At 70.6% G+C, this 57003-nt stretch carries 52 protein-coding genes and 5 pseudogenes (1 of these 57 running past the window's edge); 20 read left to right on the forward strand and 37 right to left on the reverse strand.

Annotated elements, in window-relative coordinates; genetic code table 11:
* The first annotated feature begins 15 nt into the window (after window positions 1-15).
* From ACFHWY_RS04105 to ACFHWY_RS04115, 3 genes are all read left to right on the forward strand, one after another.
* Window positions 16-480, forward strand: a complete 465-nt coding sequence (locus tag ACFHWY_RS04105; protein ID WP_416578734.1) for an SRPBCC family protein — start codon at window positions 16-18, stop codon at window positions 478-480.
* Window positions 477-815: an ArsR/SmtB family transcription factor gene (locus tag ACFHWY_RS04110; protein ID WP_416578735.1), complete on the forward strand. Its 339-nt coding sequence runs from the start codon at window positions 477-479 to the stop codon at window positions 813-815. Before ACFHWY_RS04105 ends, ACFHWY_RS04110 begins: the two co-directional genes overlap by 4 nt.
* Window positions 816-909: 94 nt before the next feature.
* A complete protein-coding gene (locus ACFHWY_RS04115; RefSeq protein WP_416578736.1) occupies window positions 910-1350 on the forward strand; it encodes an SRPBCC family protein in 441 nt (146 codons plus the stop codon).
* A gap of 23 nt (window positions 1351-1373) precedes the next feature.
* Here ACFHWY_RS04115 and ACFHWY_RS04120 read toward each other — a convergent pair whose 3' ends face one another.
* Window positions 1374-2162, reverse strand: coding sequence for a sporulation protein (locus tag ACFHWY_RS04120; RefSeq protein WP_416578737.1), 789 nt, complete (start codon window positions 2160-2162; stop codon window positions 1374-1376).
* A 277-nt stretch (window positions 2163-2439) separates the two neighbouring features.
* Here ACFHWY_RS04120 and sigB point away from each other — a divergent pair, with 277 nt between their 5' ends.
* From sigB to ACFHWY_RS04140, 4 genes are all read left to right on the forward strand, one after another.
* The gene (gene sigB / locus ACFHWY_RS04125) at window positions 2440-3450 is read left to right on the forward strand and encodes an RNA polymerase sigma factor SigB (RefSeq protein WP_416578738.1); all 1011 of its coding nucleotides are present in this window, start codon (window positions 2440-2442) and stop codon (window positions 3448-3450) included.
* A 118-nt stretch (window positions 3451-3568) separates the two neighbouring features.
* Window positions 3569-3943, forward strand: coding sequence for an ArsR/SmtB family transcription factor (locus ACFHWY_RS04130; protein WP_416578739.1), 375 nt, complete (start codon window positions 3569-3571; stop codon window positions 3941-3943).
* Complete coding sequence (locus ACFHWY_RS04135) at window positions 3940-4431, forward strand: SRPBCC family protein (RefSeq protein ID WP_416578740.1); 492 nt, start codon at window positions 3940-3942, stop codon at window positions 4429-4431. The genes ACFHWY_RS04130 and ACFHWY_RS04135 overlap by 4 nt, the downstream gene beginning before the upstream one ends.
* On the forward strand, window positions 4428-4835 hold the full coding sequence (locus ACFHWY_RS04140; protein WP_416578741.1) for a VOC family protein: 408 nt from the start codon (window positions 4428-4430) through the stop codon (window positions 4833-4835). Before ACFHWY_RS04135 ends, ACFHWY_RS04140 begins: the two co-directional genes overlap by 4 nt.
* Window positions 4836-4895: 60 nt before the next feature.
* On the opposite strand, the gene ACFHWY_RS04145 is transcribed toward ACFHWY_RS04140, so the two are convergent.
* Genes ACFHWY_RS04145 through ACFHWY_RS04155 form a run of 3 tightly spaced genes read right to left on the reverse strand, consistent with a single transcriptional unit; the run spans window position 4896 to window position 9556 of the window.
* On the reverse strand, window positions 4896-7451 hold the full coding sequence (locus ACFHWY_RS04145) for a GNAT family N-acetyltransferase (RefSeq protein ID WP_416578742.1): 2556 nt from the start codon (window positions 7449-7451) through the stop codon (window positions 4896-4898).
* A gap of 29 nt (window positions 7452-7480) precedes the next feature.
* Window positions 7481-8662, reverse strand: coding sequence for an acetoin utilization protein AcuC (locus tag ACFHWY_RS04150; protein WP_416578743.1), 1182 nt, complete (start codon window positions 8660-8662; stop codon window positions 7481-7483).
* A 39-nt stretch (window positions 8663-8701) separates the two neighbouring features.
* Window positions 8702-9556: a sulfurtransferase gene (locus ACFHWY_RS04155; protein WP_416578744.1), complete on the reverse strand. Its 855-nt coding sequence runs from the start codon at window positions 9554-9556 to the stop codon at window positions 8702-8704.
* Window positions 9557-9654: 98 nt separating this feature from the next.
* On the opposite strand from ACFHWY_RS04155, the gene ACFHWY_RS04160 reads away from it, so the two are divergent.
* Window positions 9655-10344: a metal-dependent transcriptional regulator gene (locus ACFHWY_RS04160; RefSeq protein WP_416578745.1), complete on the forward strand. Its 690-nt coding sequence runs from the start codon at window positions 9655-9657 to the stop codon at window positions 10342-10344.
* Window positions 10345-10351: 7 nt separating this feature from the next.
* On the opposite strand, the gene ACFHWY_RS04165 is transcribed toward ACFHWY_RS04160, so the two are convergent.
* From ACFHWY_RS04165 to nrdR, 5 genes and pseudogenes are all read right to left on the reverse strand, one after another.
* Window positions 10352-10591 carry a DUF5522 domain-containing protein gene (locus ACFHWY_RS04165; RefSeq protein ID WP_416578746.1) on the reverse strand — a complete coding sequence of 80 codons (240 nt, stop codon included), beginning with the start codon at window positions 10589-10591 and terminating at the stop codon, window positions 10352-10354.
* 294 nt (window positions 10592-10885) lie between these two features.
* A pseudogene (locus ACFHWY_RS04170) lies at window positions 10886-12118 on the reverse strand (vitamin B12-dependent ribonucleotide reductase); the annotation flags it as partial.
* Between the two features lie 3 nt (window positions 12119-12121).
* Window positions 12122-13309 (reverse strand): annotated as a pseudogene (locus ACFHWY_RS04175) (LAGLIDADG family homing endonuclease); the annotation flags it as partial.
* Between the two features lie 90 nt (window positions 13310-13399).
* Window positions 13400-15049, reverse strand: a pseudogene (locus ACFHWY_RS04180) (vitamin B12-dependent ribonucleotide reductase); the annotation flags it as partial.
* Between the two features lie 63 nt (window positions 15050-15112).
* The gene (nrdR, locus tag ACFHWY_RS04185) at window positions 15113-15613 is read right to left on the reverse strand and encodes a transcriptional regulator NrdR (protein ID WP_416578747.1); all 501 of its coding nucleotides are present in this window, start codon (window positions 15611-15613) and stop codon (window positions 15113-15115) included.
* A gap of 561 nt (window positions 15614-16174) precedes the next feature.
* Here nrdR and lexA point away from each other — a divergent pair.
* Entirely contained in the window at window positions 16175-16945 is a 771-nt protein-coding gene (gene lexA, locus ACFHWY_RS04190; protein WP_416578748.1) for a transcriptional repressor LexA, read from the forward strand.
* A 31-nt stretch (window positions 16946-16976) separates the two neighbouring features.
* On the opposite strand, the gene ACFHWY_RS04195 is transcribed toward lexA, so the two are convergent.
* Both ACFHWY_RS04195 and hflX read right to left on the reverse strand, forming a co-directional pair.
* Window positions 16977-18671: a hypothetical protein gene (locus ACFHWY_RS04195; RefSeq protein ID WP_416578749.1), complete on the reverse strand. Its 1695-nt coding sequence runs from the start codon at window positions 18669-18671 to the stop codon at window positions 16977-16979.
* A gap of 51 nt (window positions 18672-18722) precedes the next feature.
* On the reverse strand, window positions 18723-20171 hold the full coding sequence (gene hflX / locus ACFHWY_RS04200) for a GTPase HflX (protein WP_416578750.1): 1449 nt from the start codon (window positions 20169-20171) through the stop codon (window positions 18723-18725).
* Window positions 20172-20346: 175 nt separating this feature from the next.
* Between hflX and ACFHWY_RS04205 the strand changes: the two genes are divergently transcribed.
* Complete coding sequence (locus ACFHWY_RS04205) at window positions 20347-21816, forward strand: NAD-dependent malic enzyme (RefSeq protein ID WP_416578751.1); 1470 nt, start codon at window positions 20347-20349, stop codon at window positions 21814-21816.
* Window positions 21817-21931: 115 nt separating this feature from the next.
* Here the strand turns inward: ACFHWY_RS04205 and dapF are convergent, their stop codons facing one another.
* From dapF to ACFHWY_RS04220, 3 genes are read right to left on the reverse strand one after another with little or no spacing between them, the layout of a single operon-like run.
* Window positions 21932-22801 carry a diaminopimelate epimerase gene (dapF, locus tag ACFHWY_RS04210; RefSeq protein ID WP_416578752.1) on the reverse strand — a complete coding sequence of 290 codons (870 nt, stop codon included), beginning with the start codon at window positions 22799-22801 and terminating at the stop codon, window positions 21932-21934.
* A gap of 7 nt (window positions 22802-22808) precedes the next feature.
* Window positions 22809-23714: a tRNA (adenosine(37)-N6)-dimethylallyltransferase MiaA gene (miaA, locus tag ACFHWY_RS04215; RefSeq protein WP_416578753.1), complete on the reverse strand. Its 906-nt coding sequence runs from the start codon at window positions 23712-23714 to the stop codon at window positions 22809-22811.
* A complete protein-coding gene (locus ACFHWY_RS04220; protein ID WP_416578754.1) occupies window positions 23711-24484 on the reverse strand; it encodes a class III extradiol dioxygenase subunit B-like domain-containing protein in 774 nt (257 codons plus the stop codon). The genes miaA and ACFHWY_RS04220 overlap by 4 nt, the downstream gene beginning before the upstream one ends.
* A gap of 229 nt (window positions 24485-24713) precedes the next feature.
* On the opposite strand from ACFHWY_RS04220, the gene ACFHWY_RS04225 reads away from it, so the two are divergent.
* Window positions 24714-25922, forward strand: coding sequence for a DUF349 domain-containing protein (locus ACFHWY_RS04225; protein WP_416578755.1), 1209 nt, complete (start codon window positions 24714-24716; stop codon window positions 25920-25922).
* Between the two features lie 308 nt (window positions 25923-26230).
* On the forward strand, window positions 26231-27613 hold the full coding sequence (locus tag ACFHWY_RS04230; RefSeq protein WP_416578756.1) for a cellulose binding domain-containing protein: 1383 nt from the start codon (window positions 26231-26233) through the stop codon (window positions 27611-27613).
* A gap of 59 nt (window positions 27614-27672) precedes the next feature.
* Here the strand turns inward: ACFHWY_RS04230 and miaB are convergent, their stop codons facing one another.
* Window positions 27673-29166 (reverse strand): tRNA (N6-isopentenyl adenosine(37)-C2)-methylthiotransferase MiaB, encoded by a 1494-nt coding sequence (miaB, locus tag ACFHWY_RS04235; protein ID WP_416578757.1) that lies wholly within the window; start codon window positions 29164-29166, stop codon window positions 27673-27675.
* A 52-nt stretch (window positions 29167-29218) separates the two neighbouring features.
* Here miaB and ACFHWY_RS04240 point away from each other — a divergent pair, with 52 nt between their 5' ends.
* Window positions 29219-29437 (forward strand): DUF2277 family protein, encoded by a 219-nt coding sequence (locus ACFHWY_RS04240; protein ID WP_416578758.1) that lies wholly within the window; start codon window positions 29219-29221, stop codon window positions 29435-29437.
* Between the two features lie 25 nt (window positions 29438-29462).
* On the opposite strand, the gene ACFHWY_RS04245 is transcribed toward ACFHWY_RS04240, so the two are convergent.
* Window positions 29463-29942 carry a hypothetical protein gene (locus ACFHWY_RS04245; protein ID WP_416578759.1) on the reverse strand — a complete coding sequence of 160 codons (480 nt, stop codon included), beginning with the start codon at window positions 29940-29942 and terminating at the stop codon, window positions 29463-29465.
* A gap of 183 nt (window positions 29943-30125) precedes the next feature.
* Complete coding sequence (selD, locus tag ACFHWY_RS04250) at window positions 30126-31145, reverse strand: selenide, water dikinase SelD (RefSeq protein WP_416578760.1); 1020 nt, start codon at window positions 31143-31145, stop codon at window positions 30126-30128.
* Window positions 31146-31329: 184 nt separating this feature from the next.
* Here selD and ACFHWY_RS04255 point away from each other — a divergent pair, with 184 nt between their 5' ends.
* Genes ACFHWY_RS04255 through ACFHWY_RS04270 form a run of 4 tightly spaced genes read left to right on the forward strand, consistent with a single transcriptional unit; the run spans window position 31330 to window position 34723 of the window.
* Window positions 31330-32076 carry an amino acid ABC transporter ATP-binding protein gene (locus tag ACFHWY_RS04255; protein ID WP_416578761.1) on the forward strand — a complete coding sequence of 249 codons (747 nt, stop codon included), beginning with the start codon at window positions 31330-31332 and terminating at the stop codon, window positions 32074-32076.
* A gap of 58 nt (window positions 32077-32134) precedes the next feature.
* Window positions 32135-33013, forward strand: coding sequence for a glutamate ABC transporter substrate-binding protein (locus ACFHWY_RS04260; RefSeq protein WP_416578762.1), 879 nt, complete (start codon window positions 32135-32137; stop codon window positions 33011-33013).
* A gap of 37 nt (window positions 33014-33050) precedes the next feature.
* Window positions 33051-33758, forward strand: a complete 708-nt coding sequence (locus ACFHWY_RS04265) for an amino acid ABC transporter permease (RefSeq protein WP_416578763.1) — start codon at window positions 33051-33053, stop codon at window positions 33756-33758.
* Window positions 33755-34723, forward strand: a complete 969-nt coding sequence (locus ACFHWY_RS04270) for an amino acid ABC transporter permease (protein WP_416578764.1) — start codon at window positions 33755-33757, stop codon at window positions 34721-34723. Before ACFHWY_RS04265 ends, ACFHWY_RS04270 begins: the two co-directional genes overlap by 4 nt.
* A 435-nt stretch (window positions 34724-35158) precedes the next feature.
* On the opposite strand, the gene rny is transcribed toward ACFHWY_RS04270, so the two are convergent.
* From rny to ACFHWY_RS04320, 10 genes and pseudogenes are all read right to left on the reverse strand, one after another.
* On the reverse strand, window positions 35159-36925 hold the full coding sequence (gene rny, locus ACFHWY_RS04275; RefSeq protein ID WP_416578765.1) for a ribonuclease Y: 1767 nt from the start codon (window positions 36923-36925) through the stop codon (window positions 35159-35161).
* Between the two features lie 659 nt (window positions 36926-37584).
* Window positions 37585-38274 (reverse strand): regulatory protein RecX, encoded by a 690-nt coding sequence (locus ACFHWY_RS04280; RefSeq protein WP_416578766.1) that lies wholly within the window; start codon window positions 38272-38274, stop codon window positions 37585-37587.
* An 8-nt stretch (window positions 38275-38282) separates the two neighbouring features.
* Entirely contained in the window at window positions 38283-38783 is a 501-nt protein-coding gene (locus ACFHWY_RS04285) for a hypothetical protein (RefSeq protein WP_269440770.1), read from the reverse strand.
* Between the two features lie 171 nt (window positions 38784-38954).
* Window positions 38955-39509 (reverse strand): annotated as a pseudogene (locus ACFHWY_RS04290) (LAGLIDADG endonuclease); the annotation flags it as partial.
* A gap of 60 nt (window positions 39510-39569) precedes the next feature.
* Window positions 39570-40421: pseudogene (gene recA, locus ACFHWY_RS04295) on the reverse strand (recombinase RecA); the annotation flags it as partial.
* Window positions 40422-40606: 185 nt separating this feature from the next.
* Entirely contained in the window at window positions 40607-40807 is a 201-nt protein-coding gene (locus tag ACFHWY_RS04300) for a DUF3046 domain-containing protein (RefSeq protein WP_416578767.1), read from the reverse strand.
* A gap of 5 nt (window positions 40808-40812) precedes the next feature.
* Window positions 40813-42180 (reverse strand): MFS transporter, encoded by a 1368-nt coding sequence (locus ACFHWY_RS04305; RefSeq protein WP_416578768.1) that lies wholly within the window; start codon window positions 42178-42180, stop codon window positions 40813-40815.
* A 66-nt stretch (window positions 42181-42246) separates the two neighbouring features.
* Window positions 42247-42582, reverse strand: coding sequence for an acyl-CoA dehydrogenase family protein (locus tag ACFHWY_RS04310; RefSeq protein ID WP_416578769.1), 336 nt, complete (start codon window positions 42580-42582; stop codon window positions 42247-42249).
* Window positions 42583-42617: 35 nt separating this feature from the next.
* Window positions 42618-43325 carry a UdgX family uracil-DNA binding protein gene (locus ACFHWY_RS04315; RefSeq protein WP_416578770.1) on the reverse strand — a complete coding sequence of 236 codons (708 nt, stop codon included), beginning with the start codon at window positions 43323-43325 and terminating at the stop codon, window positions 42618-42620.
* Between the two features lie 50 nt (window positions 43326-43375).
* Complete coding sequence (locus tag ACFHWY_RS04320; RefSeq protein ID WP_416578771.1) at window positions 43376-44716, reverse strand: aminotransferase class I/II-fold pyridoxal phosphate-dependent enzyme; 1341 nt, start codon at window positions 44714-44716, stop codon at window positions 43376-43378.
* Window positions 44717-44769: 53 nt separating this feature from the next.
* On the opposite strand from ACFHWY_RS04320, the gene ACFHWY_RS04325 reads away from it, so the two are divergent.
* Both ACFHWY_RS04325 and leuE read left to right on the forward strand, forming a co-directional pair.
* Window positions 44770-46014 carry a bifunctional pyridoxamine 5'-phosphate oxidase family protein/GNAT family N-acetyltransferase gene (locus ACFHWY_RS04325; RefSeq protein WP_416578772.1) on the forward strand — a complete coding sequence of 415 codons (1245 nt, stop codon included), beginning with the start codon at window positions 44770-44772 and terminating at the stop codon, window positions 46012-46014.
* Complete coding sequence (gene leuE / locus ACFHWY_RS04330) at window positions 46011-46673, forward strand: leucine efflux protein LeuE (protein ID WP_416578773.1); 663 nt, start codon at window positions 46011-46013, stop codon at window positions 46671-46673. Before ACFHWY_RS04325 ends, leuE begins: the two co-directional genes overlap by 4 nt.
* A 7-nt stretch (window positions 46674-46680) precedes the next feature.
* On the opposite strand, the gene ACFHWY_RS04335 is transcribed toward leuE, so the two are convergent.
* The 10 genes from ACFHWY_RS04335 to ACFHWY_RS04380 form a co-directional block, all read right to left on the reverse strand.
* Window positions 46681-47604 (reverse strand): sporulation protein, encoded by a 924-nt coding sequence (locus ACFHWY_RS04335; protein ID WP_416578774.1) that lies wholly within the window; start codon window positions 47602-47604, stop codon window positions 46681-46683.
* Between the two features lie 10 nt (window positions 47605-47614).
* On the reverse strand, window positions 47615-48682 hold the full coding sequence (locus tag ACFHWY_RS04340; RefSeq protein ID WP_416578775.1) for a hemolysin family protein: 1068 nt from the start codon (window positions 48680-48682) through the stop codon (window positions 47615-47617).
* Window positions 48679-50031, reverse strand: coding sequence for a hemolysin family protein (locus ACFHWY_RS04345; RefSeq protein ID WP_416578776.1), 1353 nt, complete (start codon window positions 50029-50031; stop codon window positions 48679-48681). Before ACFHWY_RS04345 ends, ACFHWY_RS04340 begins: the two co-directional genes overlap by 4 nt.
* A 190-nt stretch (window positions 50032-50221) precedes the next feature.
* Window positions 50222-50557 (reverse strand): monovalent cation/H(+) antiporter subunit G, encoded by a 336-nt coding sequence (gene mnhG, locus ACFHWY_RS04350; protein WP_416578777.1) that lies wholly within the window; start codon window positions 50555-50557, stop codon window positions 50222-50224.
* Window positions 50554-50817, reverse strand: a complete 264-nt coding sequence (locus ACFHWY_RS04355; RefSeq protein ID WP_416578778.1) for a monovalent cation/H+ antiporter complex subunit F — start codon at window positions 50815-50817, stop codon at window positions 50554-50556. Before ACFHWY_RS04355 ends, mnhG begins: the two co-directional genes overlap by 4 nt.
* The gene (locus ACFHWY_RS04360; RefSeq protein ID WP_416579013.1) at window positions 50814-51398 is read right to left on the reverse strand and encodes a Na+/H+ antiporter subunit E; all 585 of its coding nucleotides are present in this window, start codon (window positions 51396-51398) and stop codon (window positions 50814-50816) included. The genes ACFHWY_RS04355 and ACFHWY_RS04360 overlap by 4 nt, the downstream gene beginning before the upstream one ends.
* A 23-nt stretch (window positions 51399-51421) precedes the next feature.
* Window positions 51422-52924, reverse strand: a complete 1503-nt coding sequence (locus ACFHWY_RS04365; protein WP_416578779.1) for a Na+/H+ antiporter subunit D — start codon at window positions 52922-52924, stop codon at window positions 51422-51424.
* Window positions 52925-52961: 37 nt separating this feature from the next.
* Complete coding sequence (locus tag ACFHWY_RS04370; RefSeq protein WP_416579014.1) at window positions 52962-53402, reverse strand: Na(+)/H(+) antiporter subunit C; 441 nt, start codon at window positions 53400-53402, stop codon at window positions 52962-52964.
* A 20-nt stretch (window positions 53403-53422) separates the two neighbouring features.
* Window positions 53423-56260, reverse strand: a complete 2838-nt coding sequence (locus ACFHWY_RS04375; RefSeq protein WP_416578780.1) for a Na+/H+ antiporter subunit A — start codon at window positions 56258-56260, stop codon at window positions 53423-53425.
* Between the two features lie 139 nt (window positions 56261-56399).
* Window positions 56400-56780 (reverse strand): hypothetical protein, encoded by a 381-nt coding sequence (locus ACFHWY_RS04380; protein WP_416578781.1) that lies wholly within the window; start codon window positions 56778-56780, stop codon window positions 56400-56402.
* Window positions 56781-56960: 180 nt separating this feature from the next.
* Here ACFHWY_RS04380 and ACFHWY_RS04385 point away from each other — a divergent pair, with 180 nt between their 5' ends.
* Window positions 56961-57003, forward strand: partial view of an ATP-dependent helicase gene (locus ACFHWY_RS04385; protein WP_416578782.1) — the 5' end (the start) only. Its footprint extends 4526 nt past the window's final position; only the first 43 of its 4569 coding nucleotides appear in the window; the start codon lies at window positions 56961-56963; the stop codon falls past the right edge of the window.

Raw genomic sequence — 57003 nt, forward strand, 5'->3', positions numbered from 1 at the left:
AGGTGAAGGAGTGCGATGGAGTACGGCAGCATCGAGCGGGAGATCCGCGTCGAAGCCACCCCCGAGGTGGTCTACGAGGTGGTCAGCAGACCTGAGCACCTGCGGCAGTGGTGGCCGGACGAGGCAGAGTTCCAGTCCGTTCCCGGCGCCACCGGCGTAATCTCCTTCGGAGACAGCGCCACCCCGAATAGCCATGTCGAACCACTGACGGTGGTGGAGGCCGACCCGCCCCGGCGGTTCTCCTTCCGGTGGGTGTACGACCCGGCCGCGGTCGCGACGCCCGCCAACTCGCTCCTGGTGACCTTCGACCTGGTCCCGTCGGGCGCGGGCACGCTGCTGCGCCTAACCGAGACGGGATTCCGGGAGCGGGGCTGGCAGGCGGCCGTGCTCGAAGAGCACTACCGCGACCACCTCAGCGGCTGGGACCATTTCCTGCCCCGTCTCGTCACCTACCTCGCACGGCTGGTCGCGACTTCGTGAGCGTCGCCGTCGACGACGAACTCTGGTCGGCGGTCGGCGACCCCACCCGGCGGCGGATGCTCGACCTGCTACTGAGCGAGGGCGGCGGCACGGCGACCACGCTGAGCGAGCAGCTGCCGGTCACCCGACAGGCGGTCGCCAAACACCTCGGCGTGCTCGACCGGGTCGGGCTGGTGCACGCCACGCCGTCCGGCCGCGAGCGCCGCTACGAGGTGGACGAAGCGCAACTCGCCCGCGCAGTCGCGCAACTGTCGTCGGTCGGTGCCACCTGGGACGCCCGGCTGCGCCGAATCAAGCGGATCGCCGAGACGATCCAGCGCAACCAGCAGAGCTGAGCCCGGACGAACGTACGAACGTCGCCACGTCCGTGGCGGCGCTGACGAGTGCTGCCCGGATCCGGGCGCTCCTCGACGGAAAGAGGAATCGAAAATGGTGGAAATCCTGCACCGGATCGGGGTCGCTGCGGCTCCCGACGACGTCTACGCGGCGCTGACCACAGTCGACGGACTGGCGAACTGGTGGACGGTGGAGACGACCGGCGACGGCGATGTCGGAGGCGTGCTCCAGTTCCGCTTCGTGCCCGGCGGCTTCGACATGAAGGTCGTGGAGACCCGGCCCGCCGAGCTGGTGCTCTGGGAGGTCGTCGACGGTCCCGAGGAGTGGATCGGCACGCAGGTTCGCTTCGAGTTGAAGGTGGAGGACGACTTCACCATCCTGCTGTTCCGCCACGAGGGCTGGCGGGAGCCGGTGGAGTTCATGTACCACTGCAGCACCAAGTGGGCGATATACCTGATGAGCCTCAAGAAGCTGGTCGAGACCGGCACTGGCGAGCCAGCACCGGACGACGTCAGGATCAGCAACTGGCACTAGTCAGGCGGCGCGGGGTGGGCTGGTCAGCCGAACAGACCGCGACGTTGGAGGGACTGGCGCAGCCAGCCGTCGATCTGGGCGGCCCAGTCGGTACCGGCGGCCGAGGAATGCTCGACGGTGAAGCGGCCGAAGGCGTCCCGGCCCTCGGTGAACAGCCCGCCCCGCTTGTCCAGCTCCAGCACTACCTGCATCTGTCGCTGGTCGGCGATGAAGGTGAGCTCAAGCTGGTTCATCGAACCCGCGTACTGCGGGGCTGGGTAGAACTCGATCTCCTGGTAGAACGGCAGCGTCTGGTGGACGCCGTACAGGTGCCCCCGCTCCACATCGGCCCGGGCGAACCGGAAGCCCAGCCGCAGCAACGCCTCCAGCAGCCGCTCCTGTGACGGCAGCGGGTGCACCGCCACCGCGTCCAGGTCACTCGTGTCGACCGCGCGCGCGACCTCCAACTCCGTACGCAGCCCCATGGTCATCCCGTGCAGGTGCTGCCCGTAGAGCTCGGTGAGTGGCGTCTCCCAGGGCACCTCGAACCGAAACGGGACGTCGTGGCGCTGCCCCGCCTCCAACCGGAACGCGCCGGTAACGGGCTGCCGCTGGAACTCCTGGTTGGTCGCGTACTCGTTGTCGCCGCTCTCCACCTCGACCCGGGTGAGAAGTCCCAGGGCCACGTAGGACACGTCGACCGCGTGATCGCCGCCGGTGACCGCGACGGTCCCCGCCAGCTGGCCGCCCGGCCGGCAGTTCGGATCCGCCAGCACCGTCTCCACCGACGGGCCACCGACCCCCATCGCCTGCATGAGCCGCTTGAAGACCACATCTACCTCCGTCGCCCGATCACCCGTCCCACTCGCGGGGCGGCAAGTGCCGGCCCGGACGGCCGACCGCTGGCACGGTAGCCGCCGCCGGCAAGCCGAACATGCCGAACCGCCGGGCGGCCCGGCACGGAGTGAGGACTCAGGGCACCGATTGTGAACAGCTGTCGGTTCCCCGATCGCCTTACTCCCGCTTTACGCCCCAACCGCCAAGCTGTTTGTCACCGGCAGGTACTGGGCCGGCGGACACGGCACAGACGTGGACACGGGGAGAGGCGAGATGGGCCTGCAGACGATGGAGCACCGCACACACACCGGCACCGAGGCCGAGCCCGGCGTCGACACCCTGACCGACCTGGACGCCACTGACGAGCGTGGCGTCTCCACGGATCTGGTCCGGGCATACCTCAACGGAATCGGACGGACGAAGCTGCTCACCGCGGCACAGGAGGTGGACCTGGCGAAACGGATCGAGGCCGGCCTGTTCGCCAACGAGAAGCTGGCGACCTGCGCACCGTTCTCTGCTGACCTGCGTGCCGACCTGGAAGTGGTCGCGCGACAGGGCCGCGCCGCCAAGAACCACCTGCTGGAGGCCAATCTCCGCCTGGTGGTGAGCATCGCCAAGCGGTACACCGGCCGCGGCATGGCCTTCCTCGACCTCATCCAGGAAGGCAACCTCGGCCTCATCCGCGCCGTCGAGAAATTCGACTACACCAAGGGCTACAAGTTCTCCACCTACGCCACCTGGTGGATCCGCCAGGCCATCACCCGCGCCATGGCCGACCAGGCCCGCACCATCCGCATCCCGGTACACATGGTCGAGCAGGTGAACCGGATGGTCCGCGCCCGACGGGAGTTGGCCGTCGCGCTCGGCCGGGAGCCCACGGTCGCCGAGGTGGCCCACGCACTCGACGTGCCCGAGATCCAGGTGATCGAACTGATTTCGTACGACCGGGAGCCGGTCAGTCTGGACCAGACCGTCGGCGAGGACGGCGAGAGCGCGCTCGGTGACTTCGTCGCCGCCGTGGACCCGTCCGCCATGCCGGACGACGCCGCCGCCCAGGGCGAACTGCGCAATGAGGTGAGCGTGGTACTGGCCACCCTGTCACAGCGCGAGCAGGCGGTGATCCGCCTGCGGTTCGGGCTCGACGACGGGCGGCAGCGCACCCTGGACGAGGTGGGTCGCGAGTTCGGTCTCTCCCGCGAGCGGATCCGGCAGATCGAGAAGGTGACCCTGCTCAAGCTCCGGGCACCGGAGCGGGCGCAGCGGCTGGAGTCGTACGCCTGCTGACCTGACCCGCACGACTCGGCCCCGGCGGTTCGCCGGGGCCGAGTTGGTGTGTCCGCTTGACGGGCGACCGCAGCTCAGATACAAACCTTTTGGTTATCGAACCGAAGGGTTATATGACGTGCACACGGACTTGGATGCCACCTTTGCGGCGCTCGCCGACCCCACCCGGCGCGCCATCCTCACCCGGCTGGCAACCGGCGAGGCGACCGTCACCGAACTCGCCGCACCCTTCGCGATGAGCCAACCGGCGGTCTCCAAGCACCTACGGGTGCTGGAACGCGCCGGTCTGGTCAGCCGCGGGCGGGACGCGCAACGCCGCCCGTGCCGGCTGGAGGCCGGCCCGTTATGGGAGGCCACCACCTGGCTCGCCGCATACCACGACCACTGGGCCGAAAGCTACCAACGCCTGGACGCCCTGCTCGACGAGCTGCGCACGGCCGACCAGGCCGACCAGGCCGACCAGGCCCGCCCGCGAGGCGGTGGAACGCCGTGATCGACGACCACCTGGTGGTCGACACGCCGGGTGACCGGAAGATCGTGCTGAGCCGGCTGTTCGACGCCCCGGCGCAGCTCGTCTTCGCCGCCTTCACCCGACCTGAGCTACTGATCCGCTGGTACGGCGCCCGAGGCTGGCGGCTGGTCGAATGCGAGATCGACCTGCGCGTCGGCGGGCGCTGGCAGTTCGTCTCCCAGGGTCCGGCTGGGGAACGGATGGGCCAGAGCGGAATTTACCGAGTGATCGACCCGCCACGTCGACTCCGCTGCACCGAGCTGTTCGACGACCAGTCGTACCCCGGCGAGACCCTGGTCAGCCACGACTTCACCGAGTTGGCCGGACGAACCACCGTCACCACCACCCTGCGGTACGCCACGCCCGAGGGGCGGGACACCGCGCTGCGGTATCCGATGACCCGCGGAGTCACCGAAAGTTTCACCCGACTCGCCGAACTGTTGGCGACGACATCAGGAGAACCAGAATGAACTGGACGCTGGAAGTGGTGGTCGTACCGGTCTCCGATCTGGACCGGGCCAAGGCGTTCTACGCCGACCAGCTGGGTTTCGCTCTCGACCACGACACGGTGCTCGGCGACGACGTACGGATCGTGCAGTTGACCCCGCCCGGTTCCGGCTGCTCGATCGTGATCGGCAAAGGCGCGGTGCCGGAGATGCCATCCGGTTCACTCAAGGGGCTCCAGCTGGTCGTGCCGGACCTGGCAACGGCCCGTACCGAGCTGCTCGAACGGGGCGTCGAGGTGAGCGAGATCCAGATACTCGGGAAGAACCCACTGCCCGTGCCGGACCCGCTGGACAACGTCGGCTTCTTCTTCTTCGCCGACCCGGACGGCAACGCCTGGGCGGTGCAGCAGATTTCCAGCCGAGCTTGAGCCGGGTTGTCAAGCGGGGGCCCTTCCTATACACCAGGCGTTAAGAAGGGCCCCCTCCTTTCACAAGCGGCGGGGGCCGGTGTCGGGGCGGGGTACGGCGGAGCCGACCCGGACGGCGGCGTGCAGCACGGAGAGACCGTCCGGCCGGGCGAGCACCGGGTTCAGCGTCAGCGACCGCACCCGGGGCTGCTCGTCGGCGAGCCGACCTACCCGCAGCAGCAGGTCGGCCAGCGCGGCCCGGTCCACCGGAACGGCCCCCCGGTGCCCGCGCAGCAGCGGCGCCGCCCGCGGCTCGTCGACCAACTCCAGGGCGTCAATGTCGGTCAGCGGCACCGCCCGCCAGGCCCGGTCGCCGAGCAGTTCGGTGGCGACGCCACCCAGCCCGAAGCCGACCACCGGCCCGAACGCCGGATCCTCGACCAGCTCCACCACACAGGCCACCCCCGGCGGCACCATCGGCTGGACCAGGACATCGGCGCCGAAGCTCGCCGCCAGCTCCGAACAGGCCCGGCGTACGGCAGCGGCGTCCGACAGGTCCAGGCGGACCGCGCCGAGGTCGAGGCGGTGCCGCAACCCGGCGGCAGCCACCTTGAGCGCGACCGGGAAACCGAGTCGCGTCGCCGCGTCGACGGCTTCCTCGACCGAGGAGGCCGAAACCGAATCGACCACGTCTATGCCGTACGCGGCGAGCAGCGACCCCGGATCTGCCCCCTCGGCCCGCAACGCCGTCGACGCCGCCGACCGGTCGATGTCAGGCAGCTCGGGCAGGGTGCCGGGGAGCCGACGCAGCCAGTCGGCGTACCCGGTGACCCGGGCCAACGCCCGGACGGCCTCCTCCACGCTCGGATACGACGGCATCCCGACCGGGGCCCGACCAACCAGGAAGGTCACCACCGTCGGCTTGCCGGCCGAGAGCGCGGCGGGCATCGCGGCGTTGACATCGGCCTCGCTGCCGGTGAACTGACCGGGCAGCGGCGGTGCGAAGAGCGCGACCAGGGCGTCGACGGACTCGTCGGCAGCAGCCGCGGCGAGAGCCTGGGCGAACTCGACCGCGCTGGCCCTCGGCCCGACGTCGCGCGGATAGCCGGCCGCAACGGTGAGTCCCTGGGTGGTGCAGGCGGTGGCGGCCAGCCCGGTCAACGCCGACGAGTTGCCGACGACACCGACCCGGTCACCGGCGGGCAGTGGCTGGTTGGCCAGCAGCGCCCCGACATCGAGCAGCTCACCGACCGTGTCCACCCGGATCACCCCGGACTGCGCGAACAGCGCGCCGACCGCCGTGGAGTCCGGGCCGGGCGAATCGTCGAGCCCGGCAGGGCGGGCCGGTGACGCCAGCGCCACCACCGGCTTGTCCCGGCCGATACGCCGAACCAGCCGGGCGAACTTGCGCGGGTTGCCGAAGGTCTCCAGATACAACATGATCACTCCGGTCGACGGGTCGTCCTGCCAGTACTGCAGCAGGTCGTTGCCGGAGACGTCGGCCCGGTTACCGGCGGAGACGAAGCTGGACAATCCCAGCCCCCGCCGGTCGGCCTCGGCCAGCAACGCCACCCCGAACGCGCCTGACTGGCTGAAGATCCCGACCCGGCCCGCCACCGGCAGGCGAGAGGCGAGGGTGGCGTTGAGGCGTACCGTCGGGTCGGTGTTCGCCACCCCCAGGCAGTTGGGGCCGATCACCCGCATGCCCGCGGCGTGGGCGGCGCGCACCAGGGTGCGCTGCGCGGCGGCCCCCTCGACGCCGGCCTCGGCAAAGCCCGCGGAGATGACGACCAGTCCGTGTGCCCCGGCCGCTGCGGCGTCGGCGACCACGGATTCCGCGGCGTCCGGCGGCACCGCCACCACGGCCAGGTCGACGGGCGGACCGGCGTCGGCCGCCGACCGGTACGCGGGCAGACCGGCAACCCGGGCGGCGCTCGGGTGCACCGGCACCACCGACCCGGTGAACCCGCCGTCACGCAGATGCCCGAGCACCGCCGCACCGACGCCCTGCCCGGTCGCGCTGGCACCGTAGACGGCGACGCCACGTGGAGCGAGTAACCGGGCGATGGAACGCGCCTCGGTGCGGTGCTCCCGGCCGCGCTGCACCTCCAGGGTCGCCTCGGTGGGTGCGATGGGAAAACTGAGGTGCACCACACCGTCAACGAACTGCCGCTGGATCTGGTACCCGAAGTCGGCGAAGACCCGCAGCATCTGCCCGTTGGCCGGGAGCACCTCGGCCACGAAGTTGACGATGCCGGCCCGCCGGGCGGCGTCGGCGAGATGCTCCATCAACACCGAGCCGATGCCCCGTCCCTGGTGGGCGTCCTCGACCACGAAGGCGACCTCGGCGTCGGGAGACTCCGGGCCCAGCCGTTCGTAACGGCCGACGGCGACGACCCGATCGCCCGACAACACCACGAACGCCTCCCGGTCACGGTGGTCGACGTTGACGAAGCGTCGCAGGTCACGCTCGGGAATCCGCGGGTACGGCGAGAAGTAGCGCAGGTAACGGGTCCGCTCGGAGAAGCGGGAGTGCATCGCCACGATCTCCGGAGCGTCCGACGGACTGATCGGTCGCAGCTGGACGGTGCTGCCGTCACTGAGAAGCACGTCCACGGCTTGTTCGGCTGTGGTCACCTCGGGTGGCCCTCCCCCGGCTGATTCAATCAGTCACGCGGATCGTGCGGGTCGAGCCCGAGCAGCGGGAAGACCGCCTTGCGGGTCGCCGCGATCGCCCGGTCCACCTGGTTCGGCTCGCCGGTGGGCTGCCACGGCTCGTGTCCCGGATCGACGTCGTCGGTCATCTGCAGCGGCACGTCGAAGCCGGGACGGCGGGCCGCGGCCAGGTCCCGCCAGGCCGGCGGAGTCAGCGTTGCCGGGTCCAGCGGCGCCCCGGTGGCCACCGCCAGCAGGTGCGTCCAGGCCCGGGGTACCACCTCGACCAGGGCATATCCGCCGCCGCCGGTGGCCACCCAGCGGCCGTCGCACAACTCGTCGGCGAGCGCCCGCAACGCCAGGTAGGTGGCGCGCTGGCCGTCGACGGAGAGATGCAGGTCGGCGAGCGGGTCGACGCGGTGGGCGTCGGCTCCACACTGGGTGAACAGCAACTGCGGACGGAAGGCGCGCAGCACCGACGGCACGATCGCGTGGAAGGCACGCTGCCAACCAGCGTCCTCGACGCCCGGCGGCAACGCGATGTTCACCGCGGTGCCGGCGGCGTTCGGACCGCCGGTCTCGTCGGGGAAACCGGTGCCGGGGAAGAGCGCCAGCGGAGTCTCGTGCAGGCTGACGGTCAGCACCCGGGGGTCGTCCCAGAAGATCTGCTGCACCCCGTCACCGTGGTGCACGTCGACGTCGACGTACGCGATGCGCTCGGCACCCAGGTCGAGCAGCCGGGCGATGGCCACCGCCGGGTCGTTGTAGACGCAGAACCCGGCGGCGCGGGCGGGCATCGCGTGGTGCAGGCCGCCCGCCACATTGACCGCGCGACGGGCCTCCCCGCGCCACACCGCCTCGGCCGCGGCCACACTCGCCCCGGCGACCAACGCGCTGGACTCGTGCATCCCGTCGAAGACGGGGTTGTCGGAGGTGCCCAGGCCGAAGCCGGCGAAGAGCGGGTCGCGCGGCGCGATCCGGACCGCGTCCAGATAGCGCGGGGCGTGCACCCGGGTGAGCGACGCGTCGCCGGCGGGCGTCGGCGACACCAGCCGCACCCCGGGACGTTGCAGGATGCCGAGCTCACGGGCTAGCGCGATGGTCAGTTCCACGCGCACCGGGTCGAGCGGATGGTCACCGAGATCGTAGGCGAGCAACGACTCGTCCCACACCACCACCGTGTCGTCGGACATCTACCCATGGTCGCACGGGTCCGGCGGGGCTGCTGCCGGTCAGGCGTCGGATGCCGGGCCGGTGGCCACCGGCCGCTCCGGGTCGGCCACCCAGTTGCTCCACGATCCGACGTAGAGCGCGGCGTCGCTCCGACCCGCCAGGTGCAGGGCGAGCACAGCCTGCGCGGCGGTCACCCCCGAACCGCAGTAGGCCGCCACCGGCACGGCGTCGGTGACCCCGGCTGCGGCGAAGCGGTCGCGCAGCACCTCGCCGGCCGGGAAGCGACCCTGCGCGACGTACTCGTCAGCGGGCAGGTTCACCGCACCGGGAACGTGACCGGCCACCGGGTCCACCGGTTCGTGCTCACCCCGGTAGCGGGGTGCGGCCCGCACGTCGAGCAGGACGCCGTCGACGGCGGCCAGCCGGGCAGCGGTCGCAGCGTCCAGCACCGGCAACCCACCCGGCTCGACGACCACGTCGCCCGGCCGAGGGGACTCCTCGCCGGTGCTGGTGGGCAGGCCCGCGGCGATCCAGGCCGGGAAGCCGCCTGACAGCAGCCGCACCGCCCGGTGACCCGCCCAACGCAGCGTCCACCAGGCGCGGGCCGCCGACATGCCGTCGCCGCCGTCGTACACCACCACGGGGTGACCGGCCCGCACGCCGGCGGCCCGCAACGCCGCCTGCAGCGCGGCCGGGTCGGGCAGAGGATGCCGTCCGGCCGGCCCGGGCGGGCCGCAGAGCGCGCCGTCCAGGTCGACGAAGACCGCACCGGGCAGGTGCTCCGCCGCGTAGTCGTCGCGCCCCGGCGGGCCGGTCAGCCGCCAGCGGACATCGAGCAGGGCCGGCGGGTCGGCCGCGCCGATCTCGGCGGCGAGCGGCTCGGCCTCGACCAGAAGATCCTCGGTACCGGACATGGCGACCAGTCAACACCATCAGTAGCCGCGGCGGCGGCTCGGCGGCGGGAGATCGAGGTTCGGCAGGGTACCATCGAGCCCTGGAGGCCGCTGACATCATGAAGTCCCACGATCTGGTCGACACGACCGAGATGTACCTGCGAACGATCCTCGAACTCGAAGAGGAGGGCGTACCGCCGCTACGCGCCCGGATCGCCGAACGACTGCGCCAGAGCGGCCCCACCGTCAGCCAGACCGTGGCGCGGATGGAACGCGACGGCCTGCTCACCGTCGAGGGCGACCGGCACCTGAGCCTCACCGGGCAGGGACGCAGCAGCGCCGTCTCGGTGATGCGCAAGCACCGGCTCGCCGAGCTGCTGCTGGTCAACGTGATCGGGATGCCCTACGAGGATGCCCACGAAGAGGCATGCCGCTGGGAGCACGTGATGAGCGACGCGGTCGAGAAGCGGGTCTACGAACTGCTCAACCGGCCGACCCGATCGCCGTACGGCAACCCGATCCCCGGGCTGGATGAACTGGGCTCGCCCAGTCTGGCCAAGCCGGAGTCGATCGACGGCGAGCGCAACCTGGCCTTCCCCGGCCTCACCGGCAAGGTGATCGTGCGACGAATCTGCGAGAGCGTGCAGACCAACGCGGAGGTGCTCCGGCAGCTGCACGCCGCCGGCGTCGACCCGGGGGCCACGGTGACGGTGGCTCAGGAACGCGACGGCGTCGCGGTCGACCGCTCCGGCGAAAGCGTACGGCTGCCCCGTGAGGTCGCCTCCCGGGTCTTCGTCGCCGCCGCCTGAGGCAGAGTCAGTCCACGTACGGGCAGTGCCGGCAGCCCCGGCCGCAGCAGGTGCCACGGCGGGCCAGAAAACCTGCCGTGAGTACGAACAGCCCGCTGTCCGGGTCGAGGTATCCGGCATCGTCGGCGGCCAGCGCGGCGGCGTGCGCGGCGAGGATCCGCTCCCGCCGGGGGTGCTCGGCCGACAGCCGGGACGGGTGCGGCTCGGTCAGGGCCCGCGCCGCCAAGCGCCGTCGCTCTCCACTCATCCCCGGCAGTCTAGGCCCCACCCCACCCCGCCGATCCTGCACTTCCGGTCGCCGAGCTGGCTGGCGGATCCACCCCAGGGAGCGCGGTGCAGCAGATCGACCGGCACCCCGGTCAGATCCTCGGCGGCTCAGACCAGGTAGGACCCCAGGTCGACGGCCAGCGACACGGGCGGGCCTTCGAACTCGACCCGCAGCTCGAAGCGCCGGGTGCGGCACGGCCACGGCCCGCCACAGCCGCCACAGGAGCGAGCCCTGGGCGGATGACCGCCCAGGGCTCGCCGCGCATCTCGTAAGTCAGCTACAGCCGCTGGTGGAGCCGCAGCCCTCGCAGACGTAGCAGCTGCCGGCCGGGCGCATCTTCGTACCGCAGGTGAAGCAGAGCGGTGCGTCGGCGGCCTTGCCGATAACGGCCTCCAGCAGCTCGGTGCTGGAACCCACCGACGGTGCCGGCTTGGCTGCGGCGACGTCGGCGAGCTCCTGGACCGGCTGCGCCACCGGTCCGGTCTTCGGTTCCTCCGGCCTCACCGCCATGGGAGCGGAGGAGGCCATGGCGGTGAGGTCCGTGCCGTTCGCCTCCGCCTCGGCCTCGGCCCGCAGCTGGGCGGCCCGTTCCTGGGCGGTGAAGATGCCCAGCTCGGCACGGCGCTCGTAGGGCAGGAAGTCCAGTGCCAGGCGACGGAAGATGTAGTCCATCACCGAGGCGGCCATCCGCACGTCCGGGTCGTCGGTCATGCCGGCCGGCTCGAAGCGCATGTTGGTGAACTTGCTGACGTACGTTTCCAACGGGACTCCGTACTGCAGTCCGATGGAGATGGCCACCGAGAAGGCGTCCATCACACCGGCCAGGGTCGAGCCCTGCTTCGACATCTTGAGGAAGACTTCGCCGAGACCGTCGTCGGGGTACGACGAGGCGGTGAGGTAGCCCTCGGCACCACCGACGGAGAAGCTGACCGTCTGCGACGGGCGCTTCTTCGGCAGCCGCTTGCGCACCGGGCGGTACTCGACGACCTTCTCCACCACCGGCTCCACGGCCGTGGTCGCCTCCGGCTCGGCGGCCTTCTTCTTCGCCGCCGACAGCGGCTGGCCGACCTTGCAGTTGTCCCGATAGATCGCGAGCGCCTTCAGACCGAGCTTCCAGCCCTCGAAGTAGATCTTCTCGACGTCGGAGACGGTCGCCTGCTCCGGCATGTTGACCGTCTTGGAGATGGCGCCGGAGATGAACGGCTGGACCGCCGCCATCATCCGCACGTGGCCCATCGGCGCGATGGACCGCTCGCCCATGGCGCAGTCGAAGACCGGGTAGTGCTCGGGCTTGAGGCCGGGAGCGTCGACCACGTGGCCGTTGTCGGCGATGTGCTCGACGATCGCCTCGACCTGCTCCTCCGGGTAGCCGAGGGAGCGCAGGGCGCGCGGCACCGTCTGGTTGACGATCTGCATCGAGCCGCCGCCGACCAGTTTCTTGAACTTGACCAGCGCCAGGTCCGGCTCCACGCCGGTGGTGTCGCATTCCATCATCAGGCCGATGGTGTTGTGGCTCACGAAACCGCCTGCGACGTAGGTGACGTTCGCCGGCACCGACAGGTCGTAGGTCGGCTGGATGCCGCCGTCCTCATTCGCCGCGACCGGCTCGAACAGGTAGCCGAGCACGTGCCCGAGCCGGTCGTCGCCGGTGCCCGCGAAGAGCCGCATCGCCACCGTCCGGGGGACCCCTCCGGTCCTGCGCAGCGACTGCAGGACGACGTCCCGCAGTTCGTGCCCGGCCGGTACCAGCGGCTCCCACACCGCCTCGGGCAGGTGGATCCGGTCCCGGTCGCCGGCCTGCGCCGGCTCGACAACCAGCAGCTGGGCCTTGCGCTCGCCGATGAAACCGACGATCTCCTCGAACGCCAGAGCGTGCTCCGTGTTGCGCAGCCGGACCTGCCACACGTCCGAACCCAGACCGCTGGTCGGGCGGCGGGTGGTGGTGGCCATGCCGAGCGCGAGCAGCAGCGTACGCAGCTCGGCGGCGAACGATTCGGTCGACGTCGAGACCGACGGCACTCCGGCGAAAACCGTACCGTCCGCCTCGAAGAGTCCGCGTAGGAACGCCGCGTACACGGTGGCGTCGTTGGTTTCCAGGATCGCCGACGGCACCCGGGGCGACCAGCCCTTGCCGGTGTGATCGACGGGCGGCACGTTCTTGGCGAACCCGGCCGCCTGCCACCACCGGGCCAGGCGCACGGATTGCAGGGTCACCTCCTGGTAGCCGGTCTGGACGGTGACCACCGGCTCCAGGCCGAAGAGTCCCTTGCTGAGCACCCGGAGCCGCTCGACGACGTCCAGGTCTGCGTCGGCGACGCAGAACCGGATGCCGTTGGCGTGCAGACTGCCGTCGCCCGTGAAGTAGCCGACCAGCTCGGCCAGGTCTGCGTCGACCGCGTCCGGCACATGCAGCCGCCGGTCACCGGCGTAGTGGGCCTGATCGAGCACCGGTAGCGGTACCCGCCGCGGCTCGCCGACCAGCGTGCCGAGTTGCATCGGGACCAGATCGCCCGGGGCGACATCCGCCATCCGCTTCCAGACCCACTCACCGGTCTGCGGGTCGACGACCTTGATCCGGTGGGCGAGGGTGCCCTGGATCGCGTAACCGCCGTCGGTGACCACGCGCCGGGTCGGTTCCTCGCCGTTGACGAAGAACTTCGTGGCTCGGCGGGCGCCGTCGTCGGTCGAGACCTGCATGTCGAGGTCCTGCCAGCGGTCGCCGTACACGTCGCCGATCTCACCGAGTCGCGCCAGGCCCCGGTCGGTGGTCACCAGCGTGTCCGGAGTCAGGCAGCCGGTCGGCGCGAGTACGGCGGCCTGGGAATTGCGCCAGCCGTTCTTGTCACCGATTTTGTTTCCCTGGGTCCACTGCCTGGTGGCCTCGCGGGCCACGGCGGTGGCCACCGTGCCGGACGGCTTGATCTCGTCGTTGGCGGCGGCGTGCTTGCGCATGACCCGCTTGTGCGGCTCGGCGTTGCGGGCATACCCGTCGTACGCGCCGACGATGCCGGCCAGCTCGGCCGAGCGGCGGTACGCCGTCCCGGTCATCAACGAGGTGATCGCGGCGGACAGCGAGCGCCCCTGATCCGAGTCGTACGGCAGGCCGGAGGCCATCAGCAGGGCGCCCAGGTTGGCGTACCCGATGCCGAGCTGCCGGTACGCCCGGGTCGTTTCACCAATCTTGGGCGTCGGGAAGTCCGCGAAGCAGATCGAGATGTCCATCGCGGTGATGACCAGCTCGACCGACCTGACGAACTTCTCCACCTCGAAGCCACCGTCGGCGCGGAGGAACTTCATCAGGTTCAGCGAAGCAAGGTTGCAGGACGAATTGTCCAGATGAAGGTACTCGGAGCAGGGATTACTCGCGGTGATCCGACCGGTCTCCGGGCAGGTGTGCCAGTCGTTGATCGTGTCGTCGTACTGCAGGCCGGGGTCGGCGCAGTCCCAGGCGGCCTGGGCGATGGTGCGGAAGAGATTCTTGGCGTCGATGGTCTCGATGACCGAGCCGTCGAGGCGACCGCGCAGGTCGAAGCCGCCACCGTTCTGCACCGCCGCCATGAACTCGTCGGAGACCCGGACCGAGTTGTTGGCGTTCTGGTACTGCACGCTGACGATGTCGGCGCCGCCGAGGTCCATGTCGAACCCGGCGTCGCGCAGCGCGCGGATCTTGTCCTCCTCGCGCGCCTTGGTGGTCACGAAATCCTCGATGTCGGGGTGGTCGACGTCGAGGATGACCATCTTGGCCGCGCGCCGGGTGGCGCCGCCGGACTTGATGGTGCCGGCGCTCGCGTCCGCGCCCCGCATGAAGCTGACCGGACCGGAGGCGGTGCCACCGGAGGAGAGCAGCTCCCGGGAGGACCGGATGCGGGACAGGTTGACCCCGGAGCCCGAGCCGCCCTTGAAGATCAGCCCTTCCTCTTTGTACCAATCCAGGATGGAATCCATCGAATCATCTACGGATAGGATGAAACACGCTGACACCTGCTGCGGTGACGGGGTACCGACGTTGAACCAGACCGGCGAGTTGAAGCTGAACACCTGGTGCAGCAGCATCCAGGTCAGCTCGTGCGCGAAGACCTCCGCGTCGGCCGGGGAGGCGAAGTATCCGTACTCCTCACCGGCGGTTCGGTAGGTGCTGACCACCCGGTCTATCAACTGCCGCAGCGACCACTCGCGCTCCGGGGTGCCCACCGCGCCCCGGAAGTACTTGGTGGTCACGATGTTGGCCGCGTTGACGCTCCAGCTCTGCGGGTACTCCACCCCGCGCTGCTCGAAGTTGATCGAGCCGTCCCGCCAGTTCGTCATCACGATGTCGCGGCGCTCCCAGGCGACCTCGTCGTACGGGTGCACCCCGTCGGTGGTCCAGACCCGCTCGACCTTCAGCCCCGTGGCCGCCTTGCTTCGTGCCCTGCTCGCTGTCACGCCATCCCCCGGCATCTCATCCGCCCCCTCGTCCGCGCGGCCCCGCGCGATCCGACTGTCACCACTGGTCAAGAAAGTTCACTGCGCGGGACCGGCGACACCGGCCGCCTCTGTCCCGGCGCCCTCCCGGGCGCGCGCGGCGGCCCGCAGCGTGTCGATCTCCCGCTCGAAGTCCGCGAGCGAGTCGAACGACCGGTAGACGCTGGCGAACCGCAGGTAGGCGACCTCGTCCAGGTCCCGCAGCGGACCCAGGATGACCAGCCCCACCTCGTTGCTGGGGATCTCGGCGGCCCCCTTGGCCCGGATGGTCTCCTCGACCCGTTGCGCCAGCAGCGCGATCGAGTCCTCGTCGACCGGCCGGCCCTGGCACGCCTTGCGCACCCCGCCGATGATCTTCGTACGGCTGAACGGTTCGGTCACTCCGCTGCGCTTGACCACGGCGAGCACCGCCTCCTCGACGGTGGTGAACCGTTTGCCACACTCCGGGCAGGCCCGCCGGCGACGGATCAGCTGGCCGTCGTCGGCCTCCCGCGAGTCGACCACCCGGGAGTCGGCGTGCCGGCAGTACGGACACCGCATCGCCCGACCTCCTGATCGACAAAAGCCCGCCAACGCCCGCCTCCGGGCACGCCACAGGACGCCGGAACCACCCACAGGGGCGGCCCGCCGACTTGGCGGTGCGGGAGTGCGGTCGGTAGTCGAACCCAACCTGTGGGCTACTTGCACCCATGTGACTACTACATCTAGGGGTCGACGGTATGCCGCCGACGATCCGAGGTCAAGTTGGCCGGCGTGTCCGGCGCGTCACCCGACACACCCGCCCTCACTGAGTTCCCCAACCGGAGAGCCCAACGCGGACCGGTCACGCCGGTTACCGGCCGGCCGGCCGACAATCGGTGACGCTCCGGCCAGCGTCGTACAACCGTTCGACCAGACGTACCATTATCAGAACGGTTGTACGACTGTCGCGGACTTCCGTCGCGACATGCCGAGATAGGTCGTACAGATGTTTGAAAAAGACCGATCTCACCTATACGGTCATGAACAGCCGGAGGTGACCATGGTCGACCCACCGGCCGTCAGCTCACCGCATGCACCACGAGCCGCCGAGGCACCCAGCGCCGATCAGGGAGGACGGACGTGACCGAGGATCGGGCCAACCGGCCGCAGAGCACCGAGGCGGGCCCGCCGGCCGCTCGACGCCGCAGCGTCACCCGCACCCGGCCGGGACAGCCCGCCGTACGCCCGGTCGCCCCGGTGGTCAGCGCCTATCCCGACCCGACGACAGTCGACCTCACCGCCCGGCAGCGGCGCATCCTCGATTTCATCCGCACCTGGGTGGAGCGCCACGGCTACCCGCCGAGCGTTCGTGAGATCGGCGAGGCGGTCGGGCTGGTCTCACCGTCGAGCGTCGCCTACCAGCTCAAGGAGCTGGAAAAGAAGGGCTACCTGCGACGTGATCCGAACCGGCCACGGGCGGTCGACGTGCGCACCCCCAGCGACGTCGACGACGAGCTGAGCCGCTCCCAACGCCCCACCCCGGCGTACGTGCCCATGCTCGGCCGGATCGCCGCCGGCGGGCCGATCCTCGCCGAGCAGTCGATCGAGGAGGTCTTCCCGCTGCCCCGCGAACTGGTCGGGGAGGGTGAGGTCTTCATGCTCCAGGTCAGGGGCGACTCGATGCTCGACGCGGCGATCTGCGACGGCGACTGGGTGGTGGTCCGGCAGCAGCCCACCGCCGACTCCGGCGAGATCGTCGCCGCGATGCTCGACAACGAGGCGACCGTGAAAACGTACCGCCGACGCGACGGCCACGTCTGGTTGATGCCGCAGAATCCGGCCTTCGACCCGATTCCGGGCGACGACGCCACCATCATGGGTCGAGTGGTCGCGGTACTCCGCCGTATCTGACCCGGAGTACCGATTGGTGCCGACCCGGGTTTCAGTACCGTTCGCCCCGATAGCCGTAGTTGCCACGGACCGGGCCGTTCGGATCGTTGCCTTCCTCGCGGTACCGGGCGGAACGCCGCCCACGCTGGTCCGGCTCTGCCGGGCCGCCCCGCCGTGGCGGTTCGGCACGGCCTGCCCCGCCACCCGGCTGCCCGCCGGCACGGCCACCGGCGCCGCCGTACACACCGCCACCGGGGCGACCGCCGCCACCCGACGGCCGAGAACCGCCCGGGCGCCCGCCGTAGCCGGGCGCACCATCGCCGCCACCAGGTCGCCCACCCCCGCCGCCGTAGACTCCACCGCCGCCCTGGCCCGGGCGGACGCCGCTGCCGACGTCGGGCCTGCCGCCGCCGTAGACGGCCCCCGGTCGCTCGCCGCCCGGTGAACCGCCGTAGACGCCACCGGACTGCGCACCGCCATACACCCCGCCCCTGCCGTGGTCCGGCGCCGCGCCGGGACCGTCGCCCCTACGGCCCGGAACATCGCCGCCAACGTCACCATCGCGCTTCCGGCGGGCCGGCGCGGGCCGTTTGCGGGCCTGCAGAATGCCGAAGATGCCGGCGGCGACGAGCAGTGCGCCGAGCACACCGACGGTAGCGATCAGGCTCGTGATGTCGTTCAGCGTCAACCCGTCGATCCACGAGCGACCAGCCGAGTCGTCCGCCGCGTCCGGGTCGTCGGCCAGGTCCTTCGGGCCCTCCGTGGAGGGGGTGTAGGCGAGGACGTCGACCGGGTCGTCGTCCTCCAGATGACCCGCGTCGGAGACGGTGAGGAACGTCTTGCCGTCGGTCGAATAGGCGATCGCCTCGCCGAAAGGGTCGGCCAGGGCGGTGACCCGAGGCGTGGTCGTGGTCACTGCGGCGACAATGTCACCGTTCTGCACGTCGTACTCGAAAGCGTCGGCGTAGGTGCGCAGCACCACCCGGGAACCGTCCGACGACCGGGTCGCACCGGTGATCGCGACGCGACCGAACGTGCTCAACGGATTCTCGGTGTCCGTCTTCGGCAGCTCGACGTCACCGACCTTCTTCATCGGAACCGGATCGGTCGCGCCGGTCTTCAACGGCCCGTCCGGGGTGAAGATCTCGGCCTTCCCGGCGGTGACCTTAGTGATGACCAGTGGAAGGTTGTCGTCGCCGATCAGCAGTGCCTCGGCGTCGCGCGGCTTGCCGTCCGGGTACGACAACCGATGTAGCTTCGGCTGGCTGCCGCCGCCGATCGGCATGCTCCAGACCGCCACCCGCTCTCGGCGCTCGCGGCTGGTGACGTTGTCGCCGGTATCGGCGATCCACAGCGTCTTGGCGTCCGGAGAGACGGCCAGATCCTCGGTGTCGAACGGTCCCGCACCGGAATAGGCCACCTCGCGTCCGACCTGGCAGTCCTTGTCCAGGTAGAAGACTCGCTTGCGGTCTGCCTGGTCGGTGCCGTCATTGATGACGATGTAACCGTTGCGGGTGGCCACCAGACCGGAGAGCTCACGCAGCCGCGGGTCGGAGACCGAGCACTGCTTCTTGCCCGCCGCCGCGACCGGCAGCCCCACCACGGCGGCCGGGGGTGCCGCCGCCACGGGGGGCGCTGCCTTCGCCGCCGATGACGGGCCAGGCACGGCGAGCGCGGCACCGGTGACCGCCACGGTGGCCCCGACCAGGCCGAGGGCAACCGTGACGGAAGAAACAGTGTGGAGCATGAAAGAAGTGTCGCACGTCGCAGATTTCCATCGAGTGACGACGTTGGCCAGTCACGAGGCGGTACGGACCGCCTGCGCCGCGTCGTCGTACGGCGTTAGTTCCGCCGCGATAGCCTCGCTGACCCGTACGTGCAGCATCGTCCCCTCCGGCAGGTGGGCGGTGCTCAGCACCTCTCCCTGCCGGTGCAGGCGGGCCACCAGGTCACCCCGGTCGTAGGGCAACACCACCCGCAGCTCGACCGCAGGACGGGGCAGCCGCCGCTCGATCGCGTCGCGCAGGTCGTCCACGCCACGCCCGCGGTGCGCGGAAACAAAAATCGCCTCCGGCCAGAGTCGCTTGAGCCGCAGCAGAGTCTCCTCGTCGGCCGCGTCGGTCTTGTTGACCACCAGCAGCTCGGGCAACCGGTCCGCACCGACCTCGCCCAACACCTCGCGGACGGCCCGGACCTGCTCCTCCGGGTCGGGGTGCGCGCCGTCGACGACGTGCAGGACCAGGTCGGACTCGGCGACCTCCTCCAACGTCGAGCGGAACGCCTCGACGATCTGGTGCGGCAGGTGCCGGACGAAACCGACCGTGTCGGACAGGGTGTACACCCGCCCGTCGGAGGTAGTGGACCGGCGGGTGGTCGGGTCGAGCGTGGCGAAAAGCGCATTCTCCACCAGCACACCAGCCCCGGTCAGACGGTTGAGCAGGCTCGACTTGCCGGCGTTGGTGTAGCCGGCGATCGCCACCGCGGGCACCGCGTTGCGGGTGCGGCGGGCACGCTTGGTCTCACGTACGGTCCGCATGGCCTTGATCTCCCGGCGCAGCCGGGCCAGGCGGTGGCGGATGCGCCGACGGTCGGTCTCCAACTTGGTCTCACCCGGGCCACGCACGCCAACGCCGCCGCCGGCACCGCCACCGCGGCCGGAGCCACCGGTCTGCCGGGACAGCGTCTCGCCCCAGCCACGCAGCCGGGGCAGGAGGTACTCCAGCTGGGCCAGCTCGACCTGCGCCCGGCCCTCCTTGCTCTTGGCGTGCTGGGCGAAGATGTCGAGGATCAACGCGGTGCGGTCGACCACCTTGACCTTGGTGCGCTGCTCCAGGTTGCGCAACTGGGACGGGGACAGCTCGCCGTCGCAGATGACCGTGTCGGCGCCCACGGATAGCACCATCGAGCCGAGATCGTCGACCTTGCCGCGACCGATGTAGGTTGCCGGATCTGGCCGGTTACGTCGCTGGATCAGCCCTTCGAGCACCTGCGAGCCGGCGGTCTCGGCCAGCGCGGCCAGCTCGGTGAGGGAGTTCTCGGCGTCGACCTGGTTGCCCTCGGTCCAGACGCCGACCAGGACGACACGCTCCAGCCGGAGCTGGCGGTACTCGACCTCGGTGACGTCGGTCAGCTCGGTGGAGAGGCCGGGGACCCGTCGCAGTGCCTGCCGTTCGGAGAGCTCGTACCCGCCGGTCGTGGCGTGGAGCTCGTCGTCGGGGTTGGAAACGTAGGTCTCCTGGTCTCGCAAGCGTCTCTCCTGTCCGTTCTGTGCATGTACCGAGCAATCCTGACATGTGTCAACGCCCGCTGCACCTGGTATATGCCCACCGCACAAAGAGGCAAAAGCGGGGGTGGGTGCCGGCTGTCCAGCTCGGGCGAGTAGAAATGCGGACGAGCCGTTCAGCGCCGACGGAGGGACCTGCGTGGCCACCACCCGACTGCCCAGTGCCGGATTCTCGATCACGATCCGGATCGCCGTACCCGCCGACGCCTCCTCGATCGGCCGGCTCACCACCTCGGTCGGCGAGGCCGGGGCGATCGTCACCGCGCTGGACGTGGTCGACTCCGACCCGTCAAACGTGATCGTCGACCTGACCTGCGACACCGCCGACACCACCCACGCCGACCAGGTGGTGGAGGCGCTCAAGGCACTCGACGGCGTGGACGTGCGCAAAGTCTCCGACCGCACCTTCCTGCTACACCTGGGCGGCAAGATCGAGGTGAGCCCGAAGGTCGCGCTACGGAACCGTGACGAGCTGTCCCGCGCGTACACCCCGGGGGTTGCCCGGGTCTGCCAGGCGATCGCGGAGAACCCCGCAGATGCCCGCCGGTTGACCATCAAACGCAACACCGTCGCCGTGGTCAGCGACGGCTCGGCCGTGCTGGGGCTGGGCAACCTCGGTCCGGCGGCGTCGCTTCCGGTGATGGAGGGCAAGGCGGCGCTGTTCAAGCGTTTCGGCGGAGTGGACGCCTGGCCGGTGGTGCTCGACACCCAGGACACCGACGAGATCGTCGCCATCGTCAAGGCGATCGCGCCCGCGTACGGCGGGATCAACCTGGAGGACATCGCGGCGCCGCGATGCTTCGAGATCGAGGCGCGGCTCCGCGAGGCGCTCGACATCCCAGTCTTCCACGACGACCAGCACGGCACCGCGATCTGCGTGCTGGCCGCGTTGACCAACGCGCTGCGCGTGGTGGGCAAACAGCTGGCGGACGTCCGGGTGGTGGTCTCCGGTGCCGGCGCGGCAGGCACCGCGATCATGAAGCTGCTGCTGCGTCAGGGAGTCGGCGACATCATCGCCTCCGACCGCCACGGAGCCCTGCACCGCGGCCAGACCGGCCTCAACCCGGCCTGGCAGTGGTTGGCCGAGAACACCAACGCCGACGGCTACTCCGGTGACCTGGCCGGCGCGCTGCACGGTGCGGACGTCTTCATCGGGGTCAGCGCGCCGAACCTGCTCACCGGCGACGACATCGCCACGATGGCCAAGGGCGCGATCGTCTTCGCGCTGGCCAACCCGGACCCGGAGGTCGACCCTCGGGAGGCGCGCAAGCACGCGGCCGTCGTCGCGACCGGCCGCTCCGACCAACCGAACCAGATCAACAACGTGCTCGCGTTCCCGGGCGTCTTCCGCGGCATGCTCGACGCACACGCCGAGGAGTTCACCGAGGAAATGGCGATCGCCGCCGCCCGGGCCATCGCCGACGTGGTCGGCGAGGAAAAGATCAACCCGACGGTGATCGTGCCGAGCGTCTTCGATCCCCGGGTGGCCCCGGCGGTCGCCGCCGCCGTCCGCGCCGCCGCCCAGAACCCCGTCACCCCGCCCCCCGCCGCCGACCCCGGCCCCGCCGACCTCCCCGAGATCGCCGCCACCGCCTCCGCCACCCCCTAGCCCCGCCGCCCCCTAGCCCCGCCGCCCCCTCCCCACCCACCGCACCCCCGGACCCGGGCCCTCGTCGATCTAGGGACAAGTGTCGTTAGTCGATCTCCGACAACGACGACCGGCCCTAGATCGACGGGCGGGGGGACCGGTGGGTGGGGGTGGGGGTGGGGGTGAGGGTGCCGGTGGCGACCAGGAGGGCGGGGCCGGAGAGCCAGCAGGAGTCTTCGGCGAGGGTCACCGTGAGGCGACCGCCGGGTACGTCGACGGCGACCGTGCCGACCTCGCGGGCGGCCTCGTGCAGGGCCACCGCCGCGACCGCGCAGGCACCGGTGCCGCAGGACAGGGTCTCGGCGGAGCCGCGCTCGTAGACCCGCATCTGCACGTGTGCGTCGACGCCGTCCACCGGCTCCCCGGCGGCGGTGAACTCGACGTTGACCCCGGCCGGGAAGACCGCCGGGTCGAATCCGGGTGCCCGGGTCAGATCCAGCCCGGCCAGGTCGAGGCCCGCGGAGACGGGGCAGACCAGATGCGGGTTACCGACGTCCACGGCCGTGCCGGGCAGGGTCAGTCCGCCCAGGGCGGCGGCGGAGGCGGCGTACAGCCGGGGGCGGCGCATCTCGACGGCGACGTCGTCGGCGTCGACCCGCGCGCGCACGACGCCGGCCCGGGTCGCCACCGGCAACGCGCCGCTGGTGGGCGTGGCCAGCCCGGCCTCCAGCAGGTACCGGACGAAGACCCGGGCGCCGTTGCCGCACATCTCGGCGAGGGAACCGTCGGAGTTCCGGTAGTCCATGAACCACTCGGCCTCGCCGGCCAGGGCGACGCCTTCGGGGTGTTTGGCGGCGCGGACCACCCGTAGCACGCCGTCTGCGCCGATCCCGCGCCTCCGGTCGCAGATCGCCGCCACCAGATCGGGCGTCAGGTCGAACGCGCCGTCCGGGTCGGGCAGGATCACGAAGTCGTTGCCGGTGCCGTGCCCCTTGGTGAACTCCACGCCCCCATCATCGCGCAAGCCGCGCGGCCGCCTCGACCAGACCCGGGGCGGCGGAGTCCAGCCAGTGCACCCTCGGGTCGCGCCGGAACCAGGTGCGCTGCCGCCGGACGAACCGGCGGGTGGCCCGGATGGTCTCGTCGTGCGCCTCGGTCTCGGTGAGGTCACCGGCCAGGAAGCGCAGCACCTGCTGGTAGCCGAGCGCCCGACTGGCGGTACGCCCCTCGGGCAGACCGCGTCGGACCAGCTCGCGGGTCTCGGCGACGAGCCCGTCGGCCCACATCCGATCCACCCGCACCGCGATCCGCTCGTCGAGCAGGGCGGTGTCCAGGTCCACCCCGATCTGCGCCGCCGGGTAGTACGGCGTGGGCTGCGGAAGCGCGGCGGTGAACGTCCCGCCGGTCAGCTCGATCACCTCCAGCGCCCGGACGATCCGCCGGCCGTTGCCCGGCAGGATCGCCGCCGCCGCCGCCGGGTCGGCCGCGCGCAGCCGCGCGTACAGCGGTGCCGGGCCGACCGTCGCCAGCTCGTCCTCGAGCCGTTCCCGCACGGCCGGATCGGTGCCGGGGAACTCGAACCGCTCCAGCACCGCTCGCACGTACAGCCCGGAGCCACCCACCAGCAGCGGCACGCGGCCCCGGTCGAGGATGTCGTCTATGGCGGTGCGGGCCAGCCGCTGGTACTCCGCGACGCTGGCCGGTTCGGTGATCTCCCAGATGTCGAGCAGGTGGTGCGGCACGCCGTCGCGTTCGACGATCGTGAGTTTCGCGGTACCGATGTCCAGTCCACGGTAGAGCTGCATCGAGTCGGCGTTGACCACCTCACCGTCCAGCGCGTGCGCCAGGGCGATACTCAGCGCCGACTTTCCGGCCGCCGTCGGCCCGACCACGGCGAGCACGGTGCCGGGGGCGGTCACCGTCGTGCCCAGCTGGCCACGAAGTAGGCGACCCCGTAGGGCGCGGCGTAGTAGCCGAGTTCGCCGTGCCAGTCGCCGCCGGCCGCTCGCACCGCGCCGGAGAGCACCTGCCACGGCGCCCGGCCGGCGACCTTGAGCTGCGCCGACAGCTCGGGGTCCAGGCCGAGCAGGGCCTCGGTGTCCGCGTCGGCCAATGCCCGGGCGACCCCGTCGTCGTACGCCTCGGCACGCGGGTCTGCGTAGCCGGGCGCCTGTTCACCCCGGCAGGCCGACCCGTCCCCCGACACCAGCAACGCCCACGGTTGCTCCGAGCCGAGCCGGGCACCGAGGTCGGCGCAGGTCTCGACCGGTTCGTCGGCACCGACCGTCCTCATCCGCCAGCCCGTGTCGCCGGTCCGGGCCACCGGTCGCCGGCCGAGCAGCCAGGCTGCGACGAGCAGGCTGAGCGGCAGGTCGCTGGCCGCCCGCCGGTCGGGGTGGCTGCCGAGGCGTACCTCCAGCGGCACCCCCCACGGCGCGAGGCTGCCCCGGAACGGGAGATCGACCTCGGCGCTGCGGTCGCCGGCGCCGATCAAAAGCACGGTCCGCGCGCCCGAGTCGAGCAGTCGGGCGACGGCGGTGTCGCAGGCGGCGCGGAGGTCGTTCAGTTCGGGGGCGGCGGCACCGGCGATCTCGGGGACGAGCAGCGGCGGATGGGGGCAGACGGCGGCGGCGACCAGTGGCACCAGGCAACCGTAGCGGCCCGGCCGCGCACGCGACGGCACCGGCATGGGTGTCGTACCGCTGGAGCCCCTCGCCGAACGCGTCCGGGCGTCGGGGCCAGCGGCACGCCGAGAACGTGACGCAGACAGAAGGGCTAGGACACCGTATGGTCACGGTCGGCGATAGGCGCTCGACGCGGACCGGGGCGCACCTGTGACAATGCCCGGAGAAACTTGGCTGCGCCGTGGCGGCGCCCGGGAAACTGCTCCTGGGTGCCGGGAGAACGAGGATGGGCACATGAGCGACTGGACTGCCTTCGGACGGGTGGACGCGGACGGCACCGTTTACGTCAAGACCGCCGAGGGCGAGCGGGTGGTCGGATCCTGGCAGGCGGGGGCTCCAGAGGAGGGTCTGGCACATTTCGCGCGCCGCTTCGCCGATCTGGTGACCGAGGTGAATCTGACCGAGGCGCGGCTGAACTCCGGCGCGGCGGACGCCAACAACTCGCTCGCCACCATCCGGCGGCTCCGCACCTCGCTGGCCGAGGCCCATGTGGTCGGTGACCTCGACGCGTTGGCGGCCCGACTCGACAGGCTCGCCACCGTTGCCGAGGAGAAGGCCGCCCAGGCCCGGGTCGCCAAGGAGGCCGCCCGCGCCGAGGCCCTCGCCCGCAAGACCACCCTGGTGGAGGAGGCCGAGAAGTTGGCCGCCGAGTCGACCGGCTGGAAGACCGCCGGTGACCGGTTGAAGGAGATCCTCGACGAGTGGAAGACCATTCGGGGGGTCGACAAGAAGACCGACGGCGAGCTGTGGAAACGGTTCGCCGCCGCCCGGGACGGCTTCACCCGCCGCCGAGGTGCCCACTTCGCCTCGCTCGACGGGCAGCGCAAGCAGGCGCAGAGCGTCAAGGAGGAGTTGGTCGCCGAGGCCGAGAAGGTCTCCGAGTCCACCGACTGGGCGGTGACAGCCAACCAGCTCAAGGAGTTGATGAACCAGTGGAAGGCGGCCCCGCGCGCCTCGAAGGAGGCCGAGCAGCGGCTGTGGGAACGGTTCCGCGCCGCGCAGGACGCCTTCTTCACCCGGCGAAGCGAGGTCTTCTCCGCTCGGGACAACGAGCAGCGCGCCAACCTGGAACGTAAGCAGGCGCTGCTCGCCGAGGCCGAGGCGCTCGACGTCGACGGCGATCCCAAGGGCGCCCAGGCCAAGCTGCGGGAGATCCAGGCGCAGTGGCACGACGCGGGTCGGGTGCCGCGTGAGGCCACCTCCGGTCTGGAACGCCGGCTGCGCACGGTAGACGAGCGGGTACGCGAGGCGATGGACTCGGCGTGGCGGCGGACCAGCCCCGCCGACAACCCGCTACTGCTCCAGATGCGGGACCAGGTCGCCGAGGCGGAGCAACGGCTCGACCGCGCCCGTACCGCCGGCGACTCGAAGCGTGTCCGTGAGGCCGAGAGGGCGCTGGAGTCCAAGCGCCAGTTCCTCAGGTTGGCCGAGCAGGCAAGCTGACCGCACGCCGACGCGAAGCCCTCGGTCCTTCGGGACCGGGGGCTTCGTCGTGCCGGCCGGTGACGTCCAGCTGTCCGAAGCTCGGAGCGAAGCCGACCTTTACATCGATCGAGGTCTGTGTTCTGCTTGGGAAAGCGCTTACCTGTGGGCGTCGGCGTGGGAGCCAATTTCGTTCAACTCAGTCGCACACCCAGGCAGACCAGTGACAGGGACCAGTGGAGCGACCGGTCCGGCATGAACTGCTCCGCCCGACGGGCATCGGGCGAGGCGGTCGATCGACCGTCCCTGCGCAACGAAAGGAACCGACCATGCGCACCACACGGCGTCGTACGACGCTACTCACCACCACCGCCTCAGCCACCGCCGCGCTACTCGCCGCCGGGGTACTCACCGCCGTCACCGCGCACGCGGCGGCCGGCTGCCAGGTCAACTACTCGGTCGCCGGCGAATGGCCCGGCGGCTTCACCGGCAACGTCGTCGTCACCAACCTCGGCGACGCCGTCTCCGGCTGGACCCTGCGCTGGTCGTACAGCGCCGGGCAGCAGGTGGTCAGTCCCTGGAACGCGACCATCTCGCAGAGCGGGAGCCAGGTAACCGCCAGCAACCTCAGCTACAACAGCGACATTCCGACCAACGGGAACGTCTCCTTCGGGTTCAACGGCTCCTGGAACAACTCCAACAACCCAGCCCCGACCAGCTTCACCCTGAACGGAGTGGCCTGCACGGGTGGCGTCACACCGACCACCCCGGGCGGAACCACACCGCCGCCGACCACGGCACCCCCGACCACTCCGCCGCCGACCACCCCGCCGCCGACCAACCCGCCCGGCCCGCCCTCGGGTCTGGTCGGCTGGGCCACCCAGAACGGTGGCACCACGGGCGGAGGTAACGCCTCCTCCACGACCGTCACCAGCGAGTCGGCACTCCGCTCGGCGGTCAGCTCGTCGAGCGCGGCGGTCATCCGGGTCTCCGGAACGATCAGCTGCTCCGGAATGCTGAGTGTGGGCAGCAACAAGAGCATCCTCGGTTCCGGCTCCTCGGCCACCATCTCCGGTTGCGGCTTCAACATCAACGGCAGCCGCAACGTGATCATCCGCAACATCAACTTCCGCAACTGGAACGACGACGCCATCAACGTGCAGGAGTCCGCGACCAACGTGTGGGTGGACCACAACTCGTTCACCAACGGCTACGACGGCGCGGTGGACATCAAGCGTGGCTCCGACTACATCACGGTGTCCTGGAACCGGGTCTTCAACCACGGCAAGTCGATGCTGCTCGGGCACTCCGACAACAACAGCAGCCAGGACCGCGGTCACCTGCGGGTGACCTACCACCACAACTGGTTCGACGGTTCCGGCAGCCGCCACCCGCGGGTCCGCTTCGGCAACCCGGTCCACGTGTTCAACAACTACTACTACAACAACGACTACGGTGTCGCGTCGACCATGGGCGCGGGCGTGCTCGTCGAGGGCAACTACTTCGATTCCGTCGACGACCCGACCTTGGTCGGCTATGCCGCTTCGGGCCCGGGGACCCTCGTCCAACGCAACAACCACTTTGTCAACTCCGGCAGCCCGGAAGCGTCGGGCAGCGTGGCGAGTATCCCGTACTCGTACTCGCTGACCAACGCCAGCCAGGTCAAGTCGGTCGTCACCGGCGGCGCGGGCACCGGCAAGATCGGCCTGTAACCGTCAACGCCTAGGTGTTCCCCGGCCACCCGGTGGCCGGGGAACACGGGTACGGCGGGTCAGCGAGCACAGGCCGACGCGACCGACGCGACCGACGGCTCACCGACCGTTGGTAGCCCGAGCGACACCCCGCCGGTACGTGGCGCCCGCCCCGCCTCGCTCGCGTCCCCGGCTCTGGTCCGCCGGTGCGACACCGGCCTGCCATCCGCGTTCAGGTGATGCGGGGCGGCGTAGGTGACCACGGTTCGGACGATGTCGCCCGGACGGATCGATCCGGCGTGGGAGCCGGCGTCGAAGTGCACCAGGCGACCGTCGCGGGCCCGGCCGGACAACCGGCCGGTGCGCTCGTCCTTGCGCCCCTCCCCGGCGGCGACCAGCACCTCGACGGTTTCGCCGACCAGCTTCGTGTTCTCCGCCCAGGTGATCTCCTCGACGCAGGCGGCAAGCCGCTGGTAACGCTCCTGCACGACCTGCTTGGGCAGTTGGCCGTCCATCGTGGCGGCCGGCGTGCCGGGGCGCTTGGAGTACTGGAAGGTGAAGGCGGAGGAGAACCGCGACTCGCGTACCACGTCCAGGGTGCGCTCGAAATCCGCCTCGGTCTCGCCGGGGAATCCGACGATGATGTCGGTGGTGATCGCCGCGTCCGGCATTGCCTCGCGAACCTTGGCGATGATGCCCAGGTACCGCTCGGAACGGTACGACCGTCGCATCGCGCGCAGCACCTCGTCGGAGCCGGACTGCAGGGGCATGTGCAGCGAGTGGCAGACGTTCGGCGTCTCGGCCATCGCCGCGATCACGTCGTCGGTGAAGTCCTTCGGGTGCGGGCTGGTGAACCGGACCCGCTCCAGCCCGTCGATCTCACCGCAGGCGCGCAACAACTTCCCGAACGCGTACCGGTCCCCGAACTCGACGCCGTAGGAGTTGACGTTCTGCCCGAGCAGGGTCACCTCCAGCACACCCTCGTCGACCAGCGCCCGCACCTCGCTCAGGATGTCGCCCGGACGGCGGTCCCTCTCCTTGCCGCGCAGCGCCGGCACGATACAGAAGGTGCAGGTGTTGTTGCAGCCCACCGAAATCGACACCCAACCGGCGTAGCTGGACTCGCGGCGGGTCGGCAGGGTGGAGGGGAAGACGTCGAGGGACTCGAGGATCTCCACCTCGGCGGCGGCGTTGTGCCGGGCCCGCTCCAACAGCACCGGCAGTGACCCGATGTTGTGGGTGCCGAAGACCACGTCGACCCAGGGTGCCCTGCGGACGATCTCGCCCCGGTCCTTCTGGGCCAGGCAGCCGCCGACCGCGATCTGCATCCCCGGGTGCCGGTCCTTGACCGGACGCAGGTGACCGAGGTTGCCGTAGAGTCGGTTGTCGGCGTTCTCGCGGACCGCACAGGTGTTGAACACCACCACGTCGGGGGTGTCGTCGGCGTCGCCCGCGCGGACATAGCCCGCCTGCTCCAGCAGGCCGGAGAGGCGCTCGGAATCGTGCACGTTCATCTGGCAGCCGTAGGTTCGCACCTGGTAGGTGCGCGGACTGCCCGCCGCTGCGGTAGTCATGACGTGCACAGCGTATCCGGACCCGACGGGTCGGGCGGAACGAGGAGGAACCATGTGCCGGAGCATCAGGACCCTACGGGAGCCGTACACCCCGCAGGTGACCGACGCGGACGTGCAGGCCGCGGCGTTGCAGTACGTCCGGAAGATCTCCGGGTTCCGGGCGCCGGCGGCGCACAACGCCGAGGCGTTCGACGCCGCGGTGGCCGCTGTCGCGGCGGCCACCCGCACCATGCTCGACGAGTTGGTGGTCCGCGGCGCCCGCCAGGGGTAGGCGCCTCGGGCGGCGGGCCGGCGCTTCAGGCCGCGGCGAGGGCCGGGTTGACCGAGTCGGGCGTCCACCGGGAGCGGTGGCAGCGTGACCAGCCCCGGCAACGCGGATCCCCCTCGGTACACAGTCGTCGCTCACTGAGCACCTCACCGTCGTCGGTCTCCCGCACGTCGAAGTGGACCGGGCGGATGCTGCCGTCGGGGGCGACCAGCAGGTGCCGGGTGTCGTCGAGCGTGTCGTCACTCAGCAGGCAGTTGCGGTCGAGCCGCCGGGCCAGCGCCGCGACGCTCGGCAGCTCGGCCAGTCCGTCGGGTACCCCGTAGCAGTCCACGATCGTGGCGAACTCGCCCGGCGCCTGCCACACGTCGCAGACCACCGCGTACGCCGGCAACCGGGTCGGGTCCGCCACCGCCAGCGGCATCACCACCCGGCCGATCGCGTCGGCCAGCGCCGGGTAAACCTCCACCGGTCGTACCCGGTCGATTCTCCAGTTCCACAGCTCGGTCATGCCGCCTCCTCGCTGTGCTCGTCCCACCGGCCTCCGGATCGGGCCTTACAAACGATGGTGGGGGGCATTTGCCCCCAAGCAGGGGCAAGTTACCGGTCTGTGACCATTCTGGGCAGAATTCCCCGAGCCTCATCGCTCGGAGCAGCAGGAAGATGACAGTTTATCGGGTACGGTGCCCGTTGCTCAGCGCAACACGAGTCGGTGTTCTCCCGCGGGCAGCAGTTCACCGATCACCGGGGCACCAGGGACCTCGCCGGCCACCAGCAGCCCACCGGAGGTCTGCGCGTCGGCCAACAGCAGCCGGTCCGCCTCGCCGGCCGCGCCGAAGTCGGTCCACGGGGTCACCCACTCAAGGTTGCGGCGGGAACCGCCACTGACGTACCCGTCACGGACCGCCTCCCGAGCGCCGCCCAGGTACGGCACCCGGGCGATGTCGATCGCCACGGTCAGCTGGCTGGCCCGAGCCAGCTTCGAGGCGTGGCCGAGCAGACCGAATCCGGTCACGTCGGTGCCACACCGCACTCCCGCCGCCACCGCCGCCCGCGCGGCGTCCCGATTCAGCGTGGTCATCGCCGCCACCGCCTCGGGAAAGCTCTCGCCGGTGTGCTTGTGCCGGGAGTTGAGCACACCCACCCCGAGCGGCTTGGTCAACGACAGCGGCAACCCGGCCCGCCCCGCGTCGAGGGTGATCAGCTCCGCCGGCCGGACCAGCCCGGTGACGGCCAGGCCGTACTTCGGTCCGTCGTCGTCCACGCTGTGACCGCCGGCCAGGTGGCAGCCGGCCTCACCGGCCACGTCCCGACCACCGCGCAGCACCTCCCGGGCCAGCTCCAGCGGCAGCACCTCGCGCGGCCAGCAGAGCAGGTTGAGCGCGACCAGCGGGCTGCCACCCATCGCGTACACGTCGGAAAGCGCGTTGGCGGCGGCGATCCGCCCCCAGTCGTACGCGTCGTCGACCACCGGGGTGAAGAAGTCCGCGGTGGTCACCACACCGGTCTGCTCGTCCAGCCGGATCACCGCGGCGTCGTCGCCGTGTTCCAGACCGACCAGCAGGTCGGCGGGGCCGGCACGGCCGACCAGCAGGTCGGCGGGGCCGGCGGCGGGGCCGAGCCCGGCAACCATGGCCTCCAGCTCGCCGGGCGGGATCTTGCACGCGCAACCGCCGCCGCGGGCGTACCGGGTCAACCGCACAGGCTCGGCCATCCCCTCATGATCTCCGTCACGCCGCCCCGGCACCACCCCCGGCGGGCAATTCCGGACACCCGGGCCGGATCCACGACGGTGTTACCGCTCCGTGACCATCTCGGTTGTGTTCTGCCACGTCGCCCCGCCTACAGTGGCCGCTATCCGGGGGTCAACCGACCCCCGACGGCGACGAGGGGGCGACGTGACGACGGGCGAACCGCTCATCGTGCTGGACTCGGTCAACAAATGGTTCGGTCCGCTGCACGTACTGGACGACGTCTCACTGTCGGTGGGTCGAGGCGAGGTCGTCGTGGTGATCGGCCCGTCCGGATCCGGCAAGTCGACCCTGTGCCGCGCGATCAACCGGCTGGAGCCGATCAACTCCGGCACCATCACCTTCGACGGGCAGACGCTGCCGGCCGAGGGCAGGGCCCTGGCCAGGCTGCGCAGCGAGGTCGGCATGGTGTTCCAGTCGTTCAACCTCTTCGCGCACAAGACGATCCTGGAAAACGTCACCCTCGGCCCGATCAAGGTGCGCGGCGAGAAGCCGGCGGCGGCCCGCGAGCGGGGTCTCGCCCTGCTCGACCGGGTCGGCATCGCCAACCAGGCCGACAAGTTCCCGGCCCAGCTCTCCGGCGGCCAGCAGCAGCGAGCCGCGATCGCCCGCGCCCTGGCCATGCGGCCCAAGGCGATGCTCTTCGACGAGCCCACCAGCGCGCTGGACCCGGAGATGGTCGGCGAGGTGCTGGACGTGATGACCTCGCTGGCCAGTGACGGCATGACCATGGTCGTGGTCACCCACGAGATGGGCTTCGCCCGGCACGCCGCGAACCGGGTCATCTTCATGGCCGACGGCAAGCTCGTCGAGGACGCCGCTCCGGCGGAGTTCTTCGCGAACCCGCGCAGCGAACGCGCCAAGGACTTCCTCTCCAAAATCCTCATGCACTAGCCGACCCGATGAGGAGCCCGCCGTCCCGTGGCGTGCTCCGACGAACAAGGAGATGAGTATGCGTATCACGCGCATTGCGGCGCTCGCGGCAGCCGCGACCCTCGCGCTCGGCGTGACCGCCTGCGGCGGAGACGACACCGGAGACGACACCGGTGCCGGCGACAGGTCTTTCGCCGCCGGCAGCACCATGGAACGGCTGAACGAGGCCCAGTCCATCAAGGTTGGCACGAAGTTCGACCAGCCCGGCTTCGGCCAGAAGGGGCTCTCCGACAGCCCGGAGGGCTTCGACGTCGAGGTGGCGAAGATCATCGTCAAGGAACTCGGTATCCCCGAGAACAAGATCGAGTGGGTTGAAACCCCCTCGAAGGTCCGTGAGGACGTCATCGTCAACGACACCGTCGACATGGTCGTGGCCACCTACACCATCAACGACCCACGCAAGGAGCGCATCGCCTTCGCCGGGCCGTACTACGAGGCCGGGCAGAACATCATGGTGAAGAAGGACGACGGCAGCATCACCGGACCGGAGTCGTTCCAGGACGGCACCAAGAAGGTCTGCTCCGTCACCGGCTCCACCCCGGCTGAGGAGATCAAGAAGTACGTCAAGGACGTCGGCGCCCAGCTGGTGCTCTTCGACACCTACGACAAGTGCCGTGACGCCCTCAAGGGCGGCCAGGTCGACGCGGTCACCACGGACAACGTGATCCTGCTCGGCTTCATCGCCAAGGATGAGGCGTCGTTCCAGCTCGCCGGTGACAACTTCACCAAGGAGCCGTACGGCATCGGCGTCAAGAAGGACGACACCGCCTTCCGCGACTTCATCAACGACACGCTGGAGAAGGCTTACGCCGACGGCACCTGGAAGAAGGCCTGGGACGACACCGCAGGCAAGTTCGGTGCCGAACTGGGCGACGCCCCGGCCGTCAACCGCTACTGATCACCGCCGATCTGGAGGGTGGGAAGGAAGTCCGACCGTGAATGTGCTCATCGACAAGTTCGACGTCTTCGCGGGCGGATTCTGGCTCACCCTCCAGATCTGCTTACTCGCCGCGATCGGCGCCCTGGTCCTGGGCGCCGTCGTGGCGGTGCTGAGGATCTCGCCGATGCCGCCGCTGCGCGCAGTCGGCACCGGCTACGTCAACGTCTTCCGGAACCTGCCGCTGACCGTGGTGATGTTCTTCGCCGCGTTTGGCCTGCCGGCGCTCGGCACCAACGCGGACTTCCTGCGTATCCCCGGCCTTGACCTGATCTTCAGCCGGCTCGGCACCGATCTGCCATACTTCCGGTTCGCGCTGATCGCCTTGGTGCTCTACACCGCCGCCTTCGTCTGTGAGGCGCTGCGTTCGGGTGTGAACGCCGTGCCCGCCGGCCAGGCGGAAGCCGCTCGTTCACTCGGGCTCACGTTCGGTCAGAACCTGCGGCACGTGGTGTTGCCACAATCCTGGAAGGCATCCGTGGTACCGCTGGGCTCCGTGATCATCGCGATGATCAAGAACTCTGCACTGGTCGGCTTCTTCGGTGTGGTGGGTGACCTCTCGCAGACCGCCGACCAGCTCACGTCGGCCGAGGGCCATGCCTTCGTACCGGTTGCCATCGGCATCTCGATCGGATACCTGATCATGACAGTGCCGCTCGGCGCGCTGCTGGACCGGCTCGAGAAGCGACAGGCGGTGGCACGATGAACCAGCAGGGCAGCGTTCTCTACGACGTACCCGGGCCCCGCCAGCGCCGGATCACGTTGATCAGCAGCATTGCCGCCACGTTCGTCCTGCTCGCAGGCGCGTACTTCCTGGTCTACCGCCCGCTGGAGGACAAGGGCCAGTTCTCGATGGAGCTGTGGGGTCCGCTGATCGACCCCTCAAACGAGTACTTCTCCCAGGTGTGGGACAAGATCGGCTACGGGTTCCGCAACACGCTGACCGCCGCGGCGCTGGCCATCATCTCCTCGCTCGCGGTCGGCACCCTGCTGGCCGTGCTGAGGATCCAGCTCAAGCACCTGGGCCACCGCCGGTTCACCGGTCTCGCCATCCCGCTGTCGTACCTGGCACGCGGGCTCACCGCCGTGCTCTCCGCGATCACCCGGATCTGCGTCGAAGTGTTCCGAGGGCTGCCGGTGGTCATCACGATCTTCTTCGTGGCTCGCGGCTTCCCCGAGTTCGGCATCTCCTTCGACACACTGTGGTACCTGGTCATCGGCCTCACCATCTACAACTCCGTGGTAATCGCCGAGATCCTTCGCTCGGGCATGGAGGGCCTACCCAACGGGCAGGCCGAGGCCGCCGCCGCGACCGGGCTCTCCCCATTGCAGACCACCCACCTGATCCTGCTGCCGCAAGCGTTCCGGATCATGCTGCCGGCGCTGATCAGCCAGCTGGTGGTGGTACTCAAGGACACCTCGCTGGGCTTCATCATCAGCTACGAGGAGACCCTCAACATCGGCAAGCAGATCATCGGCGTGCTGGACAACCCGATCCAGGTGTACGTCGTGATCGGGCTACTCTTCATTTTGGTCAACTACTCGCTTTCCAAGCTGGCTCACTACGTCCAGCATCGACTGTCAAGGGGCCGTAAGAGCGCCGGCACCCCTGCGAAGCAGCCACCGGCCACAGTGCTCGTTCCCCAGGCCAAGGCCTCCGACGGCGTTTGATCCACAAGGTGGGAGGCTGGCCGTGATCTCGGCCAGCCCTTGATCACCGCCCAGCCTGCAGATCTCGTTCGCCAGGATTCGCTGGCCAGGATCATGCTGGCTCACCGAAGTTGGTGAGGATCGGCTGGGGCCGTCGGTCTGTCCAGGTGGACCTTGGTGTGAGGGTGCCCGTGGCTCCTGGTTCATCATCTTGTGTTCCATGCTCGGCGATCCTGCCGTCGTCAACAACGACGATCACCTCAATCCGCCGCATCGAGCGGAATTTACGTCCGACCACCGCCCTGGCCCACACGTGCAGTGAACCAGCAAGCCAGGCCCTAGACAACGACCCCGCGCCCGCAACCGCCGACCCCACCCCATCTCATTAAGCCTACAAAACCCTTAAACGTAACCTAACCATTGCACTATGTAACAACTCGAGAGTTTGAATCAACCTCAGCGGGCGATCTCGGTGACGCGGGACTCGCGAACCACCGTCACCCGGATCTGGCCGGGGTAGGTCAGCTCCTCCTCGATCTGCTTGGCCACGTCCCGGGCCAGCACCGCCGCGCCGATGTCGTCGACGTCGTCGGGCTTGACCATCACCCGGATCTCGCGGCCCGCCTGCATGGCGAAGACCTTCTCCACGCCGAGCTTGCCGGCCGCGATCTCCTCGATCCGTTCCAGCCGCTTGACGTACGCCTCCAGGCTCTCCCGCCGTGCCCCCGGCCGCCCGCCGGAGCAGGCGTCGGAGGCTTGGGTGAGGACCGCCTCGACGGTTTGCGGCTGCACCTCGTTGTGGTGCGCCTCGATGGCGTGCACCACGTCCTCACTCTCGCCGTACTTGCGGGCCACGTCGGCGCCGATGATCGCGTGGCTGCCCTCCACCTCGTGGGTGAGCGCCTTGCCGATGTCGTGCAGGAACGCCGATCGTTTGATCAGCGGTACGTCCAGGCGCAGCTCGGCGGCCATGATGCCGGCGATGTGAGCGGTCTCCACCAGGTGCTTGAGCACGTTCTGCCCGTACGACGTGCGGTAGCGCAACCGACCCAGCAGCGTGACCAGCTCCGGGTGGATCTCGGTGATGCCGACCGTCACCAGGGCGTCCTCGGCGGCCCGCTGGCACAGCTGATCCACCTCCTGCCGGGCCAGCTCGTGCACCTCCTCGATCCGGTGCGGATGGATCCGGCCGTCCAGCACCAGCTTCTCCAGCGTCAGCCGGCCAACCTCCCGACGTACCGGGTCGAAGCAGGACAGCAGCACCGCCTCGGGAGTGTCGTCGATGATCAGATTGACGCCGGTGACGGACTCGAAGGCCCGGATGTTGCGGCCCTCCCGGCCGATGATCCGCCCTTTCATCTCGTCGCCCGGCAGGTGCATCACGCTGACCACGCTCTCGGCCGTCTGCTCGCTGGCCACCCGCTGGATGGCGTCGACCACGATGTGCCGGGCCCGCTGCTCGGCCGTGGACCGGGCAGCGGACTCGATGTTCCGGACCAGCAGGGCGGCCTCCCGCTTGGCCTGCGTCTCGATCACCTCGATCAGTTCGGCCCGCGCGGCGTCGGCGGTGAGCCCGGCGACCCGCTCCAGTTCGCGCCGCCGCTGGTGCTCCGACTCGGTCAGCTCCTCCTCGCGGGCGGTGAGCGCCGCCTCCCGGGCGGCCAACGCGGCATTCGCCGCGGTCAACTGGCGTTCCCGCTCGGCAAGCCGCTCCACCTCCTCGGTGTGCAGCCGCTCCCGCTCGTCCATCCGGGTGGCCCGACGCTCCACCTCGACTGCCTGCTCGCGGGTGGTCGCGGCGAGTACCGCCACCTCCCGCTCGCCGCTGCGCCGGGCGGTGGTACGCAGCTGTTCGGCATCCGCCTCGGCCTGCTTGTGTGCCCGTTCGAGCACCGTGTCCGCCTCGGCGCGGGCGTCGTCGAGCACCCGACGGGCCTCCGCTCGGGCTGCCTTCGCCTCCGCCTTGCCGGCCGCCGCCTCCGTCCGGGCCGCCGCGGCGGCCGACTTCGCCACGTCGATGGTGCTGTTCACCTCGTCCGCGGCGGTACGCAGGGCGGCCAGGGACTGTTCCTGACGGTCCTTCTCGGCGACGTACGCCGGGTCCTCCGGTCCGGGGCGCGCCTGCAACCCGCGCACCATCCGAAGCCCGAGGAAGGCCGCACCGAGCACCACCAGGGTCAACACCAGCACGGACGCGAGGACCACGACGTCGAAGGCGCTCATGCCGCCGCCCCAGTCGCCGGATCCTGCTCGCCGTCGTCACTGGCCCCGGGTCCCGCCGCGCCGGCGGCCGGCTGCCCACTCATGCCGAGTCTCCGGTGGACCTGTTTCGCCTCACCATGGCGCGCCTCCCCTGAACGTCGCGGCGCAGCAGCCTGCCGGTGGGCAGACTCCTGCGGCTCTGGACGCCCGACCGGAGCGCCTGGCCGTGGGGTGGCTTTCTCCGCCGACGGTGCCCAGGGGACCGGCGGCGGGCCGGGTGCAGTGTCACGTCAGCGCCGGACCGGCCTGTCCGGAGCTGACGTATGCGGCCGATGGTGCCGGCCAAAGTGATGCTGTCTTGTTACGGGATCTATGTTGTGCGCTTAGCCTGCGCTTGGTCGGGCAACGTGAGCCTTTATGGCGAGGCTAGGTCTCAACCGGCCTCCGGTCAAGAACTCATGATCAAACCACCCGGACGGAGAGGAGTTGCGTGATCACTATGCGTCTTTAGATTCTCGGACTTGAGCGGGCAAAGAAGACGAAAAAACAGCCTGCTGGCCGCTCATCTGGCTGGTCGCCCCGCCACCGGCCACCAGCCACCTCAAAGAGCCCGGCCCGGCAGCCGGCCGCTGAGCCGTGAACGCCACCGACATCACGTGCCGGTCGGTCAGGCCGCGAGGTCAGCGGTCGATCTCGCCCTCGGCGTCGGCGAGGGCGTCGGCGTCGATCTGCTCGGCGAACTCGGCCGCCTCGGCGCTCTGCGCGGCGAGCGCGTCCTTCACCGCCCGGATGGACACGCCCGGCGGGTAACCCTTGCGGGCAAGCATGCCGACCAGCCGCCGGAACACCGCGTCCGGCTCACCGCGGGCGGTACGCAGCTTGCGCTCCACCAGTGCGCGGGCGGTCTCCGCCTCGGTGGTCTCGTCCAACTCGCCGAGCGCCTCACTGGCGGTGTCGCCGTCGACGCCGCGCTGACGCAGCTCGTTGGCGAGTGCCCGGCGAGCCAGCCCTCGACCGGCGTGCCGGCTGGCCACCCAGGCCCTGGCGAAGGCGGCGTCGTCGATGATGCCGACCTCGTCGTAGCGGTCGAGGACTCCGGCTGCGGTCTCCTCGGAGATGCCCCGCCTGGCCATCGCGGTGGCCAGCTCCGCACGGGTGCGAGGGCGGACCGCGAGCTGCCGCAGGCAGATCTCCCGGGCCACCTCGGCCTCGTCGCGAGGTGCGGCCGAGGTGGTGGCGGCGTCTTCGTTGCCGGCGTCGTCCTCGTTGCCAGCGGCACGACGGCCTCGGCGGGGACGGGGCGTGGCGTCACCCGTTCGGGACGGGCTGGCATCCCAGCCCCGCCCCGAACGAGCACGTCGTCCTGCCACGACCTGGATCAGAAGTCGACCGGCGGCAGCTCCGGGCCGCCGGTGGCGTCGCCAGCGCCGATCCCGACGCCGAGCTTCTCCAGGATCTTCTTCTCGATCTCGGCGGCCACGTCCGGGTTCTCCCGGAGGAACTCGCGCGCCTTCTCCTTGCCCTGGCCGAGCTGGTCGCCGTCGTAGGTGTACCAGGCGCCGGACTTGCGGATGATCGACTGCTCGACGCCGACGTCGATCAGCGAGCCCTCGCGGGAGATCCCCTTGCCGTACATGATGTCGAACTCGGCCTGCTTGAACGGGGACGCGACCTTGTTCTTCACGACCTTCACCCGGGTGCGGTTACCGACCACGTCGGTGCCGTCCTTCAGGCTCTCGATGCGCCGCACGTCGAGCCGGACCGAGGCGTAGAACTTCAACGCCCGCCCACCCGTGGTGGTTTCGGGGCTGTTGTGCACCATGACGCCGTCGACGAAGTAGTTGTGATTGCCCTCGACCTCGATGTCGAACCGGTTCATCGAGCGGGTCTTCGGCTTGACCCGGACATCGATGATCCGAGCGGGCACCGGCGTGAGCTCCGTCGGGACGAACTGCGGCTCAACGATGCACTGACCACGGAAGCGCGGGAGCAGCTTGGACTCCATCGCAGCCGGGATGTACGGCGCGACCAGTTCCTGGAACCTCGCTGACGACTCGGTGGTGAAGATGATCGACGCCGTCCCCCTGGTGCCCCGGGAAACCAGCTTCACGTCCATGCCGTACGCGTCGCGCAGGTGCTCCACCAGGCGGTCACGGCTGCCCTCCGCCATCGCTTCGACACAGATCTCGATCCGGCCGGAGCCGCCCGCCGCGCGCTCCTGCACACCCTTGGACCGGAGGGTGAAGCACCCGTCGTCCATATACCAGACAGCGAGGGCCAGCGGGGTCAGCGCCTTGAGGTAGTCCCAGCTGAGGTGCTTCCTGCCGTCGCCCAGATACACCGCACGGCGCAACTCGTCCAGCTCAGGCAGCGGAGTGAAGTCGACGAACCCGGCCCCCCGAGCGTCGGTACGCCGGGAGTGGTTGACGTTGCCGAGCAGCGAGACCTTCCAGTCGAGGTAATCGATCTGCTGTGCACCGTGGCCGAGACGGAAGCGGACACCGGAGCGATCCTGACGGTTCGGCGACAGGGCACCGTCGCCCATCAGCGAGCCGAGCACGACCTGCCACTGCTGCTCACTGAGGCGGCGTGACTCGGCAAGCATCACCCGGTCACCGGCGATCAACTCGCCCGCTTCCCGCCAGCCGCCCGGAGTGCGCACCAGGTGGTTGGCGGTGGCGGCGAACTGCGCCCGCCCGTTGCCGCTCGACTTGGCGACGGTGAACTGGAGGAACCGCTCCGCCGGACCGTTGTTGAACCAGTTGGTGATCCGCTTCGGCTCCACCCGGTCGGTATCCGGGTTGTAGGAGAGAATCTCCACGTCCATCCGCTGGTTGACGATCTTGCCGATCTTCTCCTGCGTGCCGTCGGCCAGGGTGACCCGGGTCGAGTACGACATGCATCCGAACATGACGCCGATCTTCTCGCGGAGCTGGTTGATGAAGATCGCGGTGGTGCCGGTGTTGTTGAGCACGCCGGTGATCTTCCGCAGCGCCTGGCTCATCAGCCGGGCCTGCAGACCGACGTGGCTGTCGCCCATCTCGCCCTCGATCTCGGCGCGCGGCACCAGGGCCGCCACCGAGTCGATCACGATGACGTCGATCGCGCCGGAGCGGACCAGCATGTCGACGATCTCCAGCGCCTGCTCGCCGGTGTCCGGCTGGGAGACCAACAGGGCGTCGGTGTCGACGCCGAGGGCCTTGGCGTAATCCGGGTCGAGCGCGTGCTCGGCGTCGATGAAGGCGGCGATGCCGCCGGCCCGCTGCGCGTTGGCCACGGCGTGCAGCGCGACCGTGGTCTTGCCGCTGCTCTCGGGACCGTATACCTCGACCACCCGGCCCCGGGGCAGACCGCCCACCCCGAGCGCCACGTCGAGCGCGATGGAACCGGTGGGAATGACCGAGGTCTGGATGACCGGTCGCTCCCCCAGGCGCATCACCGAACCCTTGCCGAACTGCTTGTCGATCTGAGCGAGAGCAAGGTCGAGCGCCTTCTCCCGGTCAGGACCTGCCGCCATCGTTGCCACCCCTGCCTTCGCCGGCGTCTTTCCTGAGCTTCGCGTCACGCGGGACACGCTAGGCGCTGGGTCCGACAGAAAACCAGCCGACGGGCCGTGGCCTGTGGACGAGCACCTCGCTGTGGACAATAGCCGAACAGGTGTACGAGTCGGCAAGGGACACGCGGAAGTAGCGAAACGGGTGCTCAACGTAGCCGAGCGGGCACCCGGTCAGGGTAGGCGGCGACCACCGCACGCCACACCACGTGCGTCTGCTCACCATCCGCGAAGGCCTGCTCGATGGTCCGACCACCGAGCTCCGACAGCACCTGGTCGCTGGCGAGGCTGGCCGCGTACCCCGGCCCGAACGCCTCCGCCAGGCGCGCCCAGAAGTCGGTCAGCCGCAACGTGATCAGTCCTCCTCGTCCGGCGCCTCCACCGGCACCGGTCGCAACGCTAGCGCCAACAGGGGCGCCACCGCGACCGCGGCGAGCAGGGCCAGAACGGGAAAACCCGCCACCTGCATGACAAACCCGCTGAGCGCCCCCGCCAGCGCCCCGGCCAGCCCCATGACCAGGTCGGACAGGCCCTGCGCGCCGGGGCGCACCGAGTCCGGCACCGACTCCGACAGCAGGGTGGAACCGGCCACCATGGTCGCCGACCAACCAAGCCCGAGCAGGATCAGACCGATGGTGAGCCGGAAGGTGTCGTGCCCGGCGGTCCCGGCGACCGCGCAGGCGGCCAGCAGCGTGCCGATCCCGCCGAGGATGACCGGGCGTCGCCCGGCCCGGTCGGTGAGCCAGCCGACCACCGGCGCCAGCGCGTACATGCCGGCGATGTGCAGGCTCAACACGAGTCCGACCACCGGCAACACCTCGTCCACGGCGTGGTACTCCCGCAGGTGTACCGGGGTCATCGCCATCACCGCCACCATCACCAAATGGCCCATGGCCACCGCGGCGACGCCGAGCCGGGCCGCCGGCCTGGCGCGTACCACCGACCAGGCGGTGAGCATGCCCGCACCGCGCCGGGCCGGCGGTGCCGGCACGGCGACCGGTTCGGCCGCCGCCGGTGTGGCGCCGGAGAACGCCGGTGGCGGCTCGCCCACCCCGGTAACCACGCCCGAGCGGGCCGCCGCGAGCCGGCGCGCGGTGAGCAGCGGGTCGGGCCGCAACCCCAGCAGCAGTACGCCGGCGGCGAGCACGAACGCGACGACGCTGAACGCGAACGGGCCGGACAGTGACGGCAGTCCCCAACCTGTGGTGGTGCGGTCGGCGAACGCGGCGAAGTTCGGGGCGGCCACCGCCCCGATGGTGGTGGCCCAGACGATCATCGACAGCTGTCGGGCTCGACGACCCGGCTCGGCGAGGTCCACCGCCGCGTAACGGGCCTGGAGGTTGGCCGCGGCGCCACCGCCGAAGAGCAGCATGCCCACGAAGAGCAGCGGGACCCATCGGGTCGCCGCCGCCAGCACCACCAGCACGCCACCCAACGCGCCGACGCCGTACGCGAAGACCAGACCCGGGCGGCGGCCGTGCCCGTTGATGATCCTGGTGACCGGGATGGCGAGCAGAGCGCCGCCGACCACGGCGGCGCTCTGGGCCAGGCCGGCCACCGCGACGCCGGCGAGTTCGGCGGCCAGCAGCGCGCCGACGGCGATGCCGATGGTCACCCCGATCCCGCCGATGACCTGGGTGGTGAAGAGCAGGCGCAGGGTACGCCGCTGGATCGGCGCGACCTCCGGATGCGTCGGCACCGGGGTCGTCAGGTCAGTGGCCAATGGATTGCTCCTGGGTCGGGGAGGGCCATCCTTTCGCACCCGGCTGGCAGTGGCAGCCCGGTTTCGTCACAGCCCCAGGCCCCCCGCGTTGAACTCGGCGACGCAGTGGTTGAGGAAGGTCCGCGCGATGGTGACCTCGGTGTCCAGCTCGGCCAGGAGGAACCGGTTGGGTTGGAACCTCCCGATCGGCCGGTCGAACGCCTCCCGGGTGCGGGCGTCCAGGGTCAGCGCGAGCAGCCGTTCTGCGGCGGCGACCGCGGCGCCGGCAGAGCGCCACACCTCGCGGTCGACGATCCCATCGGCCTCCCAGCGTTCGTGGTGCGGCACCGTCTCCCGGGCCAGGAAGGTCCGGCACAGCTCGCGGAACTCGTCGTGGTCGCGGTCGTAGAGATGCTGCTCCATGGCGGCAAGTGTGGCACCGGCGTCGGGCGGGCGGGTCAGGCGCTGAGGGCGCGGGCGACGACGGTGAGGTCGGCTACCAGGCCGGCGTAGGCCACGTCGTGGTTGTCGGCGCGGAGCACGGCGGAGGGGTGGATGCTGGCCAGCAGCCGGGCGGGTGGGGCGTCGGCGGTGTGTCCGGCGCTGTCCACCGGCACCTGCCGGAAGTCCTCCGGGTGCTGCGCGACGGCCGGCCAGGGCAGCAGTTCGCCGCGCTGGCGGGTGACCCGGAAGGTCGGGCCGAGCAGCGCCTTCGCGGCGGTCGCACCGAGCACGACCACGATCTCCGGGCGCAGTCGGGCGAACTCGGCGACCAGCCAGGGCCGGCAGGCGGTGATGTGCAACCGGTCCGGCGTCTGGTGGATGCGACGCTTGCCGCGCAGGTCGAACCGGAAGTGCTTCACCGCGTTGGTGAGGTAGATGTGTCCCGGGTCCAGGCCCGCGTCGTCGACCGCCCGGCGCAGCAGCCGGCCGGCGGGGCCGACGAAGGGCAGGCCCTTCTGGTCCTCGATGTCCCCGGGCTGCTCGCCGACGAAGACCACCCGGGCGGTGGCGTCGCCCCGGCCGAAGACGGTCTGTGTGGCATCCCGGTACAGCTCGCAGCCACGGCAGCCGGTGGCGGCGGCCCGCAGTGCGTCGAGGCTGTCGGGCCGTGGCGGGATGAACCGCTGGGCGCCGGGCGCGGTGTCGGTGTCGGTGTCGGCCATGGCGACTGTTCTACCCGGTGCGGCGCGGCCACGCGAGGAGGGCCGGGCGGTCAGGCGGTGAAGCCGCCGGGCGGGACCGGCCGGGCCGCCCGGGCGAGCGCGTCGGCCAGCTCCGGCAGCTCCGCCTCGGCCAGCGAGCTGACGGTGATCCGCAGCGCGGGTGGGCCGGCGATGCGGTACAGAGCGCCGGGTGCGGCCAGCCAACCGGCGTCGCGCAGCACGGTCGAGGCGACGGTCTCGTCGGTGACCGGCAGCCACACGTTGATCCCGCTGCGGCCGTGTGCCGGCAGTCCCCGGTCGGCCAGGGCGGCGACCAGTCCGTCGCGTCGCCGCTGGTAGCTACCCGCCGCCCGGTCGATCAGGGCGGCGACCGCCGGATCCTGCCAGAAGGACAGCACGAGCCGTTGCAGCACGGTGGAGACCCAGCCGGCACCGACCCGCGCCCGGCCGGCCACCCGGGCCACGGTGGTCTCGTCACCGGCCAACACGGCCAGGCGCAGGTCCGGACCGAACGGCTTGCTCGCCGAGCGGAGGAAGGCCCAGCTGGTGGTCGCACCGGCCAGCGGGTGCAGCGGTGCGCGGGCCAGCTCGGCGGCGTGGTCGTCCTCGATCAGCAGCAGGTCGGCGTGCCCGGCGAGCAGGGCCCGCAGCGCGCCGGCCCGGTTGGCCGAGACGGCCGCGCCGGTGGGGTTCTGCGCCCGACTGGTCACGATCAGTGCTCTGGCTCCGGCGGCGAGCGCGGCGGCCACTCCCGCGACAATCGGCCCGTCGTCGTCGACCGGCACACCGATCGGCCGCAGCCCGAGCGCGGCGAGCAGGTCGAGCAGGCTGGCCCAGCCCGGATCCTCCACGGCGACCGGATCGCCGGGTCGAAGATGCGCGCCGAGCAGCCGCTCAATGCCGTCCAGCGCGCCGCCGGTGAGGGTCACCTCAGTGGCGGGCACCCCGTCGGCGGTCAGTCGCGCCCGGGCCGCCTCAGCCACCTCCGGCAGCACCCCGACGTCGGGATAGCCCACCGGCTCGGCGGCGGATGCGGCCAGGGCGGCCAGGTGCGGGCGCAGCGACGGCAGCAGCCGGGGATCGGGTTCGCCCCGGGACAGGTCACGTAACCCGGGGGCGGGTGGTGGACGCAGCGCCGCGCGGCGGGCCGCGACGGGCGGGCGGGCGCGGACCCGGGTGCCGTGCCGGCCGGCGGTGACGACGAGGCCACGCCGGCTCAGCTCGGCGTACGCCCGGGACACGGTGGCCGGGCTGACGGCCAGGGTGGCGGCGAGCGCGCGCACCGGCGGCAGCGGGTCGCCGGGGGCAAGTTGGGCGCGGCGGATGCCGGACTCGATGCTGGCCGAGATCTGGACAGCAGTCGTACCGGTCACCTGATAACGTGCTGACACAAAAGCAAGATTGTACTAGAACAATGAACTGTCCGATGAACAGGGGCCGGAGCATGTACACACAGACCGCCCGCACCACCGCCAGCCGCTCCCGGGACCGGATGAGCTACGACCGCGACGCCGCCCACTTGGTGCTCGACGAGGCGTACCACTGCGCGCTGGGGTTCAGCGTGGACGGTGAGCCGCGCGTGCTGCCCACCCTGCACGTCCGCGTCGGCGACACGCTCTACCTGCACGGCTCCACCGGCAGCCGGCCGTTGCTGGCCGCCCGGGACGGCGGTCTGCCCGTCTGCGTGGCGGTCACCCTGCTCGACGGGCTGGTCTACGCCCGCGCACAGTTCCACCACAGCGCCAACTACCGGTCGGTGATCGCGCACGGCACCGCCCGCCTGGTCACCGATCCCGACGAGCGGGCCAGGGTCTGCACCGCCCTGGTGCAGAAGACCGCCCCCGGACGCGCGGCGGACAGCCGCCCGCCCAGCCGGCGGGAACTCGCCGAGACCGCAGTGCTGGCGCTGCCCCTGGTGGAGGTGTCGGTACGCGCCCGCGACGGCGGGGTGAGGGACGAGCCGAGCGACCTCGACCTGCCGCACTGGGCCGGGGTGGTGCCGCTGCGGTTGACCGCCGGGTTGCCCGAGCCCGACGCCGGGGTCACCGCGCCGGTGCCGGCATACCTACGTCCGGCCCGGTCTCCCTGGCACGAGCCGGTGCCGCTGCGCGGCCGGCACGTGCTGCTGGAGCCGCTCGACCTCTCGCACGCCGAGGCACTGTTCGCCGCCACCGCCGACCCGGAGGTCTGGCGGCACCTCGGCACACGCCAGCCGGTCGACGCCGCTGAGCTGGCCGTCGCCGTCCGGGGCTACCTGAACGCGCGGCACCGTGGCGAGCGGGTGCCGTGGGTGCAGCGGTGTTCGGCCACCGGCACGGTCGTCGGCACCACCTCGTACTACGAGATCGACCCCGAACGGCGGTCGGTGGCGATCGGGTACACCTTCCTCGGCCGGCCCTGGTGGCAGAGCGCGATCAACACCGAGGCGAAGTTGCTGCTGCTCACCCGCGCCTTCGACGAGCTGGGCGCGGTGCGGGTCATCTGGCACACCGACATCCGCAACGAGCGCTCACAACGGGCGATCGAGCGGCTCGGCGCCCACCGGGAGGGGGTGCTGCGGATGCACCGGCTGCGTCCGAACAACTCGTGGCGGGACACCGTGCAGTATTCGATGACCATCGACGAGTGGCCGAACGCACAGGTCACGCTGCGGAAAAGGCTTCGCGCGAAGGCCACCGTCGCCGGATGATGTCGGGCGTGCTGGGGATCACCGACATCTGGACCTACGTGCTGGGCACCGTGGCCATCGTGCTGCTGCCCGGACCCAACTCGCTCTTCGTCCTCGCCACCGCCGCCCGGCGCGGGGTCGGCGTGGGCTACCAGGCGGCGAGCGGGGTGTGGATGGGCGATGCGGTTCTCATGTTCCTCTCCGCTGCGGGGGTGGCGTCGCTGATCAAGGCGTACCCACCGATCTTCCTTGTGATCAAGTACGCGGGCGCCGCGTACCTGGGCTATGTCGGGTTGACCATGTTGCGCGGCGCCTGGCGGCGCTGGCGGGACCGCAACGACCCGGACACCCCGCGGCTGATCGACACCGCGCAGCCGGCGGCGATGCGCAGCTCGTTCCGCAAGGCACTGGTGATCAGCCTGCTCAACCCGAAGGCGATCCTGTTCTTCGTCTCGTTCTTCATCCAGTTCGTCGATCCGAGCTACCCCTGGCCCGCGCTCTCCTTCCTGCTGCTCGGCCTGATCGCCCAGGTGACCAGCGCGCTCTACCTCACCGCGCTGATCTTTGCCGGGACGTTCCTGGCCGTCCAGTTCAGCCGGCGCCGCCGGCTGGCGGTCGGCGCGACCACCGCCGTGGGCGCGCTCTTCCTCGGCTTCGGCCTCAAGCTCGCCCAGGGGTAAGCGCAGGTCAGGTGCCGTCGCCACCGCCACCACCGATGCCGGCGCCACCCGCCGTGCCGCCCGGGCCGAAACCCGGCCGGATCGGCTCGTCGGGCGATCGGCTGACATGGGCGGACTCGGTGATCGGTGCCGACCAGTCGGCGTGTGACGCGGCCGCCGCGTGCCGGTTGATGGCCTCGCGCAGCCACCCGTCGACCGTGCTCGCCCAGTCCCGCCGGTCGGCACCGGCGTGCCAGACCCGGAACCGGCTGATGCTGGTGTGGGTGATCCCGGCCAGGGCCAGCCGCCGATCGCACCAGAAGATCACCTCTAGGCCGGCGGAGTTCGCAATGAAGATCACCTCCAGCTCGGTGATCGGCCCGGCATAGACCGGGCCCACCCACAAGCCCCACCGCTGGTGCAGGGGTAGGGCCTGCTCCACCGCCGGCAACCGGCCGTCGACCAGCCCCGCCTGGCGGACGGTGAACCCCAGCGCCGCCAGCGCCGCCAGCACCTGCTGCTGGGTGGGCAGTGGGTGGACGAAGACCGGCACCATGGCGCCCTGGTCCACCGCCGGCTCAATCGCCACCTCCGCCCGCAGACCCATCCGCAGGCTCAACAGCGGTACCCCACCCAGGGTGGTCACCGGGGTCTCCCACGGCAGCGCAAACTCGAACGGAATCGACCGGGCCCGCCCGGCCCCCAGCACCAGAGACTCCGCCACCTGCGCCTGGTGGAACTGCACCAGCCGGCGGGGTGCTTCCGGGTCGTCCGGCTCGACCATGCTGACCAGGCCGAGCCGGACATGGAATACCGGCACGTCGACGGCCCCGGCGACGAGCTCCACCCGCCCCGGCAGCCGCAGGCCGGGGCGGGTGGACGGGTTGGCCAACGTGGTCCGCACCGTCAGGCCCGTACCGCCTGACTCCGGTGACACCCCCGTCAGCCGCACCCGCGTCCTCCTACCTCAGCCGGCGCGCCGCACGAGGGACCGCGTCGGTCTCGTCGTCGAACTCCCCGATGACCTCCTCCAGTAGGTCCTCCAGGGCTACGAAACCGACCGGACGGGCCGGACCACCCCCGTTGCGGACCAGGGCGAGCTGGGACTGGCGGGCCCGCATCACGGCCACCGCCTCGGTGACGGTGGCCGAGTCGGGCAGTGTGATCGCGTCGTTCATCAGGTCCGCCGCGGTGGCGTCAGGCCGGCTGACGATGGCCCGCACCGCCTCACGGACGTGCACCAGGCCGCAGACGTCGCCAGCGGCGTCCAGCACCGCCATTCGCGACCGGCCGCTGTCCCTGCTGACCTGCTCGATCCGATCCACCTGGTCCTCCCGGCGGACGGTCACCATCCGGTCGAAGGGTTCCATCACCTGGGCGATGGTGGTGCCCTGCAACTCCAGCATGCTGGTCAGCAGCTCGTGCTGGGCGGCACCGAGCAGCCCGTGCTCACGAGACTGCTCCAGCAGCATCCGCAGCTCGTCGGGGCCGTGCACCTGGGCCAGCTGATCCTGCGGGTTGACCTTGACCAGCCGCAGCATCGCGTTGGCCACCGCGTTGAGGATCGACAGCACCGGCCGGGCCACCCGGGCGAACGCCCGGAACGGCAGGGCCAGCAGCAGCGCCGAGCGCTCCGGGTCGGTGATCGCCCACGACTTCGGCGCCATCTCGCCGACCACCAGGTGCAGGAACGTGACCAGGCTCAGCGCGAAGATCAGCGCGACCACATGGCTCGCACCGTACGGCAGGCCGACGGCGTGCAGCAGTGGGCTGAGCAGCCGCTCGATCGCCGGCTCGGCCAGTGCGCCCAGGCCCAGCGTGCACAGCGTGATGCCGAGCTGCGCGCCGGCCAGCATCAGCGACAGCTCGCGTACGCCGTCGAGTGCGGCACGGGCGGCCCGGGCCCCGCCGGCTGCCGCCTGTTCGAGCCGGTACCGCTTGCTCGCCACCAGGGCGAACTCGGCGGCGACGAAGAAGCCGTTGAGCGCCAGCAGGACCACGGAGGTGATCAGCGCGAAGCCAGCGCTCATGCCGTCACCTCCTCGTGCCCGCCGGTAACCTGGAGACGGACCGAGTCGGCCACGTGCCGGTCGACTGCGAGCACCTCGACCAGGGCGCGCGGCGAGACCTCGCCGTTGTCACCGTCGACCGGCAGGTCGATCACTAGCCGGTCACCGACCTCGGGCACCCGGCCCAGTTCGCGCATCACCAGCCCGGAGAGGGTGTCGTACTCGGGACGTTCGGGCAGGGCAATGCCGGTGCTGTCGGCGACCTCGTCGATCCGCCAGCGCGCGGGTACCACCCACGAGCCGTCGTCCTGCCGCGCCGGGGCCCGCTCCGGCGGGTCGTCCTCGTCACGGATCGGACCGACCAGCTCCTCGGCGATGTCCTCCAGCGTGATCACACCGGCGAAGCCGCCGTACTCGTCGACCACGCAGGCGAGCTGCCGGTGCCCCGAGCGGAGCCGGTCCAGCACGGTGGGCAGCGGTAGCGTCTCGGGTACCAGAAGCGGTGGGCCGGCCACCGCGCTGATCTGGGTGGTGGCCCGCTGCGCCGGCGGGACCCGGAGCACGTCGGCGATGCCGATCACGCCTACCAGATCGTCGACGCCCTCCGCTCCCCGCACCGGGAAACGGGAGTGGCCGGTATCGAGCAGCTCGACCACCCGGCTGACCGGCTCGTGTGCCCGCAGGGTGTGCACGTGGACCCGGGGCACCATGGCCTCGCCGGCGGTCAGCTGGCGGAAGTCGAGCCCCCGGTCCAGCAGCGTCGACATCTCCGCGTCTAGGTGGCCCTCCAACCGGGACTCGGCGATGATCCGCTCCAGGTCCTCGGGGGTGGCGCCGCTGGGCAGCTCCTCGATGGGCTCGATGCCGATGCGGCGCAGCAGCCGAACCGCGGCCCGGTCGAACAGTTTGATCACCGGGCCGGCGATCGCCAGATAGAACAGGGTGGATCGGGCCAGCGCCCGGGCGACCTGCTCGGGACGGGCGATCGCCAGGTTCTTCGGGGCCAGCTCGCCCACCACCATCTGCACCACGGTGGCGATGACCAGGGCCAGCACGATCGACAGCGGCAGGGAGACACCGGCGGAGACGCCGGCCACACCGAGCAGCTCAGCCAAGCCGGCACCGAGATAGGGCTCGGCGGCGTAGCCGACCAGCAGGGCGGTCACGGTGATGCCGAGCTGGGCGCCGGAGAGCATGAACGACAGGCGGGCGCTGACCTCGAGGGCACGGGCGGCTGCCTGGTCACCCTGGCCGGCGAGGTGCTTCAGTTTGCCGCGGTCAACGGCGACGTAGCCGAACTCCTGCGCGACGAAATAGCCCGTCGCGACGGTCAGAACGGTGATCAAAAAAAGTCCGACGAGGATCAGCACGGGAGACTCAGGGCTCCCGGGGCCGTCGGTACGAGGGGACGCCGGGGCTTACCCGGCTGGCTACTGCTGCCCTCCTGGGCAGACGAGTCGATCATGCCGTCATTCTACCGGCGTCCGGACCCGGAACGGGCAGGTGTGCGGACCCCGGTCCGGCCCGCGGGGACCACGGTCACCGCCACGTGGCGGACGGTCACCGGTCGGCCAGCTCGTCGGTGTCGAGCAGGTCCCGATCCACCCGCCCGCTACGGTATGCGGCCCGGCCGATCATCTGCGCGGCGACCGGTGCGGTGGCCAGCTGGAACACCCCGACGAGGACGATCATGCCCAGGTCGGAGAGGCTGCGCAGGCGCAGGCCCAGCCCGAGCAGCAGCAGGAGCACGCCAAGCACCTGCGGTTTGGTCGCCGCGTGCATCCGGCTCAGCGTGTCCGGAAAACGGAGCACCCCGATCGCGGCGGCCAGGCTCAGCAGCGCACCGGCGACCAGGCTGGCGGCGCCGAGCCAGTCGGCGACCGCACCCGGTGTCACGGCTGGTCCCAAACGGCGAAGCGGACCAGGGAGACAGAACCGACGAAACCGAGCAGGGCGAGCACCACCAGCACCGGAAGCGTGGTGGCGTGCCGGTTGACGGCCGCCTCCGCGCCGACGGCACCGAGGATCGTGGCGAGCAGCATGTCGGCGGCGACCACCCGGTCCAGCAGCGTCGGGCCCCGGTAGAGCCGGACGAGGGCGAGCAGGGCGGTCAGTGACAACAGGCCGGCGAGCAGGAAGGCGACGACTTCGTTCACGAGAATTCCTTGTCGACTCGATCGGAACGGACCATGCGCAGCTCGGCGTCCGAGCCGACCGCCGAGACGATCCGCCGCTCCACGTCCCGGATCCGGGCGCGGCTGGCGGCGAGGTCGGCGGGGCCACGCACGTCGAGCACGTGCACGTAGAGGATCCCGGCATCCCGGTCCACCTCCACGATCAACGTGCCCGGTACCAGGGAGAGGACCTCTGCGGTGAGAGCCAGATTGAGATCGGTGGACACCCGCAGTTGGACCGCGATGATGGCCGAGCGGGGGACATAGCCGGGATGCACCGCGATCCGGGCCACGTGCGCGCTGGCCCGGACCAGTTCGACGCCGAACCGCCCCCCGAACACCAGCAGCCCGCGCAACCTCAGCCGACCGGTGAAGGTGACCGGAGGAAGCGGGAAGAACACCAGCACCGCGCCGGCCACCAGCAGACCACCCAGCAGGTTGCCCCAGCTGAAGTCCCCCCAGAGCAGGTTCCAGACCAGCACCAACCAGCCGTACGCGATCAACTGGTCGCGCCGGCGGCCCGCAGTGGCCCGGGCCTTGCTGGCGGACCCGGACGGTGGCACCGCGCCGCCGGTGCCGGGCGCCGTCACGACGCCCCGCCGGGCAGGACGGCCCGCACGTACGGGGTCCGCTCCATCAGATCGGCCGCCGCACCCGCGGTCACCTCGAACAGCGGACCCGCCGCCACGGTCAGCGCCACACCGAGCGCCACCAGGGCGACCGTGGCCCCGACCATCAGTGCGGGCAGCGGCGCGGTCGGCGCGACGGCCTGGCAGGGCGACCGCCAGAAGGCGATGTTCCACACCCGGCTCGCCACGTAGAGGGTGAGTAGGCTGGTCGCGGCGCCGACGGCCACCAGCGTCCAGGGCAGCGGTCCGCCAACGGCGACGCCGGCCTGGAGTAGGCCGAGCTTGCCCAGGAAACCGGAGAACGGCGGGATGCCCGCGAGGTTCATCGCCGAGACGAAGAACAGCACGCCGAGCAGCGGCGCCAGCCGGGCCAGCCCGCTGAGCCGCCGCAGGTCGGTGCTGCCGGTCCGCTGCTCGACCAGACCGGTGACCAGGAACAGGGTGGTCTGGATGGTGATGTGGTGGACCACGTAGAAGATGGCTCCGACCAGCCCGGCGACCGTGCTGAGCCCCACACCGAAGATCATGTAACCGATGTGGCTGACCAGCGTGAACGACAGCAGCCGTTTCAAGTCCGACTGGGCCACCGCGCCGAGGATGCCGACCACCATGGTCAGTCCGGCCGCCACCATCAGTAGCTCGCCGGCCTGCTGGTCCGGGAAGAGGAGGGTTTGGGTCCGGATGATCGCGTACACGCCGACCTTGGTGAGCAGGCCGGCGAAGACGGCGGTGACCGGGGCGGGCGCGGTCGGGTAGCTGTCCGGCAGCCACGCCGACAGCGGGAAGACCGCCGCCTTGATACCGAAGGCCACCAGAAGTATCAACTGGAGGCTCAGCCGTACGCCGTCCGGCAACGCGTCCAGCCGCGCGGCGAGCTGGGCCAGGTTGAGGGTGCCGGTGGCCGCGTAGACCAGGCCCACCGAGATCAGGAAGATCATCGACGCCAGGACGTTGACCACCACGTACGTTGAACCGGTGCGGATCCGTGGTCCGGTGCCGTTCAGGGTGATCAGGACGAAGCTCGCGGCGAGCAGCATCTCGAAGCCGACGTAGAGGTTGAACAGGTCCCCGGCGAGGAAGGCGTTGCACACGCCGGCGGCCAGCACCAGGTAGGTCGGGTGGAAGATGGACACCGGCGCGGTCTCGCCGACCTCCGCCTGCCCCTGCCCGATCGAGTACAGCAGCACGCAGAGGGTCACCGCCGAGGAGACCACCAGCATCAGCGCGGCCAACTGGTCGGCGACCAGCACGATGCCGACCGGTGCTGGCCAGTCACCGATCTGCACCACCAGCGGTCCATGTCGGTACGCCTGCACCAGCAGCACCACCGCCACCACCAGGCTGGTGCTCAGGCAGCCCACGCTGAGCACCCGTTGCAGCCACGGCCGGGTGGCGAACAGCAGGGTCAGTGCCGCGCCCAGCAACGGCAGCACCACCGGCAGCGGCACCAGTTCGCTCATCGCCGCCCCCGTCGGTGATGGCTTCGCGGGTCCCGGATCATCCCGGCCCCTCGGGTCGTTCAGGTGCCGGCGCGTCGATCTGCTCCGGGTCGGCGACGGCCGGCTCGCTCGCGAGGTCGGCGGTCGAGACCTCCTGATGCGCGGCCCGGCGCACCACCTGCCGGTCCTCGACGTCGTCGGGCACCTCGTCGTCGCCGGTCAGGTACCAGCTGCGGTAGCTGATCGCCAGCAGGAAGGCGGTGAACCCGAAGGTGATCACGATGGCGGTGAGCACCATCGCCTGGGGCAGTGCGTCGCTCATCGCGGCCTCGTCGGTGACCCCGACCACCGGCGACTCCCCGGACCGGCCACCGAAGACGATCAACAGGTTGACACCGTTGCCGATCAGGATGACACCGAGCAGCACCCGGCTCAGGCTGCGTTCCAGCAGCAGGGCCACGCCGCAGCCGACGAGCACCCCGATCGCCACGAAGGACATCAGGTTCGCTCCGGCGCTGCTCACCGGGCCTCCCTGTGACCGTCGGTGGCCGCCGGGCCGACGGCCCGATCGGCCGCCTCGATGTGCCGGTCCACCTCGGCGCCGAGGCTGCGCAACACGTCCAGCGTCAGCCCGATCACCACCAGGTAGACGCCGATGTCGAAGAAGAGGGAGGTGACCAGGTAGAAGTCCCCGATCCCCGGAAGCCAGAGGTCGATCGTGGTGCTCTCCAGCACGGCGCCGCCGCCGAGCAGGGAGATCACCGCGCTGCCGGCGGTGAGCAGCAGCCCGGCGCCGAGCACTGTGCCGGCGCCCACCGGCGCGGCCTCGACCAGTTCGTACCGGCCACCGGCGAGGTAACGCATGGTCAGCGCGAGGCTGGCCACGAGTCCCCCAGCGAAGCCTCCGCCGGGCGCGTTGTGTCCGGAGAACAACAGGTAGAGGGAGAAGAGCACCGCGGTGTGGGAGATCAGCCGGGTGACCACCTCCAGCACGATCGACCGGTGCCGTTCGTGCAGGGTGGCCCCGCCGCGCAGCCAGACCGACCGGCCGGGGACGGCTTCCTGGCCATCGTCCTCCCGCCGCCGCGGACGTGGGCCGGTGCGGGACTTCTGGAAGATCAGGCTCGCCACCCCGGTGGCGGCCACCACCAGCACCGCCACCTCGCCCAGGGTGTCCCAGGCGCGGATGTCCACCAACGTCACGTTGACCACGTTGCGGCCGTATCCCTGCTCGACCGCCAGGCGCGGGAAGTCCTCGGAGATGGGGCGAGCCTGCCGGGCTGCCGCGGCGCCGATGGCCAGGCTGGCCACCGTGGTACCGACGATCACGCCGATCGTCCGGCGTATCCAGCGGCTGCGCCGCAGCGGCCGGATCGAGAACCGCTCCGGCAACCGGCGCAGCACCAGCACGAAGATCGCGATGGTCATGGTCTCCACGAGGAACTGGGTCAACGCCAGATCCGGCGCGCCGCGGAGGAGGAAGAGCATGGCGGTGCCGTAGCCGGTCATCCCGACCAGCAGCATCGCGGTCAGCCGCCGCCGGGCGCCCACGGCGAGCACGGCGGCGACGCTGATCACCAGCAGCACCACTGGCTGAGCGGGACTGGTCCACAACGCGATTGGCTCTGTCCAGGACCGGGTGAACAGCAGCGCCCCGCCGGGCATCGCGGCCAGCACGATCAGGATGAGCCCGAGATACTGCGGCAGTGAGCCCCGCTGGGTGACGCTGGTGACGTCCACGGCGATCCGGTCGAAGCGCTGGGTGATCCACTCGTACCCCTGCTCCCCGGTGACCGGCGAGCGCAGCCGGGCGAGCGCCGGGGCCAACGGGCCACGCAGCGCGAACAGTGCCGCCCCGCCCACCACGGCGAGCGCGGAGAGACCGAGCGCCGGGGTGAGGCCGTGCCACAACGCCAGGTGCTCACCGACGGTGCCGAACAGTTCGGGGTAGGGACGAAGCAGGTGGTCCAGCACCCCGGCCGCCGGGCCCGCGACGAGCCCGACCACGGCCAGCAGCAGCGGCGGCACCAGCAGTGGCAGCCCGATTCGCCCCAGCTGGGTCGGGGCGGTGCCGGGTCGGGTGGCGAACGCTCCCCAGAGGAACCTGATGCTGTACGCCACGGTGAGCACGGTGCCGGCCACCAGCCCCGCCAGCACCAGCGGCTGATCGGTGAAGGCGGCGAAGACGGCCTCCTTCGCCACGAAGCCGAGCAGGGGCGGCAGGCCGGCCATCGACGCGGCGGCGAGCACCGCCACGCCGGTCAGGACCGGTGCGGTCCGGCGCAGCCCGGACAGCTCCCGCAGGTCCCGGGTGCCGGCACCGTGGTCGATCACGCCGACGACGAGGAACAGCGCCGCCTTGAACAGGGCGTGGGCGAGCAACATGGCGACACCGGCCAACGCGGCGTCGGCGGTGCCGACCCCGATCACGACCGTCAGCAGGCCGAGTTGGCTGACCGTGCCGTGCGCGAGCAGCAGCTTCAGGTCGGTCTGCCGCAGCGCCGCCCAACCGCCCAGCACCATGGTGGCCAGGCCGGCGGTCACCACCACCGGGCGCCACGGTCCGGCCACGGCGAGCATCGGGGCGAGCAGGCCGAGCAGGTAGACGCCGGCCTTGACCATCGCCGCCGCGTGCAGGTACGCGCTGACCGGCGTCGGCGCCGCCATCGCCACCGGCAGCCATGAGGCGAACGGCAGCACCGCCGACTTCGACAGCGCCCCGAGCAGGATCAGCAGCACGGCGACGACCAGGTAGCCGCCAGCGGGCAGCGGTCGCTCCGCCAACTCCGACCAGCGGTAGGTGCCCGCGTGCTGGCCGAGCATGATGAACCCGACCAGCATGGCCAGGCCACCGAGCGTGGTCACGGTCAGGGCCTGGGCCGCCGCCCAGCGGCTGGACCGCCGCTCGGTGCTGTGCCCGATCAGAAGGTACGAGAAGATCGTGGTGAGTTCCCAGCCGACGTAGAGCAGCAGCAGATTGTCGGCGAGGACCAGCCCGAGCATCGCACCGGCGAAGGCGACCATCACCCCGGCCAGCCGGGCGTTTCCGAGTGCGCCGGGCGGGAAGTACCGGGCGCTGTAGACCAGCACCAGGGCGCCCACGCCACCGACCAGCAGCGTCATCAGCCAGGACAGGGTGGTCATCCGCAGGGAGAATTCCAGCCCCAGTTGCGGGATCCACGGGTACCTTTCAAGCACCGCGCCACCGTCGGCGACGTCTGGTGTGCGTACCAGGGCCCAGCCGAAGGCGGCCGCGGGCGCGAGCGCCAGCAGGTAGTAGGCGCGCGGACCCCACCGACGCACCAGCAGTGGCGCCACGAGGGCCGCCACGAGGTGCAGGATCAGCAGTTCGAGCACGCGCGCTCCCGGTCGAGGTGGCCGTGGCGCCGCTCGGCCTGAACCCGGCACCTAGCAGCGATCAGACGACAGATCAGCGCGCTGTGGGTGGTTTTCCCGAAATGCGGCTACTTTCGCCGGCGGGATGGCGGCGGGCGGTTCAGGGGCGGGCGGCAGCGTCCGCCGGTGAGCTCGCGGCGCCCCGACCGGGACGCCCCTCGACCATCAGGTCGGGCCGGCCGAGCTGCGACGCCGCCCTGTTGACCAGGCGCTGCGCGGCGGCCAGGGACCGCACCGACAACAGCCGGCCGCGACTCTCCCGGCGCAGGACGAAGTAGTGCACGGCGGCCCGCACCTGTGCGCGGTCGGCCGCGCTGGCCTGGGCGGTGGTGACGACCAACTCCCGCAGGCAGCCGGCGAGCCGCTCGGCCAACTCCAGCTCGGCACCGTGCAGCCCGGCACGAAGGGTGGCGACATGGCTGTCGACCTTGCGGATCAGGACGTCGGTGGCGGGTCCGGAACTCCACTCTTCGACGACCATCCGACCTCCTCCACCCGCCCGCAACGCCGCGGGTGAAGTTACTTTATGTTGCCCGCCACAAGCAAGCAGTTAAGTAAGACTAAACGGATTCTACACGCAGGCCATTCTTAACGCCTTAAACCGACAAACCCCGCTAGAGCGGCGACGACGGCTGTCGGTCCCCGGGGGCAGGATGGAGTCGTGGCGGATTCCAGCGTGGCTGCGGCGGGGCTGTCCCGATTCG

It is taken from the genome of Micromonospora sp. LOL_024 (genome assembly GCF_048060415.1).
Taxonomy (GTDB): domain Bacteria; phylum Actinomycetota; class Actinomycetes; order Mycobacteriales; family Micromonosporaceae; genus Micromonospora.

Excerpts from the sequence above, each read along its gene's own strand:
- ACFHWY_RS04105 (WP_416578734.1), top strand. The coding sequence starts at position 16 with ATGGAGTACGGCAGCATCGAGCGGGAGATCCGCGTCGAAGCCACCCCC.
- ACFHWY_RS04115 (WP_416578736.1), top strand. The coding sequence starts at position 910 with ATGGTGGAAATCCTGCACCGGATCGGGGTCGCTGCGGCTCCCGACGAC.
- sigB (WP_416578738.1), top strand. The coding sequence starts at position 2,440 with ATGGGCCTGCAGACGATGGAGCACCGCACACACACCGGCACCGAGGCC.
- ACFHWY_RS04140 (WP_416578741.1), top strand. The coding sequence starts at position 4,428 with ATGAACTGGACGCTGGAAGTGGTGGTCGTACCGGTCTCCGATCTGGAC.
- ACFHWY_RS04150 (WP_416578743.1), bottom strand. The coding sequence starts at position 8,662 with ATGTCCGACGACACGGTGGTGGTGTGGGACGAGTCGTTGCTCGCCTAC.
- ACFHWY_RS04155 (WP_416578744.1), bottom strand. The coding sequence starts at position 9,556 with ATGTCCGGTACCGAGGATCTTCTGGTCGAGGCCGAGCCGCTCGCCGCC.
- ACFHWY_RS04160 (WP_416578745.1), top strand. The coding sequence starts at position 9,655 with ATGAAGTCCCACGATCTGGTCGACACGACCGAGATGTACCTGCGAACG.
- ACFHWY_RS04165 (WP_416578746.1), bottom strand. The coding sequence starts at position 10,591 with ATGAGTGGAGAGCGACGGCGCTTGGCGGCGCGGGCCCTGACCGAGCCG.
- nrdR (WP_416578747.1), bottom strand. The coding sequence starts at position 15,613 with ATGCGGTGTCCGTACTGCCGGCACGCCGACTCCCGGGTGGTCGACTCG.
- ACFHWY_RS04195 (WP_416578749.1), bottom strand. The coding sequence starts at position 18,671 with ATGCTCCACACTGTTTCTTCCGTCACGGTTGCCCTCGGCCTGGTCGGG.
- ACFHWY_RS04220 (WP_416578754.1), bottom strand. The coding sequence starts at position 24,484 with ATGCCGGTGCCGTCGCGTGCGCGGCCGGGCCGCTACGGTTGCCTGGTG.
- ACFHWY_RS04225 (WP_416578755.1), top strand. The coding sequence starts at position 24,714 with ATGAGCGACTGGACTGCCTTCGGACGGGTGGACGCGGACGGCACCGTT.
- ACFHWY_RS04230 (WP_416578756.1), top strand. The coding sequence starts at position 26,231 with ATGCGCACCACACGGCGTCGTACGACGCTACTCACCACCACCGCCTCA.
- miaB (WP_416578757.1), bottom strand. The coding sequence starts at position 29,166 with ATGACTACCGCAGCGGCGGGCAGTCCGCGCACCTACCAGGTGCGAACC.
- ACFHWY_RS04240 (WP_416578758.1), top strand. The coding sequence starts at position 29,219 with ATGTGCCGGAGCATCAGGACCCTACGGGAGCCGTACACCCCGCAGGTG.
- ACFHWY_RS04245 (WP_416578759.1), bottom strand. The coding sequence starts at position 29,942 with ATGACCGAGCTGTGGAACTGGAGAATCGACCGGGTACGACCGGTGGAG.
- selD (WP_416578760.1), bottom strand. The coding sequence starts at position 31,145 with ATGGCCGAGCCTGTGCGGTTGACCCGGTACGCCCGCGGCGGCGGTTGC.
- ACFHWY_RS04260 (WP_416578762.1), top strand. The coding sequence starts at position 32,135 with ATGCGTATCACGCGCATTGCGGCGCTCGCGGCAGCCGCGACCCTCGCG.
- ACFHWY_RS04270 (WP_416578764.1), top strand. The coding sequence starts at position 33,755 with ATGAACCAGCAGGGCAGCGTTCTCTACGACGTACCCGGGCCCCGCCAG.
- rny (WP_416578765.1), bottom strand. The coding sequence starts at position 36,925 with ATGAGCGCCTTCGACGTCGTGGTCCTCGCGTCCGTGCTGGTGTTGACC.
- ACFHWY_RS04285 (WP_269440770.1), bottom strand. The coding sequence starts at position 38,783 with ATGAACCGGTTCGACATCGAGGTCGAGGGCAATCACAACTACTTCGTC.
- ACFHWY_RS04310 (WP_416578769.1), bottom strand. The coding sequence starts at position 42,582 with ATGGAGCAGCATCTCTACGACCGCGACCACGACGAGTTCCGCGAGCTG.
- ACFHWY_RS04315 (WP_416578770.1), bottom strand. The coding sequence starts at position 43,325 with ATGGCCGACACCGACACCGACACCGCGCCCGGCGCCCAGCGGTTCATC.
- ACFHWY_RS04325 (WP_416578772.1), top strand. The coding sequence starts at position 44,770 with ATGTACACACAGACCGCCCGCACCACCGCCAGCCGCTCCCGGGACCGG.
- leuE (WP_416578773.1), top strand. The coding sequence starts at position 46,011 with ATGATGTCGGGCGTGCTGGGGATCACCGACATCTGGACCTACGTGCTG.
- ACFHWY_RS04340 (WP_416578775.1), bottom strand. The coding sequence starts at position 48,682 with ATGAGCGCTGGCTTCGCGCTGATCACCTCCGTGGTCCTGCTGGCGCTC.
- ACFHWY_RS04365 (WP_416578779.1), bottom strand. The coding sequence starts at position 52,924 with ATGAGCGAACTGGTGCCGCTGCCGGTGGTGCTGCCGTTGCTGGGCGCG.
- ACFHWY_RS04370 (WP_416579014.1), bottom strand. The coding sequence starts at position 53,402 with ATGTCCTTCGTGGCGATCGGGGTGCTCGTCGGCTGCGGCGTGGCCCTG.
- ACFHWY_RS04380 (WP_416578781.1), bottom strand. The coding sequence starts at position 56,780 with ATGGTCGTCGAAGAGTGGAGTTCCGGACCCGCCACCGACGTCCTGATC.